This is a genomic window from Vibrio ishigakensis (assembly GCF_024347675.1).
Classification (GTDB): domain Bacteria; phylum Pseudomonadota; class Gammaproteobacteria; order Enterobacterales; family Vibrionaceae; genus Vibrio; species Vibrio ishigakensis.
The window spans coordinates 2,652,662-2,710,332 of the sequence record NZ_AP024881.1 but is presented as its reverse complement, the minus strand read 5'-3'; the positions used below and the strand labels follow the sequence as shown (position 1 = coordinate 2,710,332).

Genomic DNA, 57,671 nt, shown 5'->3' with positions numbered 1-57,671 from the left:
CATGATGAAAGACAAGCTTATCAATCATGCGATCAGGCAGAGCTATGAGCTTACCCTGAGGCCTGAACAATACGCCGCGTATGTGTTGTTTATAGAAGTTGACCCGCATCAGGTGGATGTGAATGTTCACCCAGCCAAGCATGAGGTACGTTTTCATCAGGCGCGCCTGGTGCATGACTTTATTTATCAAGCATTGGTCGATGCGCTGGGACAAACCCAGCAAGCAGAGCAACCTCGTAGAGAGAGTGCTTATGCTGTGCCAGTGCCTGAAGCACCATCAGAGCCCGAGAAGCCCAAGCCGGTGATAACGGATACTTGGTCAACTGAGCGCGGTGTAAGTACCCAATGCAGACAACAGCAAGAGGCGAACGCGATTCGCCACGCGTCTTCATATCCAAGCTCAGAGGGGCACTCTCGTACACAGTCGGTACAAGAAGCACCAATTTCACCCCCTAAGCCCAGCAGTAAGCCACAGCCCAAGCGTGAAGAACCAAAGCAGGTCACCGCTGAAGAGGCAAGGATTTACCAGGAGCTGCTGACGGTAGAGCCTGAGGTCGAGTTACCTAAAGCGAGCAAACTAGGTAAGGCGCTCTCGGTTGTGGAGAAAAGGTACCTGCTGGTACAAAGTGATGTAGGTCCAGCATTGGTGAACTTGGCTCGCGCAGAGGTACTTAAACTACAGCTACAACTTAGTGTCGAAGAGCGTAATCTGGTTCCTCAGCCTTTGCTGATTCCACTGGCTCTTCGAGTAAATGAAGTCGAAGTGCAGAAACTTAAGCAATATTCCGCTATATTGCAGCGCTTCGCGATCCAGCTGATGTTCAAATCCAACGCTAAGGTTATGGTGATGGCAGTGCCACAGCCGCTGCGTAATCAAAACCTCCAGCACTTGTTTGCTTCCTTGCTGTTGCTGCTTCAAGGGGAGTCTCAGTTAGAGGCGCAAACCCTATCCAATTGGATAGCAGAGCAGTTGGCTGATGCAGACAAGGAATACAGCTTGTCTGAAGCGGTGCAGTTGATGTCTGAACTGGAGGGCGCATCTGCACAACGGCTAGATTTGAACGATAATAGATTTATTCAAACCGTGGACTTCTCCACTCATATAAAAGCTTTTACAAATGAACGATAAATGGCCTCTGGCTATCTTTTTAATGGGACCGACAGCATCTGGCAAGACCGAGCTTGCAATCCGTCTTCGACAAAGATTCCCAATAGAGTTGATAAGTGTGGATTCCGCTCTTATTTATAAAGGGATGGATATAGGTACAGCCAAGCCGAGTGCTGAAGAGCAGGCAGCTGCGCCACACCGCTTGATCGATATCCTAGACCCGAGCGAGTCCTATTCCGCGGCCGATTTTCGTCGTGATGCCCTTGCTCAGATGGAGGAGATTACAGCCCAAGGTAAGATCCCTATGCTGGTGGGCGGTACCATGCTCTATTACAAGGCATTACTTGAAGGCTTGTCACCGCTTCCTGCGGCCAATCCGGAGATCCGTGCCGAGATAGAGAAAGAGTCTAAAGAAAAGGGCTGGCAGTCTCTGCATGATGAGCTTAGAGAGATAGACCCAGTATCGGCGGAGCGTATTCATCCCAATGATCCACAGCGACTGTCTAGAGCCCTTGAGGTGTATCGCATCTCAGGTAAATCTCTAACAGAGCTTACGGAGCAAAAGGGTGACCCAATTCCGTATCGTGTGAAGCAGTTTGCTATAGCACCAAAAGAGCGCTCTGAACTGCATCGTCGAATCGAACTTCGCTATGAAAAAATGGTGGAAGCAGGCTTTGAACAAGAGGTGAAGGACCTATACCAACGTCCTGATTTACATGCAGATCTTCCATCGATCCGCTGTGTTGGTTATCGTCAAATGTGGGGCTACCTTGACGGAGAGTACAGCTTTGACGAAGCTATCTTTAAGGGAGTGTGCGCGACACGTCAACTAGCCAAGCGCCAGATTACCTGGCTTCGAAGCTGGAAAGACCTGACTTGGCTGGATAGTGAAAATATCGATCATGGGGTAGAAACCATCGCAAATGTCATAGCATCTGATTGAATTTGCTGTGTATAATAAGATCGTTTTGCATAAATAATATCTGGACACGGAACGTAACTTACTGCAGGTATTATTTTGATTTAGCTCGGATGCGTAAAAAGTACACTTATTGCTGTCGATTGCTAAAAATTACAACTACAAACCAAAAAGGAAAATAACAATGGCAAAGGGGCAATCTTTACAAGACCCATTTCTGAACGCACTGCGTCGTGAGCGCGTGCCAGTTTCAATTTATTTAGTCAATGGCATCAAACTGCAAGGTCAGATCGAGTCTTTCGATCAGTTCGTGATCCTGCTGAAAAACACTGTAAACCAAATGGTTTATAAGCATGCTATTTCGACTGTAGTTCCTGCACGTGCAGTTACTCACCACAGCAACAACGAGCGCGGTGATCGCCCTCAAGAGAAATCTGAAGACTAATTGAAAAAGATACAAGAAAACCAAAGGTTCTGTGTAAGGAGTTTATCGCTTGTTTGACCGGTATGAATCAGGTGAACAGGCGGTACTTGTTCATATCAACTTTACACAAGAAGGGGAGTGGGAAGACCTAGCTGAATTTGAGATGCTGGTATCTTCCGCGGGCGTGAACAACCTGCAAACCGTGACAGGCAGTCGACAATCACCTCATCCAAAATATTATGTTGGTGAAGGCAAGGCGCAGGAAATCTCTGATGTAGTTCAGCAGACCGGTGCCGAGATCGTCATCTTTAACCACGCCCTTTCTCCCGCTCAAGAGCGAAATCTAGAACAGTTGTGTAAATGTCGAGTTTTGGATCGAACAGGTTTGATCCTAGACATCTTTGCACAGCGTGCGCGAACCCATGAGGGTAAGCTTCAGGTTGAGCTGGCGCAGTTGCGTCACATCTCTACTCGATTGATTCGAGGCTGGACCCACCTTGAAAGACAGAAGGGTGGTATTGGTCTTCGCGGACCGGGTGAAACCCAGCTTGAGACCGACCGACGCTTACTACGAGATCGAATCAAAGCCATCTTACGTCGCCTAGAGCGAGTTGCAAAACAGCGTGAGCAAGGCCGTCGAGCTCGTAAACGTGCTGAGATTCCTACACTTTCGCTGGTGGGTTATACCAATGCCGGTAAATCGACCCTATTCAACCGCATTACTGAGGCAAGTGTGTATGCGGCTGACCAATTATTTGCAACTCTTGACCCTACACTGCGTAAGATAGAGTTAGACGATGTTGGTTTGGCGATTTTGGCTGACACCGTTGGTTTTATTCGACATCTTCCCCATGACCTAGTTGCTGCATTTAAGGCTACCCTGCAAGAAACGCAGGAAGCTGACATCTTGTTACATGTCATAGATGCGAGCGATGAGCGTTTTAGGGAGAATATCCATGCTGTAGACGTTGTGCTTGAAGAGATTGATGCTCATGAGATCCCAACTCTATTAGTAATGAATAAGATCGATAACCTTGAGGGTGCTACTCCTCGCATCGAATATGATGATGAGAATAAGCCTGTCAGGGTCTGGGTATCTGCTATGGAAGGTCAGGGCATAGAACTCTTGTTCCAAGCTTTGACTGAACGCTTAGCGAGTCAAATGGTCGAATACAAATTATGTATTCCTCCTCGTTTTCAGGGAAGATTACGAAGTGTGTTATTCAACATGAAATCGATTCGCCAAGAAGAGTATGATACCGAAGGTAACTTGTTGATTGATATCAGAATGCAACAGGCTGATTGGGCTAGGTTGCAAAAGAGAGAAGAAGTGGAGTTGGACGACTTTATCGTCGTTTAAAAGACTGCTACTTTATAACGTCATATCTAGTGATGGAGTTTTCTAATGGCGTGGAACGAGCCTGGAAATAACAACGGAAACAATGGCCGTGATAATGATCCTTGGGGAAACAATGATCGCGGAAACCAAAACTCTGGAGGCCGCAATCAAGGGCCACCGGATTTGGATGAAGTATTCAATAAACTGAGCCAAAAACTCGGTGGTAAGTTCGGCGGTGGCAAACGCGGTGGCGGGTCATCAATGGGCGGCGGTGGCGCAATCGGATTTGGCCTTATCGCAGTTATCGCAGTTTTTGTTTGGTTTGCATCTGGCTTCTACACAGTAGGCGAAGCCGAGCGTGGTGTGGTTCTGCGTCTGGGTAAATACGACCGTCAGGTTGATCCAGGTCTGAACTGGCGTCCGCGCTTTATTGATGAAGTGACCACTGTAAACGTTCAAGCGATTCGTGCTCTACAGGCATCTGGTCTGATGCTGACTAAAGACGAAAACGTAGTAACGGTACAGATGGGCGTTCAATACCGAGTGTCTGACCCGTACAAATACCTTTATCGTGTAACTAACGCAGATGACAGTTTGCGTCAGGCTACTGACTCTGCTCTACGTGCGGTAATCGGTGACTCATTGATGGATAGCATCCTGACCAGTGGTCGTCAGCAAATCCGTCAAAGCACTCAAGAAACACTTAACCGCATCATCGACAGTTACGACATGGGTATCCTAATCGTAGACGTGAACTTCCAGTCTGCTCGTCCACCTGAGCAGGTTAAAGATTCATTCGATGACGCAATCGCAGCGCGAGAGGATGAAGAGCGTTTCATCCGTGAAGCTGAGGCATATAAGAACGAAATCTTGCCGAAAGCGACAGGTCGTGCAGAGCGTCTGAAGAAGGAAGCTCTTGGTTACAGCGAACGTACTGTTAATGAAGCCTTTGGTCAGGTTGCTCAGTTCGAGAAACTGCTACCTGAATACCAAGCAGCTCCTGAAGTAACGCGTAATCGCCTATACCTAGACACTATGGAAGAGGTTTACTCGAATACGTCTAAGGTTCTTATCGACTCTGAGTCGAGCGGTAACCTACTGTATCTTCCAATCGACAAGCTAGCAGGCCAAGAGAGCGGTTCAACCAAGCGTTCGACTCGTTCAACCTCAGCCTATGACCAGATTGAGTTAGAGCCAGAGACGCCAATTACTCCGTCTCAAAGCCAGACTCGTCCAACTACTACTCGTCAAGGGAGAAACTAAGAATGCGTAAGTTGATGATCCCAGTATTGGTAGTGACGCTTGCACTAATGCTGATGTCAGTATTTGTAATTCCAGAGGGCGAGCGTGGTATCGTAGTTCGATTCGGTCGAATCTTGAAGGACAACACAGATATGTCTCGTATCTACGAGCCGGGTCTGCACTTCAAGATGCCTCTGTTCGATAACGTTAAACGCCTAGATGCGCGTATCCAAACTATGGATGGCCGTGCTGACCGTTTCGTAACCTCAGAGAAAAAAGACGTAATCATCGATTCGTACGTGAAATGGCGTATCGAAGACTTCGGTCAATACTACCTAGCTACAGGTGGTGGTAACGCTCTAACGGCTCAGGCTCTACTTGAGCGTAAGGTTACCGACGTGCTTCGTGCAGAAATCGGTTCGCGTGAAATCAAGCAAATCGTTTCTGGTCCACGTAACGACGATGTACTACCTGATGAATCAGAGCTAGACGAAACCGTTTCTGAAGCGGCGCGTCAGGCTGTAGAGATTGACGGTGAGCGTGATAAGATCATGTCAGTAGTACTAGACGATACTCGTCAGAGCGCTATGGATGACTTGGGTGTTCGCGTTGTTGACTTCCGAATGAAGAAGATCAACCTACCGGATGAAATCTCTGAGTCTATTTACCGCCGTATGCGTGCTGAGCGTGAATCGGTTGCTCGTAAGCACCGTTCTCAAGGTCGTGAGAAGGCTGAAGTTATCCGCGCACAAGCTGAGCTAGAGGTAGCGACGGTTCTTGCTGAAGCAGACAGAACTGCTCGAGTTACCCGAGGTGACGCTGACGCACGTGCTGCTAAGATCTATGCGGACTCTTATAACAAAGACCCAGAGTTCTTCAGCTTCATCCGTTCACTACGTGCGTATGAGAAATCATTTGCTGAGAAAGGGGACATCATGGTTCTCGATCCTAAGAGCGATTTCTTCCGCTTCATGAACGACTCTTCAGGCAAAGCTCCAGCAGCTAAATAATCCTGAACACAAAATCAGAAAAGGACTCCAGTTGGAGTCCTTTTTTTATGCCTTGGGTTTATACCATCATGGTGATGATGACTACGCCTGCGACGACTAGGCATCCGCCAATTCGTCTTAGTTGAGTATCTGGCTGAGCGCTGAGTTGGGCTATCATCTGGCGCCAACCATTAGGCGCGATAAGCGGACCAATTCCCTCAAAAAACAATACTAAGCCGATGGCAAGCCATATGGATTCAGACATTTGCGTTCCACTTTTTCTATTGATAACAGCAGTGTACCAATCCTAGTTTATGAACGGAAACCGAACAGCAGACATAAAAAAACCGCTTCAGGAGCGAAGCGGTTTATAGGGTGTCGGGGGACGAATTCATATTAGGCGGCTACGGCTTCTTTTTGGCCTAGCGCACGAAGGTTTTCCATTGTCTCTGCATAGGTGCCTTCTTTACCAAATAGACCAGCAGTGCCTAGGATGAAGTATTCAACCTTGTCACCCAGTCTTTCGATAACGTCTGGGCTGATAGCACCATCGATAGCGATCTTGGTGTTAGTGCCTTGCTGTTCGATCATCTCGATGATGCGTTCAATGCGATTGAATGCATTTGGAATGAATTTCTGACCAGCAAAACCAGGATTTACTGACATCACTAGGATTACGTCAGTGACGTCTAGAACATCTTCGATAGCACTTAGTGGTGTTCCTGGGTTGATAGCCAAACCTGACTGGATACCTTTAGCTTGGATATTGCCTAGGGTACGGTGCAGATGCGGCGGCGCCTCTGCGTGGATATACATCAGCTTTGGACCAAGGGCTGCGAACAGATCGATGAATTGGTCTGGGTTAGACAGCATTAGGTGCACATCATAGTCGATATCGGTAAGGTCGCGGATCGCCTTGATGTCCTCTGGACCTAGTGCAAAGTTAGGTACAAAGTGACCATCCATTACGTCGATATGTAGCATGTCTACATTGGCTTTCTCTAGCTCTTGAAGCTCAGTCGCTAGCTTAGAGAAATCTACACACATCATTGAAGGGCAGAACTTGCTCATGGTGATTACTCCTCTAGTGCTGCAATCATGTTGATACGGTTTTGGTGACGACCACCTTCGAATTCAGCCGATAACCAGCTGTCGATGATCATCTTCGCCAGTTCGATACCAATAACACGGGAACCGAAGGCTAGGATGTTGGTGTTGTTGTGCTCTTTAGATAGCTGAGCTGTGTATGGGTCGCTACATACTACAGCGCGAATGCCTTTCACCTTGTTAGCGGTCAGAGAGATGCCAACGCCTGTGCCACAGATCAAGATACCTTGGTCCGCATCACCGTTTGCAACAGCTTGCGCTACCGCTTGGCCGTACTTTGGATAGTCAGTACGTTCAGTAGAGTGAGTACCAAAATCTTCTACCTCGATACCTTTCTCTTGTAAGTGTTTGATTACTAGATCTTTATGTTCAATACCAACGTGGTCACAGCCAATAGCAATTTTCATATTCTCGTCTCGAACGGTGTGAATTTACGGATAAGTTTACAAATTAAATCACAGCTGTAAACCATAAAAATTCCGGTAAATAATACGAAAAATCATAAGTTATTGTTTTTGTTAAAATAAAAAGTTTACAGAAAAAATCACAAATATAAAAATTTCACGAAATGATTCATTTTGTGATCTATAACCAAGATGAATCTAAAATTTATTGTTACTTTGAAAAACAGATAAACGAGAAACAAACAGGTAATAGGTTGTTATGTCTTACGCAATGATTGCTGAAGAGCTAGTGGGCTTCTTAGGTGGGAAAGAAAACATAGTATCCGTCGCACACTGTGCGACACGCTTACGTGTCATGGTTGCCGATGAAGAAAAAATAAATAAAGACGGCATCGAAGACACAGAAAAGGTTAAAGGCGCGTTCTTTAACAGTGGCCAGTATCAAATCATCTTTGGTACTGGCACAGTAAACCGAGTGTTTGAGGCGGTAGAGAGCTTGAACCTCTCAACCTCAAGCAAATCAGAAATTAAAGAGGTAGCGAATCAACAAGGTACAGCAGTGCAACGTGCTATCCGTACCTTCAGTGATGTGTTCGTTCCTCTTATCCCAGCGCTGGTAGCAACCGGTCTATTCATGGGTCTTCGCGGTCTAGTGACTCGCCCTGAAGTGTTAGCGCTGTTTGGTTTGACCCCAGAATCGATACCAGCAAACTTCATCCTTTATACCCAAATTCTGACTGATACCGCATTCATCTTCTTACCAGCTATGGTGGCTTGGTCTGCAAGCCGAGTGTTTGGTGGTACGCCTTTGATAGGCTTGGTCTTAGGTTTGATGCTGGTATCTCCGGCACTGCCAAACGCATGGGCGGTTGGTTTTGGTGATGCTGACCCACTGATGTTCTTTGGTTTTATCCCTGTATTGGGTTACCAAGGTTCTGTGATCCCAGCCTTCATCGCAGGTTTCTTGACCGCTAAACTTGAGCGCCGTATCCGCTCTATCATGCCGGAAGCCTTTGACCTAGTAATGACCCCGTTCCTGACCCTACTCATCATGAGTGCGGTTGCGCTGCTAGCAGTTGGTCCTCTATTCCACATGGTTGAAGTAACCATGGTTGAGACCACTAAATACCTGCTTGAGCTACCGTTCGGTCTGAGTGGTCTATTCATTGGCTTTGTATGGGACCTAATCGTAATCACAGGTGTTCACCATGTATTCAACCTGCTTGAGATTCAGCTTCTAGCAAACGAAGGCAGCAACGTATTCAACGCCCTGATCACTGGTGCTATCTCGGCTCAAGGTGCAGCCTGTCTTGCGGTAGGTATGAAGACCAAGAGCAAGAAGCTTAAGGCACTGTGCTATCCATCAACCTTCTCAGCGTTCCTAGGTATTATTGAGCCAGCCGTATTTGGTGTGAACCTTCGCTACTACCGTCCATTCGTGTTCGCTCTGATCGGTGGTGCTGCAGGTGGCTTTGTTGCTCAAATCCTTGGTCTAGCAGCCAGCGGCATGGCAGTAACGGTTCTTCCTGGTGCTCTGCTTTATCTTGATGGCCAGTTGATGTCTTACTTCTTGGTACACGCAGTGAGCTGTAGTGTGGCATTCATGTTGACCTACTCATTCGGCTTCTCTGACAAGATGCTAGACAAGAAACAATAAAAGAATAATTAAGGGCCCTCGCACATGAGGGCCTTGGAGTTTGAGATATGTTATCTGCTGACCAAATCTACATTAACAACGTTCTGGCTAAGTCTTTAAATCAAAAAGACACCTATGATCCTTACCGTCCGCTGTGGCACTTCTCACCCCAGTTTGGACTGCTGAATGACCCCAATGGATTGGCTCACTTTAATGGTGAGTTTCATCTTTTCTATCAGTGGAATCCGCTAGCCTGCGAACACGGAGCAAAGGCGTGGGGACACGCTACCAGTAAAGACCTGCTTTCATGGCAGCATCAACCGCTGGCTCTTGCTCCGACTCAAGACTTTGAAACTCACGGCTGTTACTCGGGCTCCGCTATCGAAGTGGATGGTGTGCTTGAGCTCTTTTACACCGGCAATGTGAAGTTTGAGGGTGGTGATCGCACGGCCTATCAGTGCCGCGCAACCCTAGAGTCAGGTTCGCAGGTAGAGAAAAAAGGCATAGTCCTAGAGTTACCGTCTGGCTATAGCGGTCATGTGCGTGACCCTAAGGTTTGGAAGCACGCTGACCACTATTACATGGTACTGGGTGCAGAAGACCTAGATTACAAAGGCAAGGTGATTGCCTATCGCTCTACTGACCTAAACAATTGGCAGCTAGTTGGCGAGGTATTTGGAGATGGTCTAAATGGTCTGAATTCAGATGATTTTATGCTCGAATGTCCAGACCTTTTCCCTCTGCAAGATCAGCATGTGCTAGTGAGCTGCCCTAAAAACTGGATTGATGTGGATGGTCGCAAGGTAGAGACCTTTGATGTGACTTATCACTTGGGTGATTTTGACTATCAAACCGGTAGCTTCGGTCACGGTGAGGGCACGTTGATGGACCATGGCTTCGATTTCTATGCGCCACAAACCTTTGAAGATGACGCAGGGCGTCGCATCTTGTTTGGTTGGATGGGCAAACCTGATGAGTTTGAACCTTATCAACCAACTATTGCCCATGGTTGGATTCACCAAATGACTTGTGCCCGTGAACTAATCATCCAAGATGGCAAGTTAAAGCAGGCGCCTGTTTCAGAGATTAAGCAGATGCGTGCTGGGGCGAAAGAGGTCTCTGGTAGTCAGGTCGTTTTATCTGGTGTGTCATCTGAACTTGAACTGAACGAGCTTTTAGGTAAACAGCTGAGCATCAAGGTATCTGCAGATCTTGAGATCCTAGTTGATGGCAATGGTTTGACTACCCATAGACGTAACCTAAAAACAGGCGAAATTCAGAGCTTGGTTTGGCAAGGTGAGGTAGAACAACTGCAACTGCTTCGTGATGCTTCATCTATCGAAGTCTTTATCAACCGAGGCGAAGGCGTAGCAACATCGCGCTTCTTCGAGACAGAGCAAGATGCTGAGTATGTTGGTGGCTTTAAACTAGAATCTGAGTCTTTGCTGAGCGGTCAGTTCTGGCAACTGCGCGCACCGCAGTCATGACGGCAGGGAGAGCTATATGTATACTAATGCGATTGACTCACCAGAAATGATACTGTCAGTGGATCTCAATCAAGTAATTCCTAACATTCGTATGCGCATGCCATCGCTCACTCGCACTGAGCAGTCCATCGCAGAGAATTTTCTTAAGCCACACTTCTTGCAAAAAAGCACCTCTATCAAAGAGGTGGCTGAGCGACTAGGTGTATCTACGGCGCTTATCGTTAAGGTTTCTAAGAAGCTTGGCTTTAGTGGCTTTAAGCAACTTAAAGATGCGCTGAATGCCCAGCACGGTTCAGATACCTATCTGCCGAGCGAGCAGTTGCTGCCCGATGATTCGTGCAATGAGATCGTGAGTAAGGTACTGCAGAATTCCATCAGTGCGCTGACTGAGATCCTGAACTTTGTCGACGCCAACATGGTAAGTGCAGCGGCGGATGCGCTGATCAATGCCAAGAACATTGAGCTGTATGCGGTAGGTGGTTCAACCATCATCTGTGAGGACCTGCAGCATAAGCTGCTTCGTTTCGGTATCCGCGCCAACGTGCCAAAAGATAGGCACCTGATGCTGATGTCGGCTAGCGTGCTGGATGAACAAGATGTGGTGCTCGTGGTGTCTCACTCAGGCCAAACTGTGGACCTGATGGACGCTGTGCGAGTGGCGAAACAATCGGGCGCGACCATAGTCTCCATCACCAATAACTATCACGCTGAGCTATCTCAATTGTCTGACTGCCCACTGTTTGCTCCGGCATCGCCAGAGCCTCTGCTAGGCAAGAACGGTATTGCCCGTTTGGTTAAGCTTGCCATTATCGACAGCCTATATGCGGTTGTTGCAAGCAAGATCCCAGAGCGGGTAAAAGATAATCTCGATAAAACTACCAACGCGGTTTCACTACTGCACAGGTAGGCTATCAATAGAGTGGGTGGTTATGCTCGTTATCCGAACTAATCCGCCACCTCTTTTTCATGAAACACCGAATTACATTTGTGATTAAAAAATGACTGCAAGAGATTTAATTCGGTGCTAGAATCCTTTTTTAACTATCAATCAGAACGGAAAGATGGGAAATAACGTAGTTGTTTTAGGCACCCAGTGGGGTGACGAAGGTAAAGGTAAAATCGTTGACCTTTTAACTGAAGATGCAAAATATGTGGTTCGCTACCAAGGCGGTCACAATGCAGGCCACACTCTAGTTATTGACGGTGAAAAAACCGTTCTCCACTTAATTCCATCAGGTATTCTACGTGATAACGTGAAATGCGTTATCGGTAACGGCGTAGTACTATCTCCTGAAGCTCTACTGAAAGAAATGAAGCCTCTTGAAGAGCGCGGCATTCCAGTGCGTGAGCGTCTATTCGTTTCAGAAGCTTGTCCTCTAATTCTTCCATACCACATCGCTGTAGACCAAGCGCGTGAAATCGCTCGTGGTAAGAAAGCAATTGGTACAACTGGTCGTGGTATCGGTCCAGCTTATGAAGATAAAGTAGCCCGTCGCGGTCTTCGCGTTGGTGACCTGTTCGACAAGCAAGCTTTCGCTGAGAAACTAAAAGAAGTGATGGAATACCATAACTTCCAACTAGAGCACTTCTACAAAGCTGACACTGTAAGCTACGAAGATGTACTTGAAGAGTGCATGGGTTACGCTGACCTACTAACTTCTATGGTTATGGACGTAACTGATGAGCTAGACGCAGCACGTAAGCGCGGCGACAAGATCATGTTCGAAGGTGCTCAAGGTACGCTTCTAGATATCGATCACGGTACTTACCCGTACGTAACCTCTTCTAACACAACTGCTGGTGGTGTTGCTGCAGGTTCTGGTTTCGGTCCTCGCCATGTTGGTTACATCCTTGGTATTACTAAGGCTTACTGTACTCGCGTAGGTTCAGGTCCATTCCCAACCGAGCTATATGACGGTCTAGACAAGCAAGACCCTGTAGGTAAACACCTAGGTGATGTTGGTCACGAGTTCGGCGCAACCACTGGTCGTCTGCGTCGTACAGGTTGGTTCGATGCTGTAGCTATGCGTCGTGCAATCCAAATCAACTCTCTATCTGGTATGTGTCTAACTAAGCTAGACGTACTAGACGGTCTAAAAGAGATCAAGATCTGTACTGGCTACAAGATGGCTGACGGTACGGTTCTAGAAGTATCTCCAATGGCTGCTGAAGCGTTTGAAGAAGCGACTCCAATCTACGAAACAGTTCCCGGTTGGTCTGAGACTACCTTCGGTGCTACATCTATCGATGACCTACCACAAGCAGCTCTAGACTACATCAAGCGTCTTGAAGAGCTAACTGGTGTGCCAATCGACATTATCTCTACCGGTCCTGACCGTAACGAGACTATCATCAAGGTTCACCCATTTAACTCTTAATCCAGTTAAGTTAAGAATTAAAAAAACCGGCTTTTCAGCCGGTTTTTTGTTTCTATAGGATCTTGTGAGGACCGAAGCACTCATAGTGGATCTGCGATGGTGCAAAGCCTAGCTCGGTTAGTTGCTTGGCAACGCTTTGCATAAATGGCACAGGACCACAGAAGTAAACCTCAGCATCGCGTGGAAGCTGGGTTTCAGATAGCTTGCTGAGGTCAATAAGCCCCTGATACTGATAATCTTCTGCCGGTACATCCTGCGCAGTCGGATTGTTGTACCAAGTGGCGTATTGGAAATCATCACGAGACTGACACAGAGATTGAGCATGCTGTTTGAATGCGTGCTGCTGACCATTTTCAACTGCGTGTAGCCAAGTCGTCGCAATCTCTTTATCTTGCAGGGTTTCTAGCATAGAAAGCATTGGAGTTAGGCCAACACCGGCAGAGATAAGTACAACGGGTTTTTCACTTTCTTGGTTTAGGAAGAAGTCACCAGCAGGTGGAGCCAGATTTACTTTTGCGCCAACAGTTAGCGCGTCGTGTAGATGGTTCGACACCAAACCACCGTTTTCACGTTTAACTGAGATGCGATAGGTTTCGCCATTTGGTTTGGCCGATAGGCTGTATTGGCGAATCTCTTGATGTTCAAACTCGTCGTTGTCAAAATAGATGCCAAGATACTGTCCTGGATTAAAATCTACTACAGGCTTTCCATCACATGGCTTGAATACAAAGCTGGTGATCACAGAGCTCTCTTGTTGTTTTGAGATAACCTCGAACTCTCTCAGTCCACGCCAACCGCCGTTTGCTGATTCGTTTTCTTGATAGATTTGTTCTTCTCGGTTGATAAAGATGTTTGCCAATAGACCATAGGCTTCACCCCATGCGTCTAGCACCTCTTGCCCTGGAGATAGCAATTCATCAATAGTGCCCAGTAGGTGGCCACCTACGATCTGATACTGCTCTGCGGTGATCATGAAGCTGGTGTGCTTGTGTGCGATCTTCTCTACCACAGGAAGCAGGGCTTCTAGGTTTTCGATATTGGCAGCGTAGCCACAGATAGCGTTAAACAGAGCTTCTCGCTGGTCACCATTGCGCTGGTTGCTCATGTTGAAGATGTCTTTAAGCTCTGGGTTGTGAGAGAACATACGCTCATAGAAATGAGCAGTTAGTGCTGGGCCAGTCTGAGCAACAACGGGTGCTGTCGCCTTCACGATATCAATAGTAGATTGAGATAGCATAGGGTGTATCCATTTAAGTTGTATTTAGAATGCAACTTTATTGTTTTATAATATGTATCCTAAAGTCAACAAAAGAATTACAATTGTGTTGATAAGGGAGAGAATAGATGCAAATAACCAGTTTTACCGATTATGCGATTCGTACGCTGATCTACTTGGCTGCCTTGAAAGAAGGGGAGCTGACCAATATCACGCAAGTGAGTGAGGTTTTCGATATCTCACGCAACCATATGGTTAAGATAGTGAACAAGCTTGGTCAAAAGGGCTTTATCGAGACCATCCGCGGCAAGAATGGCGGTATCCGCCTAAAGACACCGGCGAGTAAGATAAACATCGGCAGTGTGATCAGAGAGCTAGAACCTCTACAGGTGATCAACTGCTCCCCCGAGTTTTGTCATATCACTCCGGCATGCCGTCTAAAGTCTTATCTGCACAATGCTAAAGAGGCGTTTCTAGCCGAGCTAGATAAGTGTCATCTGGATGAGCTGTTGGATGACAACAGCGAGCTATTAATTTTGCTTTCCAAACCCTGACGCTAAATCAAATTAATCATTAATTTTTAAAGCATTTTTCCCTTGTCGGGCAGTTACTGGAATATACTAAAAGCAACTGCTCTCACCTAACGAGTTCATTCATGTCTGAATCTTTCGAACGCGATCCTCACGCTAAGCGTGAAGCTGAAAACTACGCCAATCCTGTGCCAAGTAGGGAGTTCATCTTAGACTTCCTACAAAAGGCCGGTGCTCCTATGAATCGCAATGACCTTTTTAAGGCTCTCGAGCTGAAAGGTGAGGAGCAATATGAGGGTTTAAGGCGTCGCCTCAATGCCATGCTTCGTGATGGTCAACTAGTGTTTACTAGGCGTCAATGCTTTGCTGTTCCTGAAAAACTAGAGATGATCAAAGGCCATGTCATCGGCCATAAGGATGGTTATGGCTGGGTGCGTCCTGAGGGCGTGATCGGTAAAGACAAAGATTTGGTACTGCCTTTTCACCAGATGCGCGGCATCATCCATGGCGACTACGTTCTAGTGCAAGAATCTGGAACTGATAAGCGTGGCCGCAAAGAGGCGCGCATCGTTCGTGTATTGGAAGAGCGTAGCATGCAGATCGTCGGTCGCTTTTTCCTTGAATTTGGTCATGCCTATGTAGTGCCTGATGACTCGCGTATCCATCACGATATTCTTATCCCTGAGGCGCATAGAGCAGGCGCACGCATGGGTAATGTGGTGGTTATTGAAATCACAGACCGTGGCACACGCTCTCGTGGTATGACGGGCAAGGTGGTTGAGGTGCTGGGTGAAAATCTAGCCCCGGGTATGGAAACTCAAATCGCTATCCGTACCCATCAGATCCCGAACGAGTGGCCTGAAGAGGTGACTAAGCAGATCTCTAGCCTTGGTGAAGAGGTGCCAGAAGAGGCAAAAGAGGGGCGTGTCGATCTGCGCGACCTACCTCTGGTGACCATAGATGGTGAAGATGCTCGAGATTTCGATGATGCAGTTTTCTGTGAGCCTAAGAAGAGCGGAGGTTGGCGCCTATGGGTAGCCATTGCCGATGTCAGTTATTACGTTCGCCCTGATTCTGCCCTCGACAAAGAAGCTATTAATCGTGGTAACTCAGTGTATTTCCCATCTCAAGTGGTGCCTATGCTACCTGAGGTTCTATCAAACGGTTTGTGCTCGCTAAACCCTCAGGTTGACCGCCTGTGTATGGTGTGTGAGATGACGGTTTCTGAGACAGGTAAACTGTCTGGCTACAAGCACTATGAAGCGGTAATGAACTCTCATGCTCGTCTTACCTATACCAAGGTGAACGATATCCTAAATGGTGACCAAGAACTAAGAGAGCGTTATGAGCCTCTGGTTCCTCACCTACAGGAACTGCACAACATGTATCAGGTGCTCAAGGGTGCACGTGATAATCGCGGTGCTATCGAGTTTGAAACCGTTGAAACCAAGTTCATCTTTAACTCTGAGCGTAAGATCGATCGTATCGAGCCAGTGGTGCGCAACGATGCCCACAAGCTGATTGAAGAGTGCATGATATTGGCGAACATCGCCTCAGCATCTCTAGTAGAGAAACTAAAAGAGCCGGCGCTGTATCGTATCCATGAAACTCCAGGTGAAGAACGCCTAACAGGCTTTAAAGACTTCTTGGGTGAGCTAGGTCTATTCCTAAACGGTGGTCTTGAACCATCGCCTACTGACTACGCAGCACTGATGCATCAGGTGCGTGAGCGTCCGGATAAAGAACTTATTCAGACCATGTTGCTACGCTCCATGAAGCAAGCTGTGTATAATCCCGACAACGTTGGCCACTTCGGCTTGGCATTGAAGCGCTACGCGCACTTTACCTCGCCAATCCGTCGTTACCCAGACCTGCTTCTGCATCGTGCAATCAAGTATCTGATTGCCAAAAAAGAAGGTCGCAACAAAGACAGGTGGACCCCAACCGGTGGATTCCACTATTCGTTCGATGATATGGACGTATACGGCGAGCAGTGCTCTATGACCGAGCGCCGTGCTGATGATGCGACCCGTGAGGTTGCGGACTGGCTCAAGTGTGAATACATGCAAGACCATGTGGGCGAAGAGCTTGACGGTGTGATTGCAAATGTCACTGCATTCGGTTTCTTCGTTCGCCTAAGCGATCTGCACATCGACGGTCTAGTGCATATTTCATCACTAGCAAATGACTACTATCGCTACGATGCCATAGGTCAGCGCTTGGTGGGTGAGAGCTCTGGACAGATCTATCGATTAGGCGATCAAGTGAAGGTTAAGGTTCTCTCAGTAAACCTTAACGACAAACAGATCGATTTTGAGCTAGTGGGCAGTCAACGCGCTCCAAGAGGCAAGGGTAAAACCGCTAAACAGCGCCTAGTGGAAGAAGCGAAGAAACAAGCTCGCGGTAAAGGCAAGAAAGCCAAGGCTATGGTTGAGCCAACTGTGCGTCCTGATGGAAGCACAGAACAGCCAAAGAAGGGTAAGAAATCCAAAGCGCAAAAGGCGAGAAAGAGTAAGGCTCGAGTCAACAAGAACAAGTCTCGTGGCAAGAAGAAATAAGAGATCAGATTAATGAGTAACGAATTTATTTATGGCATCCACGCGGTAAAAGCCGTGCTTGAGAAAGACCCGGCACGCTTTATCGAAGCCTATGTATTGAAAGGTCGTCAGGATGATCGCCTAATGCCACTTTTGGAGCAGCTGCAGAACTTTGGTGTCTCTATCCAACAGATGGGTCGTAAGACACTGGACGATAAAGCTAAAGGCGCTAACCATCAGGGTATCATTGCGCGCGTTAAGCCTGCTAAGGCTCTAAATGAGAACGACCTAGATGACATACTTGCTCAGCATGAAACGCCGCTACTTCTAATCCTAGATGGCGTGACTGACCCGCATAACCTAGGTGCTTGTCTGCGTAACTCAGATGCGGCAGGCGTTGCAGCGGTTATCGTGCCAAAAGACAAGTCAGCGCCTCTTACAGCAACCGTAAGTAAGGTCGCTTGTGGTGCCGCGGAAACCGTGCCTCTAGTGCGTGTGACTAACCTTGCTCGTACTATGCGCCACCTGCAAGACAAAGGCATATGGATCGTAGGTACTGCCGGTGAAGCGACTCATGACATTTACCACAGTAAGCTAAATGGTCCTTTGGCTATCGTGATGGGTGCTGAGGGTGACGGCATGCGTCGCCTGACGCGTGAGACCTGTGACGATTTGATTAAGATCCCTATGGCAGGCTCAGTATCAAGCCTGAACGTATCTGTGGCCTCTGGCATCTGCCTGTTTGAGGCGGTGCGTCAGCGTCAGGACTAATTGAGACCGACTCTAGGTTAACTCAATAATCCATATGATAAGGTAGGAGCTTCGGCTCCTATTTTTGTATCAAGGATTTATTTTTCATGGATGTTTTTCAGGCCCTTCATTCTCACCGCTCTATTCGTAAATACAAAGACCAAGCTATTCCAGAGGATGTACTAAACGAGGTGTTAGAGGCAGGCATCAGAGCCTCATCGTCGGGCAATATGCAGTCTTACTCCATCATAGTTACTAAAGATGAAAAGCTAAGACAGGCGCTATACGAGCCTCATATGCAGCAATCTATGGTGGTAGAGGCTCCGGTGTTACTGACCTTCTGCGCAGACTTTAGACGCATGCGTAAATGGCTGGCTCAGAGCGGCGCGCCGATGAATTTTGATAACTTCATGAGCTTTATGATCTCCGCTATCGACGCTACTTTGGTGTCGCAGAACGTGGCTATTGCTGCTGAAGCGAAAGGGCTAGGGCTTTGCTATATGGGCTCTACCTTGGCTAACTGTGACCTGATAGGTGAACTACTTGAGTTGCCAGAAGGCGTGGTACCAGTGGTGGGTTATTCTCTCGGTTATGCAGATGAAAACCCTGAAGTGCGTGACCGCCTGCCTATGTCTGGGTTGGTTCACCAAGAGGTGTACCAGGATCATAGCGAACAAGAGATTGCGGATATCTATCAAGAGCGAGAAACCGCAGGATGGCAACGATACATGTCATTCCCTGAGCTAAAGCAGATGATAGAAGAGTCTGGGGTAGAGAACCTCGCTCAGGTTTATACCAAGCTTAAATACACCAAAGAGTCTCATATTGAGTTTTCACAAACGGTTCTCAACTACCTTAAGAAACAAGGGTTTATGAATCAATAATCCAAGTTTTTAAGCGTCATCTAAAGGCATGATTATTATCTGTTTTTAAGTGGCGCTTTTTTGCTTGATATTACTGCCTGCTTTCTGTACTATTTGCCGTCCTTAATTCTCGGTCAATTTTCTTTAGTTCCTTGCTTCCTCTGGATGACCGGGCCGAATGTGGAAGCTAATAATCCGTAAGGAGCAACCAATGCGTCATTACGAAATCGTATTCATGGTGCACCCTGATCAAAGCGAGCAAGTTGCTGGCATGATCGAGCGTTACACTGGTTCTATCACTGAAGCTGGCGGTACTATCCACCGTCTAGAAGACTGGGGTCGTCGTCAACTGGCTTACCCAATCAACAAGCTTCACAAAGCTCACTACGTTCTAATGAACGTTGAAGCTGATCAAGCTGTGATCGACGAGCTAGAAACTGCTTTCCGTTACAACGATGCAGTTCTACGTAACATGATCATGCGTACTAAAGGTGCGAAGACTGAACAGTCTATCATGCTTAAGCAAAAAGAAGAGCGTGCTCCACGTCGTGAAGAGCGTTCAGAAGCTAAGCCAGAAGCATCTGCTGAGTAATTAACTGTATGACCAATCGGATGGACTTAAGCGGTGTAATCGCAAGAGATCCTGTTCGAACCAAAAGCCCAGCGGGTATACCACATTGCCAATTTTGGCTAGAGCATCGCTCTACTGTGGTGGAAGCAAACCTTCCGAGACAAGTTTATTGTCGAATGCCGGTGGTGGTTAGCGGTAAAGGGTCAAACAATTTAACTCAAGAACTAGTTAAAGGCAGCAATATCCAGGTAAGCGGATTCGTCACTTACCAAACCAGCCGAAATGGCTCGGGGAAATTGGTTTTGCATGCCGACAACATCACTCAAATTTAAGATCAGGAGATAGCCCATGGCTCGTTTCTTCCGTCGTCGTAAATTCTGCCGTTTCACTGCAGAAGGCGTACAAGAGATTGATTACAAAGACGTAGCAACTCTTAAAAACTACATCACTGAAGCTGGTAAAATCGTACCTAGCCGTATCACTGGTACAAGCGCTAAGTATCAGCGTCAACTAGCTCGCGCTATCAAGCGTGCTCGCTACCTAGCACTACTTCCGTACACTGACAAGCATCAGTAATCGGTCGGTTTATTTAAAGAGGATTAAACAATGCAAGTTATTCTACTTGATAAAATCGGTAACCTAGGTGGTCTTGGCGATACTGTAAACGTTAAATCTGGCTACGCTCGTAACTTCCTTATCCCTCAAGGTAAAGCAGTTATGGCTACGAAGTCTAACGTTGAAATGTTCGAAGCTCGTCGTGCTGAACTAGAAGCTAAAGTTGCTGAGCAACTAACTGCTGCTGAAGCTCGTGCTGAGAAAGTAAACGCTCTAGAAGCTGTTGTTATCGCATCTAAAGCTGGTGACGAAGGTAAACTATTCGGTTCTATCGGTACTCGTGACATCGCTGACGCAATTACTGCTGCTGGCGTTGAAGTATCTAAGAGCGAAGTTCGTCTTCCTGAAGGTGCTCTACGTAACACTGGTGAGTTCGAAATCAGCATCCAACTTCACTCTGAAGTTTTCGCTGCTATCAACCTACAAGTTGTTGCTGCTGAGTAATTTTCAGCAAAGATTAGCTTTTAAAACACCAGCTTCGGCTGGTGTTTTTTTTATGCCTATTAGAAAAGAAATAGCAGGTTGATAGACATCACCGAGTCGGTCTTATGTAGACCTTCAGGCACCTTGTTATGGTATTGGCGGTTGTGCACTATCTTAAGGGCGATGTCTTCGGTGATCTCGTTAACGATGGAAAATTCACTGTCGATACGGGTGTTACTGCTACCTGTGACCGCGGTAAATTCTGTGCCCAAGGATAGGGTTTTGAATGGCTTCCAGGTAATGCCGAGATTGGCACGAACGATCGCCTCGCTTACCGTTTCAGGGAAGATGATGTCGTCGTCATCTATCTCATCTAGATTAGGCTCTTGGTAACGAAAACCCGGACCAAGCTCCCCCTCAATCACTAGCTTTTCTGTGTTAGTGAACTGATAACCCAGACCCGCTGATAGGGTGTAATCGGTAAAGTACGCGCTATATTTTGAGTCATAGCCGTTAAAACTGGAGTAGGCATAGCTCTTCTGACCTAACTTGTAGTCCCCTTGCAGGTTGTAGGTCGATTGGCGCTTATCTTCTTCGCCGTCTTTATACAGCAGGTAATACTTCCATTCGCCATTCAAACGATAGCGACCCTGGATATATTCACCGCTGAGGCGAGAGTTGAGAGACTTAGAGTCAGAGTTGCCTGAGTGAGCTTGATAACCAAACTCTACTTCGGTGTTCCACGGTGATGGGGGCTCAATATCCGTATCAGTAAGCTCTTCCGCGTGAAGCACTGAGCTCATCAGTGGCCCCAGACAAAATAGCAATTTTTTAGACACAAGATACCTCAAGCAATTCTAAAGGATGCGCATTGTAACCTAAGTCGTAAACAAAGAGTCAGCCAAAGGTAAAATTTGTACAACAAACCTTTAGTGTCGGGCTTTTTTCTAACATCCGAGTATAATACTTTCATTATTTTGAGATTGAGCTGATCCATGTCCGAACAACGCACCAACGCCAAGCAAGACAAGCAAGTCGACGCAATTAAAACCCCTCCCCATTCTATAGAGGCAGAGCAATCTGTTATCGGGGGCTTGTTACTCGACAACGAGCGTTGGGATACAGTGGCAGAGAAGGTGATGGCATCGGACTTCTATAGCCGTCCTCACAAGATCGTTTTTGAGGCGGTAAAGTCTATCCTGGAGGATAGCCAGCCTCTTGATTTAATTACCCTTTCTGAATTCCTTGAGCGTCGCGAACAGCTCGAAGATGTCGGTGGTTTTGCCTATCTTGCAGACCTAGTTAAGAACACTCCGAGTGCGGCGAACATCAACGCCTATGCGGAGATCGTGGCAGAGCGTGCAGTTGTGCGTAACCTTATTGGTGTGGCTAACGAGATTGCCGATGCCGGTTATGACCCACAGGGCCGTACCTCTGGAGACCTGGTCGACCTTGCTGAGAGCAAGGTATTCGCTATTGCCGAAGAGCGTGGTAGCGAGAACGAAGGTCCGCAAAATGTTGAGAACATTCTTGAAAAGACCCTAGAGCGAATCGAGGTTCTGTATCAAACACCACAAGATGGCGTGACAGGTGTTAGCACCGGCTTCAATGACCTCAACAAGAAAACAGCAGGTCTTCAGCCATCAGACTTGGTTATCGTGGCGGCTCGTCCTTCTATGGGTAAAACCACCTTTGCTATGAACCTGTGTGAAAACGCAGCTATGGATTCTGACAAGCCGGTACTTATCTTCTCTCTTGAGATGCCCTCTGAGCAGATCATGATGAGGATGCTGGCGTCTCTATCTCGCGTAGACCAAACCAAGATCCGTACCGGCCAGCTCGACGACGAAGACTGGGCGCGCATTTCATCGACCATGGGTATTCTGATGCAGAAGAAGAACATGTTTATCGATGACAGCTCGGGTCTAACACCAACTGAACTTCGTTCTCGCGCACGTCGTGTTGCACGAGATAATGGTGGTCTAAGCCTTATCATGGTCGACTACCTTCAGCTAATGCGTGTGCCAGGTATGCAAGATAACCGTACCTTGGAGATCTCTGAGATTTCACGCTCTCTTAAGGCGCTGGCGAAAGAGCTGCAAGTACCAGTAGTCGCCCTATCTCAGCTAAACCGTTCCCTAGAGCAGCGTGCCGATAAGCGTCCGATCAACTCGGATCTACGTGAATCGGGTGCGATCGAGCAGGATGCCGACTTGATCATGTTTATCTATCGTGACGAGGTGTATCACCCAGACAGCACCATGAAGGGCACCGCAGAGATCATCATAGGTAAACAACGTAACGGTCCAATCGGTTCAGTTCGTCTGACCTTCCAAGGCCAGTTCTCTAGATTCGATAACTATGCAGGCCCTGCATTTGACTACGACGATGAGTAAGGACCGCTATGAGTAATATGAAAGCCGCGGTTGCTTATATCAATACGGATGCGCTTCGTCATAACCTTAAGTGCTTAAGTGAGAAAGCACCCAACAGTAAATTACTTGCTGTGGTGAAAGCCAATGGCTACGGCCATGGTTTGCTTGAGATAGCTAAAAATGCAGACGGCGCACATGCCTTCGGTGTCGCACGTATCGAAGAAGCATTGCAACTTAGAGCGGGTGGTGTAGTAAAACCTATCCTGCTTTTGGAAGGCTTCTACGCAGCTAACGACCTGCCTATTCTGGTGACTAACAATATTCAAACCGTGGTGCACTGTGAGGAGCAACTGCAGGCCCTTGAGCAAGCTAAGCTAGAAGGTCCAGTGGTTGTATGGCTGAAGATGGATACCGGAATGCACAGGTTAGGAGTGCGTCCCGAGCAGTATGAAGAGTTCATCGCCAGACTACACGCCTGTGAAAATGTTGCTAAACCACTGCGTTATATGAGTCACTTTGGCTGTGCTGATGAGCTAGAAAATCCAGTTACCACAAAGCAGATCGAACTGTTTGAGCAGACAACACAAACCTGTCAAGGTGAGCGCTCTATCGCTGCATCATCTGGTATCTTGTCTCGCCCAGAGAGTCATTTTGAGTGGGTTCGCCCTGGCATCATCATGTATGGAGTATCGCCTTTCAGTGATAAAGATGCTCAGCAACTTGGTTATCGACCTGTGATGACACTTCGCTCGCATCTAATCGCGATAAATGACCTCAAAGCTGGGGAAAGCGTAGGTTATGGCGCAAATTGGACTAGCGAACGCGATACCAAGATAGGTGTGATAGCGCTTGGATACGGTGATGGCTACCCACGCATGGCGCCAAACGGCACTCCAGTTTTGGTTAATGGTCGCAAGGTGCCACTCGCGGGTCGCGTCTCTATGGATATGCTCACCGTCGATCTTGGACCTGATGCCGAGGATAAGGTCGGTGACTCAGTGACTATGTGGGGAGACAGTCTGCCGGTAGAAGAAGTGGCTCGTTACGTGGGTACAATTGCCTATGAGTTGGTGACTAAGCTAACCTCACGCGTCATCCCTGTGTACACCAAAGACTAATTAGCCAATAAGAATGTGACCTGTCTCAAAGAGTGCGTACGTTAGCTAGTTGATAATCAGTGTCCTAAAAAATAAGCTGTCACAATAATGATTTATTTTGGGTAGTGAAAATTTAACTGCCCGTATTACCAGTTCCAGAGGGGGCTCGATTTACCACTATAGTGAGTCGGGCGAACTTAAAATTACAAACAGGAAATTATCATGTTGAAGAACATCAACCCAACGCACACTGAAGCGTGGAAAGCGCTAACTGCGCACTTCGAGTCAGCTCAAGATATGCAAATGAAAGACCTATTTGCTGCTGATTCACAACGCTTCGCAAACTTCTCTAAGAAGTTTGGTGACGACATCCTAGTTGATTACTCAAAGAACCTTATCAACCACGAGACAATGAAGCACCTTCTTGAGCTTGCTGAGCAAACCGAGCTTAAGTCTGCAATCGACGCTATGTTCTCTGGCGAGGCAATCAACAAAACTGAAGGTCGCTCTGTTCTTCACACTGCTCTTCGTAACCGCAGCAACACACCTGTAATGGTTAACGGCGAAGACGTAATGCCTGCAGTAAACGCTGTACTAGAGAAAATGAAATCTTTCACTGAGCGCGTAATCGGTGGCGAGTGGACTGGTTACACTGGTAAAGCTATCACTGACATCGTAAACATCGGTATCGGCGGTTCGGACCTAGGTCCATTCATGGTGACTGAAGCGCTAGCACCATATAAAAACCACCTAAACCTACACTTCGTTTCTAACGTTGATGGCACGCACATCGCTGAAACTCTGAAGAAAGTAAACCCAGAAACAACGCTATTCCTAGTTGCTTCTAAGACTTTCACTACTCAAGAGACTATGACTAACGCACACAGTGCGCGTGATTGGTTCCTAGCTTCTGCAAGCGATGAAGCACACGTTGCTAAGCACTTCGCTGCGCTTTCAACTAACGGCACTGCAGTTTCTGAATTCGGTATCGACACAGACAACATGTTTGAGTTCTGGGACTGGGTTGGCGGTCGTTACTCTCTATGGTCAGCAATCGGTCTATCTATCGCACTAGGTGTTGGTTTCGATAACTTCGTTGAGCTTCTAGCTGGTGCTCACGAGATGGATAACCACTTCAAATCAACTGAGCTTGAGAACAACATCCCAACGCTTCTTGCTCTAGTGGGTATTTGGTACAACAACTTCCACGGCGCTGAGTCTGAGACTATCCTTCCTTACGATCAGTACATGCACCGTTTTGCTGCGTACTTCCAGCAGGGCAACATGGAATCAAACGGTAAATACACTGACCGTAACGGCGACGCTGTAGATTACCAAACTGGCCCTATCATCTGGGGTGAACCAGGTACTAACGGTCAGCACGCTTTCTATCAGCTAATCCACCAAGGTACCAAGCTGATCCCATGTGATTTCATCGCTCCAGCGGTAAGCCACAACCCAACTGGCGATCACCACCAGAAGCTAATGTCTAACTTCTTCGCTCAAACTGAAGCACTTGCATTTGGTAAGTCTCAAGAAGTGGTAGAGGCTGAGCTAAAAGCGGCAGGTAAATCTGCAGAAGAGATTGCTGAGCTAGCACCATTCAAGGTATTTGAAGGTAACCGTCCAACTAACTCTATCCTAGTTAAGCAGATCACTCCGCGTACTCTGGGTAACCTGATCGCTATGTACGAGCACAAGATCTTCGTTCAAGGCATCATCTGGAACATCTTCACTTTTGACCAGTGGGGTGTTGAGCTAGGTAAACAACTAGCAAACCAAATCCTACCTGAGCTAGCAGACAACGCTGAGATCAACTCTCACGACAGCTCTACTAACGGTCTAATCAACGCATTCAAAGAGCTTCGCGCTTAATTGAATCGCAGTTAGATAATCTAAAGGTCAGCCTAGTGCTGGCCTTTTTTGTATTTAGCGCTCTTTTCTGGTGTATCGGCTAGAGTGAGGGTAGAATACCGCCTCATTTTTATACATGGGTAATGACTTATGACACACTCTTCAAGACTATCAGTGGCTCCAATGCTGGATTGGACAGATCGTCATTGTCGATATTTCCACAGATTGCTGTCGCAAAACACCTTGCTGTACACCGAAATGGTGACAACGGGTGCCATTATCCATGGTAAAGGCGACTTCCTGAAATACGATCAGAGTGAACACCCTGTAGCGCTGCAACTTGGTGGCTCTAACTCCAAAGACCTTGCTCATTGTGCAAAGCTGGCTGAAGAGCGTGGCTATGATGAGATCAATCTAAACGTAGGTTGCCCATCTGACCGCGTTCAAAACGGTCGCTTTGGTGCCTGTCTAATGGCGGAGCCGGAGCTGGTGGCGGAATGTGTCGCGGCGATGAAGTCTGAGGTTTCAATTCCAGTAACCGTTAAGACCCGTATCGGTATCGATGATAAAGATTCTTATGAGTTCCTAACTCGCTTCGTTTCTATCGTAAATGAGCAGGGCGGCTGCGAGGATTTTACTATCCACGCACGTAAAGCTTGGCTAAGTGGTCTGAGTCCAAAAGAGAACCGTGAGATCCCACCTCTGGATTATCCACGCGCTTATCAGATCAAGAAAGACTTCTCTCACCTGAACATTGCGGTGAACGGTGGTGTGAAGAGTTTGGATGAAGCCCTTGAGCACCTAGAGCACCTAGACGGTGTAATGATCGGTCGCGAGGCTTATCAGAGCCCATACATTCTATCTGAAGTAGACCAGCGTATCTTTGGTGAAGATAAGCCAGTGATCAAGCGTAGTGACGTAGTTAAGGCTATGTACCCTTATATCGATCAGCAGCTAAGCGAAGGCGCTTATCTTGGTCATATCACTCGCCATATGCTGGGTTTGTTCCAAAGCATGCCGGGTGCAAGACAGTGGCGTCGTCATATCAGTGAGAACGCACACAAGAAAGGTGCTGACCTGAAAGTGCTGCAAGATGCACTGGCGAAGATTCCTGCAGAGCTTGAGGTTTAAAAAGCACTAATACTTGGTTTTTTTGACCATAGCTAAGAATAATTAAGAGCTGAGAAGGGCACACTTTCTTGGCTCTTTTTATTTAAGCGACTGATATCTTAGAAATTATTGAACTTGGCAAGCTTATTGCTCTCTATTTATTAGCAACAGAGGGGAGAGATATGATTGAGCTGTTAATGATTTTTGTATTCGTAGGTGTCTTGCTAGTTACCGGCATTACCTTTATGGGCTTTCTGGCCGCTTTTGCTAGCTTGTTTCTATTTGCGTTAGTGGTCAGCTTCCTAGGTGCTCTAGTGAAATTTGTACCTTATGTCTTGTTTGCACTGTTCGCTTACTGGGTCTATCAAAAATGCATCGCGACCAGTAATTGATTTATCTATCAAACGGTTGTGCTAGTATCTCCTAAATTAGTTGAATATTCTTCAATGGTAGGAGTTTGGAATGAACAAATGCACGTTAGTTGCAGCACTGACTGCTAGTGCATTGGCCATGCCAGCAACGGCACAGGCACAACAAGCAAAATCGGGTCTTCAAGGCAGTTTTACTGCTGATATGTATTGGGGAAGTACCAAGATCAGGGAGACCCGTAAAGAGGATGATGATATCCCATCCTTCTCGGCGTCTATTGAGCACGATGTGCCATATCTGCCAAACTTCCGCCTACGCTATACCAAGCTAGATACTCCTGATCTTGCTCACGACAAGTACGACTACACCTTTTACTACCGTCCGCTTCGTACTGATGCCCTAGAGTTTGATGTAGGTTTTACCCTTTCTGATTATCGCAACAGCTTCTACCGCTTTGATGAAAACCAAGCGGGTGACTTTGATAGCGTTATCTTCAGTTGGTATGCGGACACCCTTATTCGCGTGCCAAACACCAACTTCGCTATTGTTGGTGAGTTTGATTATGGTGAGACTGACGAGATAAAGAGTGCCGATGTTACCGGTGCTATCCAGTACACCTTCTCATTCCAACCGGTCGATGTGAATATTCGCGGTGGCTATCGCGTTCTTGACTACACCTTTAAAGAATACGACAAGAAAGCCTACGGCTTTGTCGATGGCTGGTTCGCTGGCGTTAAGTTCGAGTTTTAGTTTGAAGAGGGGCCAAAGGCCCCTTTTTTGATAGTAATTCTCAATTCGCATTTTGTGTGGTTTGGTCCATCCTTATTAGAGGCAAAAGGAACCAGATGTTATGACGATAAATGAATTACGAGTCTTGTATCGCGATCAGCGTTTAGTTGAAGCGATTATTGAACCCGCTGACCAAGAAGGGTCATACGTGGTGGAATTTCGTGATTCCCAAGGTGGCATCCTCGCCCTCACCGATCTTCATGGTGAACAATGCCACTACCATGACCTAGACTCAGCCTCTAAGAGTGCAATGGCAGTGGGCTTTTCTCAAGTCCGAGTTGAAGCCCTTTAATTTCTTCATTACTTTTCATTATTAAATATCCCTCTTTATTCTTTATTGTTATTTCGCAGAGGGAGTAACCTAATGGTCACGAATTAAACAGGGATATTGTGATCATGTTGCTCAAGGATCTATCGGGATTTGCGTCTCCCCTCAACGACTCTCAGGCAAACCTTCTAAAGCAGGCTGTCGCCGAACTTTCACCTCAACAACTGGCTTGGGTGAGTGGGTATTTTTATGGTGTTAGTCAAAACTCACAACTGACGGCGACCTTACCTACTGCGCAACTTGAGAGCGTCGCGGCTCAGCAGTTAACTATCATCTATGCATCTCAAACTGGTAACGCTAAGGGTGTTGCTGAGCAGCTGCAAGCCAAGTTTGAAAGTGAAGGGCTTTCGAGCAAACTCTTTGATGCGGCTGACTACAAGCTTAAGAGTCTAAAAAACGAGACTCATTTGGTTATTGTGGCGTCGACCAATGGTGAAGGGGAAGTACCTGATAATGCTATCGAGTTTTATGACTTCCTTACCTCGAAGAAAGCACCCAAGCTGGAAAACCTTAATTATGCAGTGTTAGGCCTAGGCGACTCTAGCTATGAATTTTTCTGTCAGACGGGTAAAGACTTTGATGCAGCTCTAGCTAAATTGGGTGGCAAACCCTTTATTGAGCGAGTGGACTGCGATGTGGATTACCAACAAGCAGCGCAGGCGTGGCAAGAGCAAGCTTTCGATTATATTCAAGAGAACTTCAAGCAAAGCAATAGCGATGTTGTGCAGTTGCCTGTGGCTAATAAACAGCATACTGAGTCTCAGTACAACAAACAGAATCCGCTTACTGCATCTATTATTGCCAATCAGAAGATAACCGGCCGAGACTCTACCAAGGATGTTCGTCATATTGAGATTGACCTAGAAGATTCCGGTTTGAGCTATCAACCCGGTGATGCACTGGGTGTGTGGTATCTAAACGACAAAGCCTTGGTTGAGCAAATCTTAAAGCAAGCGGACATCAATGCAGAAGAGACTATAACTTTGGATGGCGAAGAGCTGTCTATTGAGAATGCCCTAATACAGCATTTTGAAATTACCGCTAGCAACCCAACCCTTGTTGCAAACTACGCTGAGCTCTCAGGCAGTAAAAAGCTGCTAAAGCTAGCTGAAGATAAAGCGAAGCTTCGTGAATACGCATCGAATACCCAGGTGTTGGATGTGCTTCTGGAGAAAAAGACCAAGCTCACCGCCGAGCAACTTGTAGGCTTACTACGTCGATTAACCCCAAGACTTTATTCTATTTCCTCTTCTCAAGCAGAAGTAGATGAGGAGGTGCATATCACTGTCGGAGTGGTTGAGTATCAGACCAAGAAAGGAGAACGCATCGGTGGTGCTTCAGGTTTCTTAGCTCGTTCGGAGCAGGACGAGACAGAAGTCAAAGTCTTCATCGAGCACAACAATAATTTCAAATTACCAGAAGATGATAATGCAGACGTCATCATGATTGGCCCAGGTACAGGTATCGCGCCATTTAGAAGCTTCCTACAAGAGCGAGATGCTCGAGAGGCAGAAGGTAAGAACTGGTTATTGTTTGGTGATCGCACCTTTACCCAAGACTTCCTATATCAGGTGGAATGGCAACGCTATCTAAAATCCGGCCTTCTATCTGAGCTAGACCTAGCCTTCAGCCGAGACTCAGCCAACAAGGTATATGTGCAAGACAAGCTAAAGGCGAAGTCAGCCCAGGTATGGCAGTGGCTGCAGGATGGCGCTTATCTCTATGTGTGTGGTGATGCTGAGAGAATGGCAAAAGATGTGCAGGCCACCTTAATCGAGATTGCACAAACAGAAGGCGGGCTAGAGAAAGAAGCCGCAGAGGAATGGTTAAAAGATTTGCGTAAGCAGAAGCGTTATCAGAGGGATGTGTACTAATGGAAAAGCAAGTAGTTTTAGGTCAAGAGCTTGGTCCTCTGTCAGATAACGAGAGACTAAAGGGTCAGAGTAATTTCCTGCGCGGAACCATCACTCAAGATTTGCAAGATGAGGTGACCGGTGGTTTTACTGCGGATAACTTTCAGCTGATCCGCTTCCACGGCATGTATCAGCAAGATGATAGAGATATTCGTAATGAGCGTGCTAAGCAAAAGCTTGAGCCTCTGCATAATGTGATGCTTCGAGCGCGTATGCCTGGCGGTGTGATTACTCCAAAGCAATGGCTAGCCATCGACAAGTTCGCGACCGACCATACTCTATATGGAAGTATTCGATTGACTACCCGTCAGACCTTCCAGTTCCATGGTGTTCTAAAGCCAAACATCAAATTAATGCACCAAACGCTGAACTCTATCGGTATAGATTCAATCGCCACTGCGGGTGATGTAAACCGAAATGTTTTGTGCACCAGTAACCCAGTGGAATCTGAACTTCACCAAGAAGCTTACGAATGGGCTAAGAAGATCAGTGAGCATCTATTACCTAAGACACGAGCTTATGCAGAGATCTGGTTAGACGGTGAAAAGGTGGAGACCACAGATGAAGAACCAATCCTAGGTAGTAACTATCTACCACGTAAATTCAAAACCACAGTAGTGATTCCACCCGATAACGATGTGGACCTACACGCGAATGATATGAACTTTGTGGCGATTGCTGAAGGTGGAAAACTAGTTGGCTTCAACCTGCTTGTGGGCGGTGGACTTGCCATGACTCATGGTGATACCTCTACCTATCCTCGTAAAGCCGATGATTTTGGCTTTATTCCTTTAGAGAAAACATTAGATGTAGCAGCTGCCGTAGTGTCTACCCAAAGGGATTGGGGCAATCGTTCTAACCGTAAAAACGCAAAGACCAAATATACGTTAGATCGTGTGGGCATCGACACCTTCAAGCAAGAAGTGGAAAAGAGAGCCGATGCTACGTTTGAAGCACCTAGACCTTATGAGCTAACCCATCGCGGCGATAAGTTTGGTTGGTTAGAGGGTATAGATGGTAAACATCACCTAACCCTATTTGTAGAAAACGGTCGCCTACTGGATTACCCAAATAAACCCCTTAAGACTGGTGTGGCGGAAATTGCTAAGGTCCATACCGGCGATTTCAGAATGACGGCAAACCAGAACCTGATTGTTGCTGGTGTGCCGAGTAAAGATAAAGACAAGATTGAAGCTATCGCCGTAGCACATGGCTTGATAGATGCCGCGCATTCAGAACAACGCAAGAACTCTATGGCCTGTGTATCTTTCCCAACTTGTCCTTTGGCAATGGCAGAAGCAGAACGATTCCTTCCTGAGTTTGTTACTCAAGTCGAGGGACTGCTATCTAAACACGGCTTGGATGAGCAAGAGAATATCATCTTACGTGTGACAGGCTGTCCAAATGGATGTGGCCGAGCCATGTTGGCTGAAGTTGGCCTAGTGGGTAAAGCCCCAGATCGTTACAACCTGCATCTCGGTGGTAATAAAGAAGGAACCCGCGTTCCTAAGATGTATAAAGAGAACATCTCATCGGCTCAAATACTAGAAGAGTTAGATCTGCTGGTGGGGCAATGGTCTCAAGATAGAAAAGCGGATGAGGCATTTGGGGATTTTGTAATACGTGCTGGTGTTGTGCCTGAGGTATTAGTATCTAAGAGGGACTTTCATGCTTAAAGTAACCAATAAATATCATCTCGCTCAGATCGCCAAATTGAATAAGGTCGAACAGAGCCTTGCTCTTGCCGAGATAAATGCAGAACTTGAAGATCTTACAGCTGAGCAAAGAGTAAAGTGGGCTCTGGAGAATCTTCAGCCTAACTTTGCATTGTCATCTAGCTTTGGGGCGCAGGCAGCGGTAATGCTTCATCTAGTTACTCGTCAAAAACCGGATGTTCCAGTGATACTCACAGACACTGGTTACCTATTTAAAGAGACCTATCAGTTTATTGATGAGTTAACTCTGCTACTAGATCTAAATCTAAAGGTATATAGAAGTCCTATCAGTCCAGCTTGGCAAGAGTCTCGTTTTGGTCAGCTGTGGGATAAAGGGGTAGAGGGCATTACTCAGTACAACCAACTCAATAAAGTAGAGCCGATGCGCCGAGCGCTATCTGATCTTAATGTTGGAACCTGGTTCTCGGGACTAAGGCGAGCGCAATCGGATTCAAGAAGTGGTTTACCTGTTCTTTCAATCCAGCATGGTGTTTTTAAGTTTTTGCCGATTTTGGATTGGAGCGATGAAAAGGTAGAAACTTATATAGAGGAACATGCATTACCAAAGCACCCTCTAACCGCTCAAGGCTATGTTTCTATCGGTGATATACATACTACTGATAAACTAGAGGAAGGGATGAAACAGCAAGATACCCGATTCTTTGGTTTAAAAAGAGAGTGCGGGTTACATGAAGATACCGAATCGGATGGTTCTGGAATCTAAAACAAAAGGTCGCGAAAGCGGCCTTTTTTAATAAGTCTGTGGATAACTTGTAGTAAACCAGAGTATAAACATGGATAAATAGGCCTTTCAGTTAAAAATCGAATTAAATGCGATTTTTTCTAATTTTCTTCAAAAAAACGCTTGCCAGTGTGACGGAAGTCTCTATAATGCCGCCTCACTGACACGGCAGAGCGCACAACGCTTCAGCGGTGGTCAGAGGCCAAAAGCCTTGAATCATTTGAGTTTCACTTCTCTTCGAAAAGAAATTCAAAAAAGTGTTTGACACTGAGATTCAAATCGCTAGAATGGCCGTCCGCTTTGAGAGGTAAGCCTCGAAAAAGCAAGCTCTTTAACAATTTAAACCTATCAATCTGTGTGGGCACTCGTTGATGATAATCCAAAAAGATTTATCAATGAACTGAGTGACCAAACGAGTCGAAAGACTTGGCACAGTCAATTCATTATCGTTCTGTTGGAACGATAATAGCTTTAAAATTACTTAGTGATTTTGAAGTCAGTATTCATTGAGCCGTTCTTCGGAACAACAAAACTTTAATTGAAGAGTTTGATCATGGCTCAGATTGAACGCTGGCGGCAGGCCTAACACATGCAAGTCGAGCGGAAACGAGTTATCTGAACCTTCGGGGAACGATAACGGCGTCGAGCGGCGGACGGGTGAGTAATGCCTGGGAATATGCCTTGATGTGGGGGATAACCATTGGAAACGATGGCTAATACCGCATAATCTCTTCGGAGCAAAGAGGGGGACCTTCGGGCCTCTCGCGTCAAGATTAGCCCAGGTGGGATTAGCTAGTTGGTGAGGTAATGGCTCACCAAGGCGACGATCCCTAGCTGGTCTGAGAGGATGATCAGCCACACTGGAACTGAGACACGGTCCAGACTCCTACGGGAGGCAGCAGTGGGGAATATTGCACAATGGGCGCAAGCCTGATGCAGCCATGCCGCGTGTGTGAAGAAGGCCTTCGGGTTGTAAAGCACTTTCAGTCGTGAGGAAGGTAGTGTAGTTAATAGCTGCATTATTTGACGTTAGCGACAGAAGAAGCACCGGCTAACTCCGTGCCAGCAGCCGCGGTAATACGGAGGGTGCGAGCGTTAATCGGAATTACTGGGCGTAAAGCGCATGCAGGTGGTTTGTTAAGTCAGATGTGAAAGCCCGGGGCTCAACCTCGGAACCGCATTTGAAACTGGCAGGCTAGAGTACTGTAGAGGGGGGTAGAATTTCAGGTGTAGCGGTGAAATGCGTAGAGATCTGAAGGAATACCGGTGGCGAAGGCGGCCCCCTGGACAGATACTGACACTCAGATGCGAAAGCGTGGGGAGCAAACAGGATTAGATACCCTGGTAGTCCACGCCGTAAACGATGTCTACTTGGAGGTTGTGGCCTTGAGCCGTGGCTTTCGGAGCTAACGCGTTAAGTAGACCGCCTGGGGAGTACGGTCGCAAGATTAAAACTCAAATGAATTGACGGGGGCCCGCACAAGCGGTGGAGCATGTGGTTTAATTCGATGCAACGCGAAGAACCTTACCTACTCTTGACATCCAGAGAACTTTTCAGAGATGAATTGGTGCCTTCGGGAACTCTGAGACAGGTGCTGCATGGCTGTCGTCAGCTCGTGTTGTGAAATGTTGGGTTAAGTCCCGCAACGAGCGCAACCCTTATCCTTGTTTGCCAGCACGTAATGGTGGGAACTCCAGGGAGACTGCCGGTGATAAACCGGAGGAAGGTGGGGACGACGTCAAGTCATCATGGCCCTTACGAGTAGGGCTACACACGTGCTACAATGGCGCATACAGAGGGCGGCCAACTCGCGAGAGTGAGCGAATCCCAAAAAGTGCGTCGTAGTCCGGATTGGAGTCTGCAACTCGACTCCATGAAGTCGGAATCGCTAGTAATCGTAGATCAGAATGCTACGGTGAATACGTTCCCGGGCCTTGTACACACCGCCCGTCACACCATGGGAGTGGGCTGCAAAAGAAGTGGGTAGTTTAACCTTCGGGAGGACGCTCACCACTTTGTGGTTCATGACTGGGGTGAAGTCGTAACAAGGTAGCCCTAGGGGAACCTGGGGCTGGATCACCTCCTTATACGATGATTATTCACGATGAGTGTCCACACAGATTGATACGGTTTAGAAGTTAAGAGTTTCATGTTGGGTCTGTAGCTCAGCTGGTTAGAGCGCTCGCCTGATAAGCGGGAGGTCGGTGGTTCAAGTCCACTCAGACCCACCAATTCTTGCCCAGAGAGTTGGTTCGACATGACATTCGATGGGGCTATAGCTCAGCTGGGAGAGCGCCTGCCTTGCACGCAGGAGGTCAGCAGTTCGATCCTGCTTAGCTCCACCATCTTTAAGTGTTCTTATTTCTCTTAAATAGAAAGTAGAATCTTTAAAAATGGTTTCGAAAGCTTATTTGCTCTAGAAAACATGCTCTTTAACAATTTGGAAAGCTGACGAATATTGTTTGATTAACAATATTCAATTAAAAGTTCTCAAATCCTAAATCTTTATGATTTAGGTACCAACACACAATCAAGTGTTCTTGGAATTTGAGTCCGGCAAAATCGAGTCTGCATCATGTTTAAATAATTGCAGACAACTTTGGTGATTTAACCTTTGTCTTCACTTTTTAAAAGTGAAAGCAAATAGGTCAACCTTAAAGAAACTTCTTTGGGTTGTATGGTTAAGTGACTAAGCGTACACGGTGGATGCCTTGGCAGTCAGAGGCGATGAAAGACGTATTAACTTGCGATAAGCCCAGATTAGGTAGTAAAAACCATTTGAGTCTGGGATTTCTGAATGGGGAAACCCAATTGCATAAGCAATTATCTTGCACTGAATACATAGGTGTAAGAGGCGAACCGGGGGAACTGAAACATCTAAGTACCCCGAGGAAAAGAAATCAACCGAGATTCCGAAAGTAGCGGCGAGCGAAATTGGATTAGCCCTTAAGCTTTTAATGCGTTAGACGAATGTTCTGGAAAGTTCAACGATACAGGGTGATAGTCCCGTAGTTGTCGACGCATCATCAGTGAAATCGAGTAGGGCGGGACACGTGATATCCTGTCTGAATATGGGGGGACCATCCTCCAAGGCTAAATACTACTGACTGACCGATAGTGAACCAGTACCGTGAGGGAAAGGCGAAAAGAACCCCTGTGAGGGGAGTGAAATAGAACCTGAAACCGTGTACGTACAAGCAGTAGGAGCACCTTCGTGGTGTGACTGCGTACCTTTTGTATAATGGGTCAGCGACTTATATTCAGTGGCAAGGTTAACCATCTAGGGGAGCCGTAGGGAAACCGAGTCTTAACTGGGCGTTCAGTCTCTGGATATAGACCCGAAACCAGGTGATCTAGCCATGGGCAGGTTGAAGGTTGAGTAACATCAACTGGAGGACCGAACCGACTAATGTTGAAAAATTAGCGGATGACTTGTGGCTAGGGGTGAAAGGCCAATCAAACCTGGAGATAGCTGGTTCTCCCCGAAATCTATTTAGGTAGAGCCTCGGACGAATACCAATGGGGGTAGAGCACTGTTAAGGCTAGGGGGTCATCCCGACTTACCAACCCTTTGCAAACTCCGAATACCATTGAGTACTATCCGGGAGACACACGGCGGGTGCTAACGTCCGTCGTGGAGAGGGAAACAACCCAGACCGCCAGCTAAGGTCCCAAAGTATAGCTAAGTGGGAAACGATGTGGGAAGGCTTAGACAGCCAGGATGTTGGCTTAGAAGCAGCCATCATTTAAAGAAAGCGTAATAGCTCACTGGTCGAGTCGGCCTGCGCGGAAGATGTAACGGGGCTAAGCTATACACCGAAGCTGCGGCTGCTAATTTTATTAGCGGGGTAGGGGAGCGTTCTGTAAGCCGTTGAAGGTGGTCTGTAAGGGCTGCTGGAGGTATCAGAAGTGCGAATGCTGACATGAGTAACGATAAAGGGGGTGAAAAACCTCCTCGCCGGAAGACCAAGGGTTCCTGTCCAACGTTAATCGGGGCAGGGTAAGTCGACCCCTAAGGCGAGGCCGAAAGGCGTAGTCGATGGGAAACGGGTTAATATTCCCGTACTTCTTATAATTGCGATGGGGGGACGGAGAAGGCTAGGTGGGCCTGGCGACGGTCGTCCAGGTTCAAGTATGTAGGCGGAAGGTTTAGGTAAATCCGGACTTTCTTAACGCTGAGATACGATGTCGAGCCGCTACGTGCGGTGAAGTCATTGATGCCATGCTTCCAGGAAAAGCCTCTAAGCTTCAGATTATAAGGAATCGTACCCCAAACCGACACAGGTGGTCGGGTAGAGAATACCAAGGCGCTTGAGAGAACTCGGGTGAAGGAACTAGGCAAAATGGTACCGTAACTTCGGGAGAAGGTACGCTCTCGACGGTGAAGTCCCTTGCGGATGGAGCTATTGGGAGTCGCAGATACCAGGTGGCTGCAACTGTTTATTAAAAACACAGCACTGTGCAAAATCGTAAGATGACGTATACGGTGTGACGCCTGCCCGGTGCCGGAAGGTTAATTGATGGGGTTAGACGTAAGTCGAAGCTCTTGATCGAAGCCCCGGTAAACGGCGGCCGTAACTATAACGGTCCTAAGGTAGCGAAATTCCTTGTCGGGTAAGTTCCGACCTGCACGAATGGCGTAATGATGGCCACGCTGTCTCCACCCGAGACTCAGTGAAATTGAAATCGCTGTGAAGATGCAGTGTACCCGCGGCTAGACGGAAAGACCCCGTGAACCTTTACTACAGCTTGGCACTGAACATTGAGCCTACATGTGTAGGATAGGTGGGAGGCTTTGAAACCAGTACGCCAGTATTGGTGGAGCCATCCTTGAAATACCACCCTTGTATGTTTGATGTTCTAACTTAGCCCCATTATCTGGGGTGAGGACAGTGCCTGGTGGGTAGTTTGACTGGGGCGGTCTCCTCCCAAAGAGTAACGGAGGAGCACGAAGGTGGGCTAATCACGGTTGGACATCGTGAGGTTAGTGCAATGGCATAAGCCCGCTTGACTGCGAGAATGACAATTCGAGCAGGTGCGAAAGCAGGTCATAGTGATCCGGTGGTTCTGAATGGAAGGGCCATCGCTCAACGGATAAAAGGTACTCCGGGGATAACAGGCTGATACCGCCCAAGAGTTCATATCGACGGCGGTGTTTGGCACCTCGATGTCGGCTCATCACATCCTGGGGCTGAAGTCGGTCCCAAGGGTATGGCTGTTCGCCATTTAAAGTGGTACGCGAGCTGGGTTTAGAACGTCGTGAGACAGTTCGGTCCCTATCTGCCGTGGGCGTTGGAAGATTGAAGGGGGCTGCTCCTAGTACGAGAGGACCGGAGTGGACGAACCTCTGGTGTTCGGGTTGTCATGCCAATGGCATTGCCCGGTAGCTAAGTTCGGAATCGATAACCGCTGAAAGCATCTAAGCGGGAAGCGAGCCCTGAGATGAGTCTTCCCTGGCACTTTAAGTGTCCTGAAGGGTTGTTCGAGACTAGAACGTTGATAGGCAGGGTGTGTAAGCGTTGTGAGGCGTTGAGCTAACCTGTACTAATTGCCCGTGAGGCTTAACCATACAACACCTAAGAGGTTTTGAGTTGGACTCAAAGATAGAACGTTGATTGTGTGATGAACTTTTAGATAGCTTTCCGAATTTTAAGAATTTGCTTGGCGACCATAGCGTTGTGGACCCACCTGATTCCATGCCGAACTCAGAAGTGAAACGCAATAGCGCCGATGGTAGTGTGGGGCTTCCCCATGTGAGAGTAGGACATCGCCAGGCTTTAAATACCGATTGAACTCGATTGAGTTCAGTCACCATAAGGCTTTAAAAAAACTTAAAGTTTTATGTTGACTTTCTCGGTGAGGAGCGTAATATACGCGTCCTGTGCTAATGACTGAGCTAATGCTAAGTCATTGAAAGCCAAGCTCTTTAACAATTTAAACCTATCAATCTGTGTGGGCACTCGTTGATGATAATCCAAAAAGATTTATCAATGAACTGAGTGACCAAACGAGTCGAAAGACTTGGCACAGTCAATTCATTATCGTTCTGTTGGAACGATAATAGCTTTAAAATTACTTAGTGATTTTGAAGTCAGTATTCATTGAGCCGTTACTTCGGTAACAACAAAACTTTAATTGAAGAGTTTGATCATGGCTCAGATTGAACGCTGGCGGCAGGCCTAACACATGCAAGTCGAGCGGAAACGAGTTATCTGAACCTTCGGGGAACGATAACGGCGTCGAGCGGCGGACGGGTGAGTAATGCCTGGGAATATGCCTTGATGTGGGGGATAACCATTGGAAACGATGGCTAATACCGCATAATCTCTTCGGAGCAAAGAGGGGGACCTTCGGGCCTCTCGCGTCAAGATTAGCCCAGGTGGGATTAGCTAGTTGGTGAGGTAATGGCTCACCAAGGCGACGATCCCTAGCTGGTCTGAGAGGATGATCAGCCACACTGGAACTGAGACACGGTCCAGACTCCTACGGGAGGCAGCAGTGGGGAATATTGCACAATGGGCGCAAGCCTGATGCAGCCATGCCGCGTGTGTGAAGAAGGCCTTCGGGTTGTAAAGCACTTTCAGTCGTGAGGAAGGTAGTGTAGTTAATAGCTGCATTATTTGACGTTAGCGACAGAAGAAGCACCGGCTAACTCCGTGCCAGCAGCCGCGGTAATACGGAGGGTGCGAGCGTTAATCGGAATTACTGGGCGTAAAGCGCATGCAGGTGGTTTGTTAAGTCAGATGTGAAAGCCCGGGGCTCAACCTCGGAACCGCATTTGAAACTGGCAGGCTAGAGTACTGTAGAGGGGGGTAGAATTTCAGGTGTAGCGGTGAAATGCGTAGAGATCTGAAGGAATACCGGTGGCGAAGGCGGCCCCCTGGACAGATACTGACACTCAGATGCGAAAGCGTGGGGAGCAAACAGGATTAGATACCCTGGTAGTCCACGCCGTAAACGATGTCTACTTGGAGGTTGTGGCCTTGAGCCGTGGCTTTCGGAGCTAACGCGTTAAGTAGACCGCCTGGGGAGTACGGTCGCAAGATTAAAACTCAAATGAATTGACGGGGGCCCGCACAAGCGGTGGAGCATGTGGTTTAATTCGATGCAACGCGAAGAACCTTACCTACTCTTGACATCCAGAGAACTTTTCAGAGATGAATTGGTGCCTTCGGGAACTCTGAGACAGGTGCTGCATGGCTGTCGTCAGCTCGTGTTGTGAAATGTTGGGTTAAGTCCCGCAACGAGCGCAACCCTTATCCTTGTTTGCCAGCACGTAATGGTGGGAACTCCAGGGAGACTGCCGGTGATAAACCGGAGGAAGGTGGGGACGACGTCAAGTCATCATGGCCCTTACGAGTAGGGCTACACACGTGCTACAATGGCGCATACAGAGGGCGGCCAACTCGCGAGAGTGAGCGAATCCCAAAAAGTGCGTCGTAGTCCGGATTGGAGTCTGCAACTCGACTCCATGAAGTCGGAATCGCTAGTAATCGTAGATCAGAATGCTACGGTGAATACGTTCCCGGGCCTTGTACACACCGCCCGTCACACCATGGGAGTGGGCTGCAAAAGAAGTGGGTAGTTTAACCTTCGGGAGGACGCTCACCACTTTGTGGTTCATGACTGGGGTGAAGTCGTAACAAGGTAGCCCTAGGGGAACCTGGGGCTGGATCACCTCCTTATACGATGATTATTCACGATGAGTGTCCACACAGATTGATATGGTTTAGAAAGTAAAGAGATTAGAGATGTCCCCCAAGACATTTCAACTTAGTGTCCCGTTCGTCTAGAGGCCTAGGACACCGCCCTTTCACGGCGGTAACAGGGGTTCGACTCCCCTACGGGATACCATTGGGTCGTTAGCTCAGTTGGTAGAGCAGTTGACTTTTAATCAATTGGTCGCAGGTTCGAATCCTGCACGACCCACCATTCTTCTCCACGAGGAATTAAAACTTTCGTGGGCGATTAGCTCAGTTGGGAGAGCACCTCCCTTACAAGGAGGGGGTCACTGGTTCGAGCCCGGTATCGCCCACCATCTTTAAGTGCATTTACTAAGTGCTTTTAAAAATGGTTTCGAAAGAAATCTGCTCTTTAACAATTTGGAAAGCTGACGAATATTGTTTGATTAACAATATTCAATTAAAAGTTCTCAAATCCTAATCTTTTGATTAGGTACCAACACACAATCAAGTGTTCTTGGAATTTGAGTCCGGCAAAATCGAGTCTGCATCATGTTTAAATAATTGCAGACAACTTTGGTGATTTAACCTTTGTCTTCACTTTTTAAAAGTGAAAGCAAATAGGTCAACCTTAAAGAAACTTCTTTGGGTTGTATGGTTAAGTGACTAAGCGTACACGGTGGATGCCTTGGCAGTCAGAGGCGATGAAAGACGTATTAACTTGCGATAAGCCCAGATTAGGTAGTAAAAACCATTTGAGTCTGGGATTTCTGAATGGGGAAACCCAATTGCATAAGCAATTATCTTGCACTGAATACATAGGTGTAAGAGGCGAACCGGGGGAACTGAAACATCTAAGTACCCCGAGGAAAAGAAATCAACCGAGATTCCGAAAGTAGCGGCGAGCGAAATTGGATTAGCCCTTAAGCTTTTAATGCGTTAGACGAATGTTCTGGAAAGTTCAACGATACAGGGTGATAGTCCCGTAGTTGTCGACGCATCATCAGTGAAATCGAGTAGGGCGGGACACGTGATATCCTGTCTGAATATGGGGGGACCATCCTCCAAGGCTAAATACTACTGACTGACCGATAGTGAACCAGTACCGTGAGGGAAAGGCGAAAAGAACCCCTGTGAGGGGAGTGAAATAGAACCTGAAACCGTGTACGTACAAGCAGTAGGAGCACCTTCGTGGTGTGACTGCGTACCTTTTGTATAATGGGTCAGCGACTTATATTCAGTGGCAAGGTTAACCATCTAGGGGAGCCGTAGGGAAACCGAGTCTTAACTGGGCGTTCAGTCTCTGGATATAGACCCGAAACCAGGTGATCTAGCCATGGGCAGGTTGAAGGTTGAGTAACATCAACTGGAGGACCGAACCGACTAATGTTGAAAAATTAGCGGATGACTTGTGGCTAGGGGTGAAAGGCCAATCAAACCTGGAGATAGCTGGTTCTCCCCGAAATCTATTTAGGTAGAGCCTCGGACGAATACCAATGGGGGTAGAGCACTGTTAAGGCTAGGGGGTCATCCCGACTTACCAACCCTTTGCAAACTCCGAATACCATTGAGTACTATCCGGGAGACACACGGCGGGTGCTAACGTCCGTCGTGGAGAGGGAAACAACCCAGACCGCCAGCTAAGGTCCCAAAGTATAGCTAAGTGGGAAACGATGTGGGAAGGCTTAGACAGCCAGGATGTTGGCTTAGAAGCAGCCATCATTTAAAGAAAGCGTAATAGCTCACTGGTCGAGTCGGCCTGCGCGGAAGATGTAACGGGGCTAAGCTATACACCGAAGCTGCGGCTGCTAATTTTATTAGCGGGGTAGGGGAGCGTTCTGTAAGCCGTTGAAGGTGGTCTGTAAGGGCTGCTGGAGGTATCAGAAGTGCGAATGCTGACATGAGTAACGATAAAGGGGGTGAAAAACCTCCTCGCCGGAAGACCAAGGGTTCCTGTCCAACGTTAATCGGGGCAGGGTAAGTCGACCCCTAAGGCGAGGCCGAAAGGCGTAGTCGATGGGAAACGGGTTAATATTCCCGTACTTCTTATAATTGCGATGGGGGGACGGAGAAGGCTAGGTGGGCCTGGCGACGGTCGTCCAGGTTCAAGTATGTAGGCGGAAGGTTTAGGTAAATCCGGACTTTCTTAACGCTGAGATACGATGTCGAGCCGCTACGTGCGGTGAAGTCATTGATGCCATGCTTCCAGGAAAAGCCTCTAAGCTTCAGATTATAAGGAATCGTACCCCAAACCGACACAGGTGGTCGGGTAGAGAATACCAAGGCGCTTGAGAGAACTCGGGTGAAGGAACTAGGCAAAATGGTACCGTAACTTCGGGAGAAGGTACGCTCTCGACGGTGAAGTCCCTTGCGGATGGAGCTATTGGGAGTCGCAGATACCAGGTGGCTGCAACTGTTTATTAAAAACACAGCACTGTGCAAAATCGTAAGATGACGTATACGGTGTGACGCCTGCCCGGTGCCGGAAGGTTAATTGATGGGGTTAGACGTAAGTCGAAGCTCTTGATCGAAGCCCCGGTAAACGGCGGCCGTAACTATAACGGTCCTAAGGTAGCGAAATTCCTTGTCGGGTAAGTTCCGACCTGCACGAATGGCGTAATGATGGCCACGCTGTCTCCACCCGAGACTCAGTGAAATTGAAATCGCTGTGAAGATGCAGTGTACCCGCGGCTAGACGGAAAGACCCCGTGAACCTTTACTACAGCTTGGCACTGAACATTGAGCCTACATGTGTAGGATAGGTGGGAGGCTTTGAAACCAGTACGCCAGTATTGGTGGAGCCATCCTTGAAATACCACCCTTGTATGTTTGATGTTCTAACTTAGCCCCATTATCTGGGGTGAGGACAGTGCCTGGTGGGTAGTTTGACTGGGGCGGTCTCCTCCCAAAGAGTAACGGAGGAGCACGAAGGTGGGCTAATCACGGTTGGACATCGTGAGGTTAGTGCAATGGCATAAGCCCGCTTGACTGCGAGAATGACAATTCGAGCAGGTGCGAAAGCAGGTCATAGTGATCCGGTGGTTCTGAATGGAAGGGCCATCGCTCAACGGATAAAAGGTACTCCGGGGATAACAGGCTGATACCGCCCAAGAGTTCATATCGACGGCGGTGTTTGGCACCTCGATGTCGGCTCATCACATCCTGGGGCTGAAGTCGGTCCCAAGGGTATGGCTGTTCGCCATTTAAAGTGGTACGCGAGCTGGGTTTAGAACGTCGTGAGACAGTTCGGTCCCTATCTGCCGTGGGCGTTGGAAGATTGAAGGGGGCTGCTCCTAGTACGAGAGGACCGGAGTGGACGAACCTCTGGTGTTCGGGTTGTCATGCCAATGGCATTGCCCGGTAGCTAAGTTCGGAATCGATAACCGCTGAAAGCATCTAAGCGGGAAGCGAGCCCTGAGATGAGTCTTCCCTGGCACTTTAAGTGTCCTGAAGGGTTGTTCGAGACTAGAACGTTGATAGGCAGGGTGTGTAAGCGTTGTGAGGCGTTGAGCTAACCTGTACTAATTGCCCGTGAGGCTTAACCATACAACACCTAAGAGGTTTTGAGTTGGACTCGAAGATAGAACGTTGATTGTGTGATGAACTTTTAGATAGCTTTCCGAATTTTAAGAATTTGCTTGGCGACCATAGCGTTGTGGACCCACCTGATTCCATGCCGAACTCAGAAGTGAAACGCAATAGCGCCGATGGTAGTGTGGGGCTTCCCCATGTGAGAGTAGGACATCGCCAGGCTTTAAATTACATCGACTCAAAGCAACGCGAGTAAGACTTTGAATTGATAACAAATTGGTGCGGAGTGGTAGTTCAGTTGGTTAGAATACCGGCCTGTCACGCCGGGGGTCGCGGGTTCGAGTCCCGTCCACTCCGCCACTAATAGAGAAGCCCTAGTCGAAAGACTAGGGCTTTTTTACGTCTGAGGCTTTTATAATTCTGCTGATAGCTGATAGCCCCCAGATCCTCAATCTCAATTCTTTATCCCTAACATTCTGCTGAACAGTGGTATCTTTATTTAAAGTCTCTAATTGCTACGATGATGAAAAAGCTACTGATCTTATTCCTCTGTATTCTGTCTATATACCTATTCACGCTGTTTGGTAGTGTGTTTGGGCTATTGGCATATAAAGACAGTGGTTACGACTGGGAGTGGCTGACTTTGCCATTTGTAGATAGTGGTGTGCAGATTGCTAGAACTCGGAATACCCATCAGCTTCTTCTTCGTAAGCTTTATCCAATGCAGTCTATAGAGGTGTCTGTCTATACAACCATGGATAACAAGCTAGTCCTTCAATTGACCGACTATAGTAGCTGTGCGGCTGATGCTAGTGGACAGTTAAAGATCAATAAGTCTGACAGTCAAACAGTAACCTTTAGTTGTGACAAGCAGGAGCAGCTGAGGTACAGCAGAATTCTGAGGCACTTAAGCCACACAGAACTTGAAATAAACGGTAAGACACTGGTTATCGACTTTTCTGATTGGAACATTGCCGATCTGCAAAAAGACCAGTTTAAACAACTACATCCAGAATACTTTAAACGGCTAGGAGAGAACCCAGAATATCAATGGGCTCGGGATTGAAGGTTAGATTTCAATATCGTACTCGACATCATGATTCTATTGCAGTAGTCTGACAGGATATACGTATGGACGTCTAGATGCTTAAAGGAGAAAAGTTGTGCCGATTCGAGTCCCTGATCAATTACCTGCGACGGATGTATTGCGCGGAGAGAACATCTTTGTGATGTCTGAGTCTCGTGCGTCTTCGCAAGAGATTCGTCCGCTTAGAGTCCTACTACTGAATCTAATGCCGAAGAAGATTGAGACTGAAACCCAGTTCCTTCGTCTTCTCTCTAATAGTCCTCTTCAAGTAGATGTAGAGCTACTACGCATTGATAACCGCCCAAGTAAGAACACTCCAACAGAACACCTTGATACCTTTTATCGCCAATTTGAGGGAGTAAAACAGCGCAACTTCGATGGCTTGATCATCACAGGTGCGCCATTAGGTTTGGTTCAGTTTGAGGATGTGATCTATTGGGAGCATCTGCAGTCCATTATGAACTGGGCAAAAGAACACGTAACTTCAACACTTTATGTTTGTTGGGCTGCTCAGGCAGGTCTGAAGCTACTCTATGACTTGCCTAAACGCACTCGAAAGGAAAAACTATCAGGTGTGTATCAGCATCTGATTCACGATCAGCATCATCCTATCTTGCGTGGATTTGATGATACCTTCCTAGCGCCTCATTCTCGTTATGCGGACTTCTCACCGGAATACTTAGCTGAACATACAGATCTAGATATCCTCGCGACCTCGGATGTTGCAGGTGTATACCTAGCTTCGACTAAAGATAAGCGTAATGTATTCGTAACGGGTCATCCGGAGTACGAGTCACATACCCTACATACGGAGTATGTGCGTGACCTTGGAGAGGGTATGGAGCCTGCTGTTCCTGTGAACTACTATCCTGAAGATAATCCGGATAAAGCCCCTCGCGCTACTTGGCGCAGTCATGGGCATCTGCTGTTTAGCAATTGGCTCAACTACTGCGTTTACCAACAAACTCCATATGACTTGGATAAGTTCTCTGAAGCGAACTTTACCACCGACGAATAAAAAGAAGGCGTGCCATATGCACGCCTTTTTCTATTTTTCTTCTTCCTCTGGTTCGAGCGTTTTAGCTTTTTCTATCATAGGGGTGATAGTCATCCCTTGTATCAAGATAGAGAACATCACCACCGAATAGGTCATCACCATGATGAGCTCTTTTACGTCTATGTTCTTCTCTGGGATAACCATAATGCCGGTTGGGATAGACAGTGCCATTGCCAAGGCAAGACCTCCTCGCAGGCCACCCCAAGTAAGGATCTTCACTGACATTGGGTTGTACTTTCTAAAGCGGTTAAAGCCTATATAGGTGCCTCTTACACTCAAGAAACGAGCTGTCAGTACCAATGGCACAGCTAATACCATCAACACCCAGTCTTCCTTATGGAATTCAAATAACAGCATAGACATACCGATGAGTAGGAACAGTACACCGTTTAGGAACTCATCAATCAGCTCCCAAAAGTGGTCGAGGTTTTGATGACTCTCTTTTGAGAACCCTTTTTGTCTGGTCCAGTTACCTATCATGATGCCCGATACCACCATGGCTAGTGGTCCTGATACTTCAAGCACTTCGGCAAATACGTAACCTGCGGTTGGTATGGTTAGGGTTAGTAGTAGCTCCATTGAATGATCATCGGTAGAGCTGATCAGAAAGTGGAACAGCAAGCCTAGAACGAAGCCATACAGAATACCGCCCACTGCCTCGTGTAGGAATAGTGAAGTAACACTGCCTACGGTAGGTGCTTCGCTGCCAAAGGCGACTGTGAACATGGTGACAAAGATAACCAGACCAAAACCATCGTTAAACAGCGACTCCCCCTCGATTTGAGTTGAGATACGTTTTGGGGCATTGAGTTTCTTAACGATCGCCAATACTGCAATGGGGTCGGTAGGGGATATCAAGGCACCAAATAGAAGACAGTAGATAAGGTCAAGATTGATGCCTATTAGTGAACATAGGAAATAGAGGACAAAGCCAATAAAGAAGGTTGAGAAGATGGTTGCACCCAGTGCCAGTCCTGTAATTTCCCATTTTTGATCTTTGAGGTGGTCTATGTGTATGCCAAGGCCACCTGCAAATAGAAGGAAACCCAAAATACCTTTAAGTAGGAAGTTCTCAAAGTCTATTGAAGCTATGGTTTCTGTGGCTACATGAGATAGCTTAAACCAACCCATTTGACCTGCGATGATGATGCCGAGAGATAAGAGCATTGCACCAGCGGTAATGGCTATGGTGGTTTGCATCTTACCAATCTTACTGTTGATAAAGGCGATTAATACCGCTCCGGCTGCCAGAAAGCAGAGCGTATTGTAGGCTTCCATTTAATTCTCCATTTAATATGCGCATCAAGACTTTGAGACATATTTCAGAGTAATTCAAATAAACTATGTTTTCGTTAACGATAAAATAACAACACCTAGTGTTTTAGACGTCTAGAAATCTAATAGGACTGTGATAGGATGGAGGGCAATTTCGGAATAATTTGAGCTGAGCAGGAAGCAGTATGAGAGACCAATTAGAGGCCCAGTTACAACAACGTATTTTATTGATCGATGGTGGTATGGGCACCATGATCCAAAACGAGAAACTAGAAGAACCGGATTATCGTGGAGGACGTTTTGCTGATTGGCACTGCGACCTAAAAGGCAACAACGACCTACTCGTTCTGACTCAGCCTCAACTGATCAAACAGATTCACTCGCAATACCTAGAAGCGGGTGCGGACATCTTAGAAACCAACACCTTTAACGCCACCACGATTGCGATGGCGGACTATGAGATGGAAGACCTCAGTGAAGAGATCAACTTTGCTGCGGCGAAACTGGCTCGTGAGGTGGCTGATGAGTGGACCGCAAAGACACCAGAGAAGCCTCGCTATGTTGCGGGTGTGCTTGGTCCAACAAACCGTACCTGTTCTATTTCTCCAGACGTAAATGACCCAGGTTTTCGTAACGTTACCTTTGACCAATTAGTTGAAGCGTATAAAGAGTCTACTCATGCCCTTATTAAGGGTGGTAGTGACCTTATTCTTATTGAGACCATTTTCGATACCTTGAACGCCAAGGCGTGTGCTTTTGCAGTCGAGACTGTGTTTGATGAGCTAGGCTACTCTTTGCCTGTGATGATCTCGGGCACGATTACTGATGCCTCAGGTCGAACCCTTTCAGGTCAAACAACCGAAGCCTTCTACAACTCCCTTCGTCACGTTCAGCCGATCTCTTTTGGCCTCAACTGTGCTCTTGGTCCAGACGAGCTACGTCCTTATGTAGAAGAGATGTCGCGTATCTCAGAGACCTTTGTCTCTGTGCATCCAAATGCGGGCCTACCGAACGCCTTTGGTGAATATGACCTTTCTCCTTCAGATATGGCTGAGCACATTAAAGAGTGGGCAGAATCTGGCTTCTTGAACCTGGTGGGTGGCTGTTGTGGTACTACGCCAGAGCATATCCGCGCCATGGCAGAAGCTGTTGAAGGTGTTACACCTCGCTCTCTTCCTGAGTTAGTTACAGCTTGCCGACTGTCTGGTCTTGAGCCGCTAACCATTGAAAAAGAGACTCTATTTGTAAACGTGGGTGAGCGTACTAACGTAACTGGTTCAGCTCGTTTCAAGCGCCTGATTAAAGAAGAGCTTTATGAAGAAGCTCTCGAGGTTGCACGTCAGCAGGTAGAGAATGGTGCTCAGATCATCGATATCAATATGGATGAGGGCATGCTGGATGCGGAAGCCTGTATGGTTCGTTTCCTAAACCTGTGTGCCTCAGAGCCAGAGATCTCCAAGGTGCCGATCATGGTCGACTCCTCCAAGTGGGAGGTTATCGAGGCAGGTCTTAAGTGTCTCCAAGGCAAGGGCATAGTTAACTCTATCTCTCTAAAAGAGGGCAAAGAGAAGTTTGTTGAACAGGCTAAGCTGATTCGTCGCTATGGTGCCGCAGTTATCGTAATGGCCTTTGATGAAGTGGGTCAGGCGGATACTCGTGAGCGCAAGATAGAGATCTGTACCAATGCCTACAACATCTTAGTGAACGAAGTTGGCTTCCCACCGGAGGACGTTATCTTTGACCCGAATATCTTTGCGGTAGCGACGGGTATCGATGAGCACAACAACTACGCAGTAGATTTCATTGAAGCGGTTGCAGACATTAAACGCGACCTGCCACATGCTATGGTTTCAGGTGGCGTATCTAACGTATCTTTCTCCTTCCGCGGTAATAACTATGTGCGTGAAGCGATCCATGCGGTATTCCTATACCACTGCTTCAAGAACGGTATGGACATGGGTATCGTTAATGCCGGTCAGTTAGAGGTGTATGACAACGTACCAGAGAAACTGCGCATTGCGGTAGAGGATGTGGTGCTTAATCGTCATCCAGATGCTACGGAGAATCTGCTTGAGCTCGCAGAAGAGTACCGTGAAAATAGCGTTGGTTCACAAGACGATGGAGCCGCTCAAGAGTGGCGTTCATGGCCAGTACAAAAACGCCTTGAGCATGCGCTAGTTAAAGGTATTACCGAGTTTATCGTCGAGGACACAGAAGAGGCTCGAGCCAATGCTAGCAAGCCACTCGAGGTTATCGAAGGTCCACTGATGGACGGCATGAACGTGGTTGGTGATCTATTCGGTGAAGGTAAGATGTTCCTTCCACAGGTAGTAAAATCAGCGCGTGTAATGAAGCAAGCCGTTGCGTATCTAGAGCCTTACATCAATGCAGAAAAACAGGCGGGACAGTCTAACGGCAAGATCCTCCTAGCAACGGTTAAGGGTGATGTTCATGACATCGGTAAGAACATTGTTGGTGTGGTACTTCAGTGTAATAACTACGAGATTATCGACCTTGGAGTAATGGTTCCTTGCGAGAAGATCTTAAAAGTCGCTAAGGAAGAAAACGTAGACATCATTGGTCTATCTGGCCTGATCACCCCTTCTCTAGATGAGATGGTGCATGTGGCAAAAGAGATGGAACGTCTCGGGTTTGATCTGCCATTGATGATCGGCGGTGCTACCACCTCTAAGGCACACACTGCAGTTAAGATTGAACAAAACTACTCCGAGCCTGTGGTGTATGTAAATAACGCATCTCGCGCGGTAGGTGTATGCACCTCTCTGTTATCGAATGAATTGAAGCCAGCTTTCGTTGAAAAACTAGACCTAGACTATGAGAGAGTGCGTGAACAACATGCACGTAAGCGTCCGAAGAGCAAACCTGTGACTCTTGAAAAAGCTCGTGCTAACCGTGTTGATATTGATTGGGAAGGCTACACGCCGCCTCAACCTAAGACGCTTGAGCCTGTGGTTATCAAGGACATGGATGTATCTGTGTTGCGTAAGTATATCGATTGGACTCCTTTCTTCATGACTTGGAGCTTGATGGGCAAATTCCCTGCTATTCTCGAGCACGAAGAAGTGGGTGAAGAAGCCAAGCGCCTATATCAGGATGCAAACGAGTTCCTAGATAAGATAGAAGCGGATGGCATCATCAAGGCAAGTGGTATGTGCCAACTGTTCCCAGCGAACAGCAATGGTGACGATATCGAGGTGTATGCAGATGAGTCTCGCACTGAGGTAATCAAGACTCTACAGCATCTTCGCCAACAGACAGAGAAACCGAAAGGCTTTAACTACTGTTTGAGTGATTACGTTGCACCTAAGAGTTCAGGTAAAGCTGACTGGATCGGTGCCTTTGCAGTAACCGGTGGTATTGGTGAGCGTGAGCTTGCGGATAAATATAAAGCTGAGGGCGATGATTACAACGCCATCATGATCCAGGCGGTTGCAGATCGTTTGGCAGAAGCCTTTGCTGAATATCTACACCAAGAGGTACGCACTAAGCATTGGGGTTATGCACCTGATGAGCAATTGGATAACGATGATCTAATTCGTGAGAAGTACCAAGGTATTCGTCCAGCGCCGGGTTATCCCGCTTGTCCTGAGCACACAGAAAAAGGACCGCTTTGGGAGCTTATGAATGTGGAGGAGACTATTGGTATGTCTTTGACCTCTAGCTATGCAATGTGGCCAGGTGCTTCGGTGTCGGGTTGGTATTTTTCTCATCCAGATAGTCGCTACTTTGCCGTTGCACAGATCCAAGAAGACCAGTTGAATGACTATGCCGCTCGTAAGGGCTGGGATAGACTTGAGGCTGAGAAATGGTTAGGCCCAAACATTAACGGCTAGCTGAATAGAAAAAAGGGGCGATAATCGCCCCTTTTTAGTATCTAACGTATTGTTTATGCTTGGTTTTCAAACAGCTGACGATGCAATTGTTGCACTGCATGGCGAGCCGAAGACTCATGCAATAGGAAGCATAGGTTATGGTTACTCGCACCATAACAGATCATTCTTAGGTTGTGGTCTTCTAGGGTGCCGAAGATGTGTTTCGCTGTCCCTTTCGCCTGGCCCATGTTGTTACCGATAAGGGCGATTAGGCTAAGGTTGTGCTCAACCTCTACAGAACAAAGCTCTTCCAGTTCTCGCTGAGCTTCTGCTGGAAGCTGAGGTGAACCACCTTGAGTGTTAGTACGGTCAAGGGTCAGAGAGACACTGATCTCTGAGGTTGTGATCAAATCTACCGACACGCGATGACGAGCTAGGATCTCAAACACTTTAGCGAGGAAACCATATGCATGGAACATGCTAAGGCTTTTTAGAGTCACCATGGTTTGATTGCCACGCAGGGTTACTGCACGGAACAAAGGTGCGCTTTCTACTTGCTGTTTTACCCAAGTACCACCAAGCTCTGGCTCTTTAGACGAACCTACAAATACAGGTATCTTATGGCGAAGGGCTGGCAATAGTGTCGATGGGTGCAGGATCTTGGCACCATAGTTTGCCATCTCCGAGGCTTCGCTAAAGCTGATCTCTTGGATTGGTTTCGCTTGAGGCGCGATTCTAGGGTCAGTGGTATAGATACCTGGAACGTCTGTCCAGATCTCTAGACCACTTGCATCCACTGCTTCTGCAATCAAAGCGGCACTGTAGTCACTGCCACCACGACCTAGGGTTGTGGTTTGGTTATTATGGTCAGAGCCAATAAAGCCTTGAGTGATAACAATATTATCTTCACACAGTGGCACAAGATGAGACTGAGCTGCCACACGGATATCATCCAGTAGCGGTTCTGCACTACCAAAGTTTGATGTGGTCTTCATTACGGTGCGGATATCAAAGCGGGTTGCTTGATGTCCACGTTCGCGCATCAACTGGCTAAGAATGTGTGTAGACATAAGCTCACCACAGGCAACTAGCTGGTCAGTCAGTTGAGTACTGCTCTTTTCCGCGGCCTGTTCTGCACATTGAGAAACCTTAGCGAGGATCTCATTGATAGCAGGGGTGATCTCAGAAGGGTTTTTCAGTTGATCTACGATAGAGAAATGGATTTGAACTAGGTTCTGCAGCAATTGCTCACGCTTGGCTTGCTCTTGCACACCATTTGCCAGTTCTACCAAGATGTTAGTTACGCCAGAACAGGCGCTAATAACGACGAGTTTAGTGTCAGGGTTGTTTTCTACAATGGCTGCACAGCGGTTCATCGCTTCATAGTTAGCGACACTGGTGCCACCGAATTTAGCAACGTTGATTGCTCCCACGGCTTCTCTCCATTATTCCTTTAATGAGCTTTTCTAAAAAAGACAAAAATCTGTGATTCAAAAGTGCCGGAATAAACCAGCGATAATTATTCGGAGATGGGTATTTTTATTGGTTTTTCTCCAAACAATCATTGAAAGGCTTTGCTCAAATTATGTCAACCGGTTGAATGAAATTCTTGCAAGATACTTTGTCTATCAGGACTCAATTCTGGCTTGTTAGGTTTGAGCGAGGCTTGTGAGTGTCATACCCTGAAGAAAAACAACAAGGACACCCTATATGCAAAGCTTCAATCCCCCACGTCGCACTTTATTGGGCCCTGGCCCTTCAGATATCTCTCCTCAAGTTCTTCAAGCGCTCGCAAGACCGACCATAGGTCATCTAGACCCTTTGTTTATCAATATGATGGACGAGCTTAAAACTCTGCTGAAGTATGCGTTTCAGACTGAAAATGAATTCACTATTGCTATCTCTGCACCTGGCAGTGCGGGAATGGAAGCGTGTTTCGTTAACCTGATTGAACCGGGTGAGAAGGTGATTGTCTGCCGCAATGGTGTTTTTGGCGAGCGCATGCGAGAAAATGTTGCTCGTTGCGGTGCAGAAGCTGTGCTGGTGGATGATGAGTGGAGCAGTGCTGTTTCTGTTGATAAAGTCGCGCAGGCTATCGAAGAGAATCCTGATGCTGTTGCCGTAGCCTTTGTACATGCTGAAACCTCAACCGGTGCAGTCAGTGATGCAGAAGCCATTGCCAAGTTAGCGAAGCAAAAGGACATGCTGGTTATTGTTGATGCAGTAACCTCACTCGGTGGCGTTCCCTTGTATGTAGATAACTGGGGCTTGGATGCTGTTTATTCTGGAAGTCAGAAATGCCTTTCTTGTGTGCCAGGACTATCACCGCTGACATTCTCTCAGCAAGCTATCGATAAGATACAAGCTCGTAAAAATCCGGTTCAGAGTTGGTTCCTCGATCAGAGTCTAGTTCTCGGTTACTGGAGCGGAGAGGGTAAACGCTCATATCATCACACGGCTCCGGTTAACAGCCTGTACGCTCTACATGAAGCCTTGTTGATTCTAAAGAATGAAGGGCTAGAGAATGCTTGGCAGCGTCATCAGCAGATGCATCAGTTGCTCAAACAAGGCCTATCCAAATTAGGTATTGAGTTTGTGGTTGAGGAAGAACAAAGACTGCCTCAACTTAATGCGGTTTATATTCCGCAAGGGGTCGATGATGCCGAGGTTCGTCAGAGGCTTCTCAACGATTACAACCTTGAGATAGGAGCAGGTTTAGGTGCGCTTGCTGGCAAGGCTTGGCGTATCGGACTGATGGGGTATGGTGCTCGTAGAGAGAACGTTGCGCTCTGTTTGCGAGCCCTAGAAGAAGTGCTCAAGTAGAATAGAAAAGGCTCCGTAGAATACGGAGCCTTTTTCTTATTCGGAATCAGTAGCGTCAGACTCTGATTTTTCTCCCACCTTGACCAAGGTGATGTTATCAAAGTCGACATTTGGAAATAGGAACTTGGCCTCCCCGCGAATCTCCTCGGCTAACCTCTCATCAGACAAGCCTTGATAAGCCAAGATTAGGTTCTTGTATACCGAAGGTCTTGGTTTGTGCTGGATAAACTCTTGAGACCAATCCACGAACGACTGGATATAGTCTGGATTGCCCGTCGCCAGTCCTAGCTGTAAGAAGGTGCTATTGATATCCCATTCGTATCTGTCTTTCCATACGATTGGATTTGTTACTCTATCTAAGATGTCAGGGTTTTTCGGCTTGGACTTCTCAAATTCCGTTAATACCTGATTGGTTTGAAGTGAGGTCAACATAAAGAAGCTAACGACGATAGGCATCAACAGGCTTCCTAGTCTCAATATGAGTTTGGAAGAACGGCCGAAGTTGAATTGATAGCTCTTACCACCGCGCTGATCAACCCAATAGATCAATAGGATAAAACTGATCCAGTGTATGGCTGAGTGATAGAAAGGATATTCTAGCTGTGAGTGAAGCACGATTGGAATAAATAGCGACAAGATACCAATACGAGTGCCTTTTCTTGCCTTTGTCAGCCAATACAGTACATAACCCATCGCTAGTAAGATCCCGAACAAAGGTAATATGCCCCCTTCAGCACCCCAATAAAGCAGTTCATTATGCGGGTGGTCCATAGACGGCAGGCCAGCAGGGTACTCGCTGTTCAGCTGATGCTGTCTTGCCGTATACAGCATATATTCAGGCTCGAAGCGACCATAACCATATCCAGAGAGAGGCTTCTCTATCAACATATCTAGGGTTTGAGGAAGGGTATATGCCCTCGGACTTTCTAGATCAGCTTTTTGCTGTAGTAGTGATTGGTTATCCCCGACTTGAGTCAATCCTAAACCAACACCCAACCCGAGCAGCAACATAGCGCCCCAAGTATAGGCTCGATTGCGGGCAGCGAAGCGATGTACATAAGGCAAAAGCAGAGCGAGTGCGAGAATAGAGCCTAGCCAACCAGTGCGAGACGCTAATACAACCAGAAGTGGAATAGTGAGAACTGGAGTCGCGTAAAGAAGGATAAGTTTATGGCGCCAATGCAGATACTTAGTATGGGGCTGTCTAGCCAGTAAATAGCCAGAAATCACCAAACCAGTAGCCAAGAAACTGGCCATAACATTTGGTTGTTGAAATATACCGTAGGGGCGGTTAGCTACTGTGTTATAGCCAAACATATTGCCCTCAGAGAGCAAGGTATATTGTACCCAGCCAAACAGTGCTTCGATTAACACGGATAGCAAGATGAACCATAACAGGCGCTGTTTCTCTTCATTACTGAACCGGAATTGTTGTAAGGCAACAAATAGCCCAAGACCAGCCCATAGTCCCATTAGTCTTGGCAATGCCAGCAAAGGTTCAGCATTGGGATAAAACAGTGGCAGAGTCAGTAAGATACAGCTGATCAACATAGCCACAGACAGCTTGGAGTATTTGATAACACGGTTACGTGCTGTCTGATAGGCGGCCATACCCAATGCAATAGATATGGTTATCCAAACCGGTGGGTTAAAGGAGAGAAACAGTCCTGCACCACCCGGATTGGGGGTGAAGAAATGGGTCGCCACTAAAAAGGCGACCCCGATTGCGAACATAAAACGCTTGTTCAAAGGCACAGTTGGTTTCTGTGCCTGTAAGTTGGTACCTGAGGTTAACAGGGTTGCCATAGGTGGCGAGTCCTCTACATCTTGAGCATAGGTTTAAGGAAGCGAGCGGTATGAGAGCCCTCAACAAGCGCGACCTCTTCTGGAGTACCGGTAGCAATAATCTCGCCACCGCCTTGTCCACCCTCTGGACCAAGGTCGACAATCCAGTCGGCCGTTTTCACCACATCTAGGTTGTGCTCGATAACCACTATAGTATTGCCGTGGTCTCGTAGACGATGCAATACGGTTAGCAGTTGTTGTATATCGTGGAAGTGCAGACCTGTAGTCGGTTCGTCCAGAATATACAGAGTTTTGCCTGTGTCACGTTTGGATAGCTCACGAGCTAGTTTCACACGCTGTGCCTCACCACCGGATAGGGTGGTGGCTGCCTGACCTAGGCGGATATAGGATAGGCCAACATCAATAAGGGTTTTCAGTTTACGCGCGATAACGGGCACTGGTTCGAAGAAGGCGTGAGCATCTTCAACCGTCATCTCTAGAACTTGATCGATAGACTTGCCTTTGTAGCGAACTTCTAAGGTTTCACGGTTGTAGCGCTTACCTTTACAGCTATCACAAGGAACATATACGTCAGGCAGGAAGTGCATCTCTACCTTGATCACGCCATCACCCTGACAGGCCTCACATCGGCCTCCGCGCACGTTAAAGCTAAAGCGACCCGGTTTATAACCGCGGGAACGAGCTTCCTGTGTGCCCGCAAATAGTTCTCGGATTGGAGTAAAGATCCCGGTGTAGGTGGCAGGGTTCGATCTTGGAGTACGGCCGATCGGGCTCTGATCTATATCGATCACCTTATCGAAGTGCTGTAGGCCATCGATCTTCGCATAAGGGCTCGGATTGCTGGTGGTTGCACCGTTCAGTTCTCTGTGTGCAACCTTAAAGAAGGTATCGTTGATTAGGGTCGACTTACCCGAACCGGACACACCAGTGACACAGGTAAATAGCCCACACGGAATCGTTAAGTCGACCTGCTTCAGATTGTTACCGCTCGCCCCAGAAAGCTGGAGAAGTTTCTTAGGATCCACGGGAGTACGCTCTTTTGGCACTGCAATCTCTTTGGTGCCTTTTAGATACTGACCAGTGAGAGATTCATCGTTATTGATAATCTCTTCGTAGGTACCTTCAGCCACTACCTGACCACCATGCACACCTGCCCCAGGGCCGATATCGATAATGTGATCTGCGGTTCTGATGGCATCTTCATCGTGTTCAACAACCAGTACGGTGTTTCCGAGATCGCGAAGGTGAGTCAGGGTTGCAAGCAGGCGTTCGTTGTCACGCTGGTGGAGGCCTATTGACGGCTCATCCAGCACGTACATCACGCCAACGAGACCAGCACCAATCTGGCTAGCAAGACGAATACGTTGAGCCTCACCACCAGAGAGTGTTTCGGCACTGCGAGAAAGGTTGAGATAGTTAAGGCCAACGTTGACTAAGAAGTGAAGGCGGTCGTTGATCTCCTTCATTATCTTTTCAGCGATCTGCGCTTTTTGCCCCTCAAGCTCCAATGATTTAAAGAACTGCATCGCATCACTGATGCTCATCTCAACAATGCTTGGAAGCGGGGTATCGGCGATAAATACATTACGGGCTTCTTCGCGGAGCCTAGTGCCACCACAACTTGAGCATGAGCGGGTAGAGATATATTTGGCTAGATCTTCACGCACTGAGTTGGACTCAGTATCACGGTATCGACGCTCTAGGGTATTGAGAATACCTTCGAACGGATGGGTTTTAACTCGAATA

At 47.4% G+C, this 57,671-nt stretch carries 41 protein-coding genes, 6 tRNA genes and 6 rRNA genes (2 of these 53 running past the window's edge); 44 read left to right on the top strand and 9 right to left on the bottom strand.

Features of this window, described 5'->3' with window-relative positions; genetic code table 11:
• The 6 genes from mutL to hflC all read left to right on the top strand — a co-directional run.
• Window positions 1-1,129 carry the 3' portion of a DNA mismatch repair endonuclease MutL gene (gene mutL, locus Pcarn_RS12460; RefSeq protein ID WP_261834166.1) on the top strand. The gene continues 782 nt to the left of window position 1, outside the view, so only the last 1,129 of its 1,911 coding nucleotides appear in the window; the start codon falls outside the window, past its left edge; its stop codon occupies window positions 1,127-1,129.
• On the top strand, window positions 1,119-2,051 hold the full coding sequence (gene miaA, locus Pcarn_RS12455) for a tRNA (adenosine(37)-N6)-dimethylallyltransferase MiaA (protein WP_261834165.1): 933 nt from the start codon (window positions 1,119-1,121) through the stop codon (window positions 2,049-2,051). Before mutL ends, miaA begins: the two co-directional genes overlap by 11 nt.
• 160 nt (window positions 2,052-2,211) lie before the next feature.
• Window positions 2,212-2,472, top strand: a complete 261-nt coding sequence (gene hfq / locus Pcarn_RS12450) for an RNA chaperone Hfq (protein ID WP_261834164.1) — start codon at window positions 2,212-2,214, stop codon at window positions 2,470-2,472.
• A gap of 49 nt (window positions 2,473-2,521) precedes the next feature.
• A complete protein-coding gene (gene hflX, locus Pcarn_RS12445; protein ID WP_261834163.1) occupies window positions 2,522-3,811 on the top strand; it encodes a ribosome rescue GTPase HflX in 1,290 nt (429 codons plus the stop codon).
• Between the two features lie 45 nt (window positions 3,812-3,856).
• Window positions 3,857-5,053 carry an FtsH protease activity modulator HflK gene (gene hflK / locus Pcarn_RS12440; RefSeq protein WP_261834162.1) on the top strand — a complete coding sequence of 399 codons (1,197 nt, stop codon included), beginning with the start codon at window positions 3,857-3,859 and terminating at the stop codon, window positions 5,051-5,053.
• Between the two features lie 2 nt (window positions 5,054-5,055).
• Window positions 5,056-6,042, top strand: coding sequence for a protease modulator HflC (gene hflC / locus Pcarn_RS12435; RefSeq protein ID WP_261834161.1), 987 nt, complete (start codon window positions 5,056-5,058; stop codon window positions 6,040-6,042).
• Window positions 6,043-6,100: 58 nt separating this feature from the next.
• Here hflC and Pcarn_RS12430 read toward each other — a convergent pair whose 3' ends face one another.
• The 3 genes from Pcarn_RS12430 to rpiB all read right to left on the bottom strand — a co-directional run bounded on the left by Pcarn_RS12430 (window position 6,101) and on the right by rpiB (window position 7,535).
• Entirely contained in the window at window positions 6,101-6,286 is a 186-nt protein-coding gene (locus tag Pcarn_RS12430) for a DUF2065 domain-containing protein (RefSeq protein ID WP_261834160.1), read from the bottom strand.
• Between the two features lie 131 nt (window positions 6,287-6,417).
• Window positions 6,418-7,092 carry a ribulose-phosphate 3-epimerase gene (rpe, locus tag Pcarn_RS12425; RefSeq protein ID WP_261834159.1) on the bottom strand — a complete coding sequence of 225 codons (675 nt, stop codon included), beginning with the start codon at window positions 7,090-7,092 and terminating at the stop codon, window positions 6,418-6,420.
• Between the two features lie 5 nt (window positions 7,093-7,097).
• Complete coding sequence (gene rpiB / locus Pcarn_RS12420) at window positions 7,098-7,535, bottom strand: ribose 5-phosphate isomerase B (RefSeq protein WP_261834158.1); 438 nt, start codon at window positions 7,533-7,535, stop codon at window positions 7,098-7,100.
• A gap of 256 nt (window positions 7,536-7,791) precedes the next feature.
• Here rpiB and Pcarn_RS12415 point away from each other — a divergent pair, with 256 nt between their 5' ends.
• The 4 genes from Pcarn_RS12415 (at window position 7,792) to Pcarn_RS12400 (ending at window position 13,033) form a co-directional block, all read left to right on the top strand.
• Window positions 7,792-9,189, top strand: a complete 1,398-nt coding sequence (locus tag Pcarn_RS12415; protein ID WP_261834157.1) for a sucrose-specific PTS transporter subunit IIBC — start codon at window positions 7,792-7,794, stop codon at window positions 9,187-9,189.
• A gap of 47 nt (window positions 9,190-9,236) precedes the next feature.
• Window positions 9,237-10,655 (top strand): glycoside hydrolase family 32 protein, encoded by a 1,419-nt coding sequence (locus tag Pcarn_RS12410; protein ID WP_261834156.1) that lies wholly within the window; start codon window positions 9,237-9,239, stop codon window positions 10,653-10,655.
• Window positions 10,656-10,671: 16 nt separating this feature from the next.
• Complete coding sequence (locus Pcarn_RS12405; protein WP_261834155.1) at window positions 10,672-11,562, top strand: SIS domain-containing protein; 891 nt, start codon at window positions 10,672-10,674, stop codon at window positions 11,560-11,562.
• A gap of 154 nt (window positions 11,563-11,716) precedes the next feature.
• On the top strand, window positions 11,717-13,033 hold the full coding sequence (locus Pcarn_RS12400) for an adenylosuccinate synthase (RefSeq protein ID WP_261834154.1): 1,317 nt from the start codon (window positions 11,717-11,719) through the stop codon (window positions 13,031-13,033).
• A gap of 52 nt (window positions 13,034-13,085) precedes the next feature.
• Here Pcarn_RS12400 and hmpA read toward each other — a convergent pair whose 3' ends face one another.
• Window positions 13,086-14,270, bottom strand: coding sequence for an NO-inducible flavohemoprotein (gene hmpA / locus Pcarn_RS12395; protein WP_261834153.1), 1,185 nt, complete (start codon window positions 14,268-14,270; stop codon window positions 13,086-13,088).
• 107 nt (window positions 14,271-14,377) lie between these two features.
• Here hmpA and nsrR point away from each other — a divergent pair, with 107 nt between their 5' ends.
• From nsrR to rplI, 8 genes are all read left to right on the top strand, one after another.
• A complete protein-coding gene (gene nsrR / locus Pcarn_RS12390) occupies window positions 14,378-14,803 on the top strand; it encodes a nitric oxide-sensing transcriptional repressor NsrR (protein ID WP_261834152.1) in 426 nt (141 codons plus the stop codon).
• A 101-nt stretch (window positions 14,804-14,904) separates the two neighbouring features.
• The gene (rnr, locus tag Pcarn_RS12385; RefSeq protein WP_261834151.1) at window positions 14,905-17,337 is read left to right on the top strand and encodes a ribonuclease R; all 2,433 of its coding nucleotides are present in this window, start codon (window positions 14,905-14,907) and stop codon (window positions 17,335-17,337) included.
• 12 nt (window positions 17,338-17,349) lie between these two features.
• Window positions 17,350-18,087, top strand: coding sequence for a 23S rRNA (guanosine(2251)-2'-O)-methyltransferase RlmB (gene rlmB / locus Pcarn_RS12380; protein WP_261834150.1), 738 nt, complete (start codon window positions 17,350-17,352; stop codon window positions 18,085-18,087).
• 86 nt (window positions 18,088-18,173) lie between these two features.
• Complete coding sequence (locus Pcarn_RS12375; RefSeq protein ID WP_261834149.1) at window positions 18,174-18,950, top strand: nitroreductase family protein; 777 nt, start codon at window positions 18,174-18,176, stop codon at window positions 18,948-18,950.
• A 190-nt stretch (window positions 18,951-19,140) separates the two neighbouring features.
• Complete coding sequence (rpsF, locus tag Pcarn_RS12370) at window positions 19,141-19,521, top strand: 30S ribosomal protein S6 (protein ID WP_261834148.1); 381 nt, start codon at window positions 19,141-19,143, stop codon at window positions 19,519-19,521.
• Window positions 19,522-19,529: 8 nt separating this feature from the next.
• Complete coding sequence (gene priB, locus Pcarn_RS12365; protein WP_261834147.1) at window positions 19,530-19,832, top strand: primosomal replication protein N; 303 nt, start codon at window positions 19,530-19,532, stop codon at window positions 19,830-19,832.
• A 16-nt stretch (window positions 19,833-19,848) separates the two neighbouring features.
• The gene (rpsR, locus tag Pcarn_RS12360) at window positions 19,849-20,076 is read left to right on the top strand and encodes a 30S ribosomal protein S18 (RefSeq protein WP_000090471.1); all 228 of its coding nucleotides are present in this window, start codon (window positions 19,849-19,851) and stop codon (window positions 20,074-20,076) included.
• A 30-nt stretch (window positions 20,077-20,106) separates the two neighbouring features.
• Window positions 20,107-20,559 carry a 50S ribosomal protein L9 gene (rplI, locus tag Pcarn_RS12355; protein ID WP_261834146.1) on the top strand — a complete coding sequence of 151 codons (453 nt, stop codon included), beginning with the start codon at window positions 20,107-20,109 and terminating at the stop codon, window positions 20,557-20,559.
• Window positions 20,560-20,618: 59 nt separating this feature from the next.
• Here the strand turns inward: rplI and Pcarn_RS12350 are convergent, their stop codons facing one another.
• Window positions 20,619-21,341 (bottom strand): DUF481 domain-containing protein, encoded by a 723-nt coding sequence (locus tag Pcarn_RS12350; protein ID WP_261834145.1) that lies wholly within the window; start codon window positions 21,339-21,341, stop codon window positions 20,619-20,621.
• A gap of 192 nt (window positions 21,342-21,533) precedes the next feature.
• On the opposite strand from Pcarn_RS12350, the gene Pcarn_RS12345 reads away from it, so the two are divergent.
• The 24 genes from Pcarn_RS12345 to metA all read left to right on the top strand — a co-directional run bounded on the left by Pcarn_RS12345 (window position 21,534) and on the right by metA (window position 46,149).
• Window positions 21,534-22,934, top strand: coding sequence for a replicative DNA helicase (locus Pcarn_RS12345; RefSeq protein WP_261834144.1), 1,401 nt, complete (start codon window positions 21,534-21,536; stop codon window positions 22,932-22,934).
• A gap of 17 nt (window positions 22,935-22,951) precedes the next feature.
• Entirely contained in the window at window positions 22,952-24,031 is a 1,080-nt protein-coding gene (gene alr / locus Pcarn_RS12340) for an alanine racemase (protein WP_261835682.1), read from the top strand.
• Between the two features lie 201 nt (window positions 24,032-24,232).
• Window positions 24,233-25,885 (top strand): glucose-6-phosphate isomerase, encoded by a 1,653-nt coding sequence (gene pgi / locus Pcarn_RS12335; protein WP_261834143.1) that lies wholly within the window; start codon window positions 24,233-24,235, stop codon window positions 25,883-25,885.
• 129 nt (window positions 25,886-26,014) lie between these two features.
• Entirely contained in the window at window positions 26,015-26,995 is a 981-nt protein-coding gene (gene dusA, locus Pcarn_RS12330) for a tRNA dihydrouridine(20/20a) synthase DusA (RefSeq protein ID WP_261834142.1), read from the top strand.
• A 161-nt stretch (window positions 26,996-27,156) separates the two neighbouring features.
• The gene (locus Pcarn_RS12325; RefSeq protein ID WP_261834141.1) at window positions 27,157-27,366 is read left to right on the top strand and encodes an envelope stress response protein PspG; all 210 of its coding nucleotides are present in this window, start codon (window positions 27,157-27,159) and stop codon (window positions 27,364-27,366) included.
• Window positions 27,367-27,436: 70 nt separating this feature from the next.
• The gene (locus tag Pcarn_RS12320; RefSeq protein ID WP_261834140.1) at window positions 27,437-28,093 is read left to right on the top strand and encodes a TIGR04219 family outer membrane beta-barrel protein; all 657 of its coding nucleotides are present in this window, start codon (window positions 27,437-27,439) and stop codon (window positions 28,091-28,093) included.
• Between the two features lie 100 nt (window positions 28,094-28,193).
• Window positions 28,194-28,424 carry a thymidylate kinase gene (locus Pcarn_RS12315; protein WP_261834139.1) on the top strand — a complete coding sequence of 77 codons (231 nt, stop codon included), beginning with the start codon at window positions 28,194-28,196 and terminating at the stop codon, window positions 28,422-28,424.
• A gap of 104 nt (window positions 28,425-28,528) precedes the next feature.
• On the top strand, window positions 28,529-30,334 hold the full coding sequence (locus tag Pcarn_RS12310; RefSeq protein WP_261834138.1) for an assimilatory sulfite reductase (NADPH) flavoprotein subunit: 1,806 nt from the start codon (window positions 28,529-28,531) through the stop codon (window positions 30,332-30,334).
• Window positions 30,334-32,049 carry an assimilatory sulfite reductase (NADPH) hemoprotein subunit gene (gene cysI / locus Pcarn_RS12305; RefSeq protein WP_261834137.1) on the top strand — a complete coding sequence of 572 codons (1,716 nt, stop codon included), beginning with the start codon at window positions 30,334-30,336 and terminating at the stop codon, window positions 32,047-32,049. The genes Pcarn_RS12310 and cysI overlap by 1 nt, the downstream gene beginning before the upstream one ends.
• The gene (locus Pcarn_RS12300) at window positions 32,042-32,812 is read left to right on the top strand and encodes a phosphoadenylyl-sulfate reductase (RefSeq protein ID WP_261834136.1); all 771 of its coding nucleotides are present in this window, start codon (window positions 32,042-32,044) and stop codon (window positions 32,810-32,812) included. The genes cysI and Pcarn_RS12300 overlap by 8 nt, the downstream gene beginning before the upstream one ends.
• Before the next feature lie 553 nt (window positions 32,813-33,365).
• Window positions 33,366-34,918, top strand: a 16S ribosomal RNA gene (locus Pcarn_RS12295).
• Window positions 34,919-34,985: 67 nt separating this feature from the next.
• A tRNA-Ile gene (locus tag Pcarn_RS12290) sits at window positions 34,986-35,062 on the top strand.
• Window positions 35,063-35,100: 38 nt separating this feature from the next.
• Window positions 35,101-35,176: transfer RNA gene (locus Pcarn_RS12285), tRNA-Ala, on the top strand.
• 334 nt (window positions 35,177-35,510) lie between these two features.
• Window positions 35,511-38,400: ribosomal RNA gene (locus tag Pcarn_RS12280) — 23S ribosomal RNA — on the top strand.
• A gap of 91 nt (window positions 38,401-38,491) precedes the next feature.
• A 5S ribosomal RNA gene (gene rrf / locus Pcarn_RS12275) occupies window positions 38,492-38,607 on the top strand.
• Between the two features lie 356 nt (window positions 38,608-38,963).
• Window positions 38,964-40,516 (top strand): 16S ribosomal RNA (locus Pcarn_RS12270).
• Window positions 40,517-40,609: 93 nt separating this feature from the next.
• Window positions 40,610-40,685: transfer RNA gene (locus tag Pcarn_RS12265), tRNA-Glu, on the top strand.
• 2 nt (window positions 40,686-40,687) lie between these two features.
• Window positions 40,688-40,763, top strand: a tRNA-Lys gene (locus Pcarn_RS12260).
• Between the two features lie 30 nt (window positions 40,764-40,793).
• Window positions 40,794-40,869: transfer RNA gene (locus tag Pcarn_RS12255), tRNA-Val, on the top strand.
• A gap of 300 nt (window positions 40,870-41,169) precedes the next feature.
• A 23S ribosomal RNA gene (locus tag Pcarn_RS12250) occupies window positions 41,170-44,059 on the top strand.
• Between the two features lie 91 nt (window positions 44,060-44,150).
• Window positions 44,151-44,266 (top strand): 5S ribosomal RNA (gene rrf, locus Pcarn_RS12245).
• The 16S, 23S and 5S rRNA genes sit together here with 6 tRNA genes alongside, the layout of an rRNA operon.
• Window positions 44,267-44,327: 61 nt before the next feature.
• Window positions 44,328-44,404 (top strand) — tRNA-Asp (locus Pcarn_RS12240).
• Between the two features lie 163 nt (window positions 44,405-44,567).
• The gene (locus tag Pcarn_RS12235; RefSeq protein WP_261834135.1) at window positions 44,568-45,110 is read left to right on the top strand and encodes a hypothetical protein; all 543 of its coding nucleotides are present in this window, start codon (window positions 44,568-44,570) and stop codon (window positions 45,108-45,110) included.
• Window positions 45,111-45,207: 97 nt separating this feature from the next.
• Window positions 45,208-46,149: a homoserine O-acetyltransferase MetA gene (metA, locus tag Pcarn_RS12230; protein ID WP_261834134.1), complete on the top strand. Its 942-nt coding sequence runs from the start codon at window positions 45,208-45,210 to the stop codon at window positions 46,147-46,149.
• Between the two features lie 30 nt (window positions 46,150-46,179).
• Here the strand turns inward: metA and Pcarn_RS12225 are convergent, their stop codons facing one another.
• Complete coding sequence (locus Pcarn_RS12225) at window positions 46,180-47,466, bottom strand: cation:proton antiporter (RefSeq protein ID WP_261834133.1); 1,287 nt, start codon at window positions 47,464-47,466, stop codon at window positions 46,180-46,182.
• A gap of 182 nt (window positions 47,467-47,648) precedes the next feature.
• Here Pcarn_RS12225 and metH point away from each other — a divergent pair, with 182 nt between their 5' ends.
• Window positions 47,649-51,317: a methionine synthase gene (gene metH, locus Pcarn_RS12220; protein WP_261834132.1), complete on the top strand. Its 3,669-nt coding sequence runs from the start codon at window positions 47,649-47,651 to the stop codon at window positions 51,315-51,317.
• 53 nt (window positions 51,318-51,370) lie between these two features.
• On the opposite strand, the gene lysC is transcribed toward metH, so the two are convergent.
• Window positions 51,371-52,729: a lysine-sensitive aspartokinase 3 gene (gene lysC / locus Pcarn_RS12215; protein WP_261834131.1), complete on the bottom strand. Its 1,359-nt coding sequence runs from the start codon at window positions 52,727-52,729 to the stop codon at window positions 51,371-51,373.
• 277 nt (window positions 52,730-53,006) lie between these two features.
• Between lysC and Pcarn_RS12210 the strand changes: the two genes are divergently transcribed.
• Window positions 53,007-54,119: a pyridoxal-phosphate-dependent aminotransferase family protein gene (locus Pcarn_RS12210; RefSeq protein WP_261834130.1), complete on the top strand. Its 1,113-nt coding sequence runs from the start codon at window positions 53,007-53,009 to the stop codon at window positions 54,117-54,119.
• A gap of 36 nt (window positions 54,120-54,155) precedes the next feature.
• Here the strand turns inward: Pcarn_RS12210 and Pcarn_RS12205 are convergent, their stop codons facing one another.
• Both Pcarn_RS12205 and uvrA read right to left on the bottom strand, forming a co-directional pair.
• Entirely contained in the window at window positions 54,156-55,925 is a 1,770-nt protein-coding gene (locus Pcarn_RS12205; RefSeq protein ID WP_261834129.1) for a PglL family O-oligosaccharyltransferase, read from the bottom strand.
• Window positions 55,926-55,939: 14 nt separating this feature from the next.
• Window positions 55,940-57,671: the 3' portion of an excinuclease ABC subunit UvrA gene (gene uvrA, locus Pcarn_RS12200; RefSeq protein WP_261834128.1), read on the bottom strand. Its footprint extends 1,100 nt past the window's final position; the window shows 1,732 of its 2,832 coding nt (coding positions 1,101-2,832); its start codon lies off the right edge, out of view; the stop codon is at window positions 55,940-55,942.

What these genes read in the sequence shown, in the direction of transcription:
- miaA (WP_261834165.1), top strand. Translation starts at nt 1,119, where the DNA reads ATGAACGATAAATGGCCTCTGGCTATCTTTTTAATGGGACCGACAGCA.
- Pcarn_RS12210 (WP_261834130.1), top strand. Translation starts at nt 53,007, where the DNA reads ATGCAAAGCTTCAATCCCCCACGTCGCACTTTATTGGGCCCTGGCCCT.
- rplI (WP_261834146.1), top strand. Translation starts at nt 20,107, where the DNA reads ATGCAAGTTATTCTACTTGATAAAATCGGTAACCTAGGTGGTCTTGGC.
- alr (WP_261835682.1), top strand. Translation starts at nt 22,952, where the DNA reads ATGAAAGCCGCGGTTGCTTATATCAATACGGATGCGCTTCGTCATAAC.
- dusA (WP_261834142.1), top strand. Translation starts at nt 26,015, where the DNA reads ATGACACACTCTTCAAGACTATCAGTGGCTCCAATGCTGGATTGGACA.
- Pcarn_RS12320 (WP_261834140.1), top strand. Translation starts at nt 27,437, where the DNA reads ATGAACAAATGCACGTTAGTTGCAGCACTGACTGCTAGTGCATTGGCC.
- Pcarn_RS12205 (WP_261834129.1), bottom strand. Translation starts at nt 55,925, where the DNA reads ATGGCAACCCTGTTAACCTCAGGTACCAACTTACAGGCACAGAAACCA.
- priB (WP_261834147.1), top strand. Translation starts at nt 19,530, where the DNA reads ATGACCAATCGGATGGACTTAAGCGGTGTAATCGCAAGAGATCCTGTT.
- hfq (WP_261834164.1), top strand. Translation starts at nt 2,212, where the DNA reads ATGGCAAAGGGGCAATCTTTACAAGACCCATTTCTGAACGCACTGCGT.
- Pcarn_RS12375 (WP_261834149.1), top strand. Translation starts at nt 18,174, where the DNA reads ATGGATGTTTTTCAGGCCCTTCATTCTCACCGCTCTATTCGTAAATAC.
- hflC (WP_261834161.1), top strand. Translation starts at nt 5,056, where the DNA reads ATGCGTAAGTTGATGATCCCAGTATTGGTAGTGACGCTTGCACTAATG.
- metH (WP_261834132.1), top strand. Translation starts at nt 47,649, where the DNA reads ATGAGAGACCAATTAGAGGCCCAGTTACAACAACGTATTTTATTGATC.
- Pcarn_RS12345 (WP_261834144.1), top strand. Translation starts at nt 21,534, where the DNA reads ATGTCCGAACAACGCACCAACGCCAAGCAAGACAAGCAAGTCGACGCA.
- Pcarn_RS12430 (WP_261834160.1), bottom strand. Translation starts at nt 6,286, where the DNA reads ATGTCTGAATCCATATGGCTTGCCATCGGCTTAGTATTGTTTTTTGAG.
- hflK (WP_261834162.1), top strand. Translation starts at nt 3,857, where the DNA reads ATGGCGTGGAACGAGCCTGGAAATAACAACGGAAACAATGGCCGTGAT.
- Pcarn_RS12325 (WP_261834141.1), top strand. Translation starts at nt 27,157, where the DNA reads ATGATTGAGCTGTTAATGATTTTTGTATTCGTAGGTGTCTTGCTAGTT.
- pgi (WP_261834143.1), top strand. Translation starts at nt 24,233, where the DNA reads ATGTTGAAGAACATCAACCCAACGCACACTGAAGCGTGGAAAGCGCTA.
- rpsR (WP_000090471.1), top strand. Translation starts at nt 19,849, where the DNA reads ATGGCTCGTTTCTTCCGTCGTCGTAAATTCTGCCGTTTCACTGCAGAA.
- Pcarn_RS12310 (WP_261834138.1), top strand. Translation starts at nt 28,529, where the DNA reads ATGTTGCTCAAGGATCTATCGGGATTTGCGTCTCCCCTCAACGACTCT.
- Pcarn_RS12400 (WP_261834154.1), top strand. Translation starts at nt 11,717, where the DNA reads ATGGGAAATAACGTAGTTGTTTTAGGCACCCAGTGGGGTGACGAAGGT.
- Pcarn_RS12350 (WP_261834145.1), bottom strand. Translation starts at nt 21,341, where the DNA reads ATGAGCTCAGTGCTTCACGCGGAAGAGCTTACTGATACGGATATTGAG.
- Pcarn_RS12410 (WP_261834156.1), top strand. Translation starts at nt 9,237, where the DNA reads ATGTTATCTGCTGACCAAATCTACATTAACAACGTTCTGGCTAAGTCT.
- nsrR (WP_261834152.1), top strand. Translation starts at nt 14,378, where the DNA reads ATGCAAATAACCAGTTTTACCGATTATGCGATTCGTACGCTGATCTAC.
- Pcarn_RS12315 (WP_261834139.1), top strand. Translation starts at nt 28,194, where the DNA reads ATGACGATAAATGAATTACGAGTCTTGTATCGCGATCAGCGTTTAGTT.
- rpsF (WP_261834148.1), top strand. Translation starts at nt 19,141, where the DNA reads ATGCGTCATTACGAAATCGTATTCATGGTGCACCCTGATCAAAGCGAG.
- rlmB (WP_261834150.1), top strand. Translation starts at nt 17,350, where the DNA reads ATGAGTAACGAATTTATTTATGGCATCCACGCGGTAAAAGCCGTGCTT.
- Pcarn_RS12405 (WP_261834155.1), top strand. Translation starts at nt 10,672, where the DNA reads ATGTATACTAATGCGATTGACTCACCAGAAATGATACTGTCAGTGGAT.
- rnr (WP_261834151.1), top strand. Translation starts at nt 14,905, where the DNA reads ATGTCTGAATCTTTCGAACGCGATCCTCACGCTAAGCGTGAAGCTGAA.
- Pcarn_RS12415 (WP_261834157.1), top strand. Translation starts at nt 7,792, where the DNA reads ATGTCTTACGCAATGATTGCTGAAGAGCTAGTGGGCTTCTTAGGTGGG.
- Pcarn_RS12225 (WP_261834133.1), bottom strand. Translation starts at nt 47,466, where the DNA reads ATGGAAGCCTACAATACGCTCTGCTTTCTGGCAGCCGGAGCGGTATTA.
- Pcarn_RS12300 (WP_261834136.1), top strand. Translation starts at nt 32,042, where the DNA reads ATGCTTAAAGTAACCAATAAATATCATCTCGCTCAGATCGCCAAATTG.
- rpe (WP_261834159.1), bottom strand. Translation starts at nt 7,092, where the DNA reads ATGAGCAAGTTCTGCCCTTCAATGATGTGTGTAGATTTCTCTAAGCTA.
- cysI (WP_261834137.1), top strand. Translation starts at nt 30,334, where the DNA reads ATGGAAAAGCAAGTAGTTTTAGGTCAAGAGCTTGGTCCTCTGTCAGAT.
- hmpA (WP_261834153.1), bottom strand. Translation starts at nt 14,270, where the DNA reads ATGCTATCTCAATCTACTATTGATATCGTGAAGGCGACAGCACCCGTT.
- Pcarn_RS12235 (WP_261834135.1), top strand. Translation starts at nt 44,568, where the DNA reads ATGAAAAAGCTACTGATCTTATTCCTCTGTATTCTGTCTATATACCTA.
- rpiB (WP_261834158.1), bottom strand. Translation starts at nt 7,535, where the DNA reads ATGAAAATTGCTATTGGCTGTGACCACGTTGGTATTGAACATAAAGAT.